Source organism: Pseudoalteromonas atlantica (assembly GCF_043641955.1).
Taxonomy (GTDB): Bacteria; Pseudomonadota; Gammaproteobacteria; order Enterobacterales; family Alteromonadaceae; genus Pseudoalteromonas; species Pseudoalteromonas atlantica_A.
In genome coordinates this window covers 692,057-749,727 of sequence record NZ_JBHZRV010000001.1, presented here as the reverse complement: position 1 = coordinate 749,727, position 57,671 = coordinate 692,057, and the positions used below count along the sequence as shown (strand labels likewise).

At 40.2% G+C, this 57,671-nt stretch carries 40 protein-coding genes and 1 pseudogene (2 of these 41 running past the window's edge); 27 read left to right on the top strand and 14 right to left on the bottom strand.

What is annotated here, in order from left to right:
* Positions 1-727, top strand: the final stretch of a protein-coding gene (locus tag ACHUE3_RS03070) for a response regulator (protein ID WP_394190056.1). It extends 2,045 nt beyond the left edge of the window; 727 of the gene's 2,772 nt are visible here — the last part of the coding sequence; its start codon lies beyond the left edge, outside the window; it ends in the stop codon at positions 725-727.
* Here the strand turns inward: ACHUE3_RS03070 and ACHUE3_RS03065 are convergent.
* Entirely contained in the window at positions 724-5,232 is a 4,509-nt protein-coding gene (locus tag ACHUE3_RS03065; protein WP_394190054.1) for an EAL domain-containing protein, read from the bottom strand. The two genes, ACHUE3_RS03070 and ACHUE3_RS03065, sit on opposite strands and share 4 nt — an antisense overlap.
* A gap of 161 nt (positions 5,233-5,393) precedes the next feature.
* Here ACHUE3_RS03065 and ACHUE3_RS03060 point away from each other — a divergent pair, with 161 nt between their 5' ends.
* From ACHUE3_RS03060 to ACHUE3_RS03040, 5 genes are all read left to right on the top strand, one after another.
* Entirely contained in the window at positions 5,394-5,948 is a 555-nt protein-coding gene (locus ACHUE3_RS03060) for an isochorismatase family protein (RefSeq protein ID WP_394190052.1), read from the top strand.
* Positions 5,949-6,060: 112 nt separating this feature from the next.
* Positions 6,061-7,527, top strand: a complete 1,467-nt coding sequence (locus tag ACHUE3_RS03055; protein ID WP_394190050.1) for a methyl-accepting chemotaxis protein — start codon at positions 6,061-6,063, stop codon at positions 7,525-7,527.
* Complete coding sequence (locus ACHUE3_RS03050; protein WP_394190048.1) at positions 7,511-8,032, top strand: DUF6436 domain-containing protein; 522 nt, start codon at positions 7,511-7,513, stop codon at positions 8,030-8,032. The genes ACHUE3_RS03055 and ACHUE3_RS03050 overlap by 17 nt, the downstream gene beginning before the upstream one ends.
* Before the next feature lie 273 nt (positions 8,033-8,305).
* Complete coding sequence (locus ACHUE3_RS03045; protein ID WP_394190046.1) at positions 8,306-9,067, top strand: substrate-binding periplasmic protein; 762 nt, start codon at positions 8,306-8,308, stop codon at positions 9,065-9,067.
* Between the two features lie 480 nt (positions 9,068-9,547).
* Entirely contained in the window at positions 9,548-9,871 is a 324-nt protein-coding gene (locus ACHUE3_RS03040; protein ID WP_394190044.1) for a hypothetical protein, read from the top strand.
* A 61-nt stretch (positions 9,872-9,932) separates the two neighbouring features.
* Here the strand turns inward: ACHUE3_RS03040 and ACHUE3_RS03035 are convergent, their stop codons facing one another.
* Both ACHUE3_RS03035 and ACHUE3_RS03030 read right to left on the bottom strand, forming a co-directional pair.
* Positions 9,933-10,787, bottom strand: coding sequence for a GGDEF domain-containing protein (locus ACHUE3_RS03035; RefSeq protein WP_394190042.1), 855 nt, complete (start codon positions 10,785-10,787; stop codon positions 9,933-9,935).
* Between the two features lie 43 nt (positions 10,788-10,830).
* Positions 10,831-11,667 (bottom strand): alpha/beta fold hydrolase, encoded by an 837-nt coding sequence (locus tag ACHUE3_RS03030; RefSeq protein WP_394190040.1) that lies wholly within the window; start codon positions 11,665-11,667, stop codon positions 10,831-10,833.
* Positions 11,668-12,326: 659 nt separating this feature from the next.
* On the opposite strand from ACHUE3_RS03030, the gene tkt reads away from it, so the two are divergent.
* Complete coding sequence (tkt, locus tag ACHUE3_RS03025; RefSeq protein WP_394190038.1) at positions 12,327-14,330, top strand: transketolase; 2,004 nt, start codon at positions 12,327-12,329, stop codon at positions 14,328-14,330.
* Positions 14,331-14,448: 118 nt separating this feature from the next.
* Here the strand turns inward: tkt and tal are convergent, their stop codons facing one another.
* Positions 14,449-15,402, bottom strand: a complete 954-nt coding sequence (tal, locus tag ACHUE3_RS03020) for a transaldolase (protein ID WP_394190036.1) — start codon at positions 15,400-15,402, stop codon at positions 14,449-14,451.
* A gap of 235 nt (positions 15,403-15,637) precedes the next feature.
* Here tal and ACHUE3_RS03015 point away from each other — a divergent pair, with 235 nt between their 5' ends.
* The 6 genes from ACHUE3_RS03015 (at position 15,638) to ACHUE3_RS02990 (ending at position 23,583) form a co-directional block, all read left to right on the top strand.
* The gene (locus ACHUE3_RS03015; RefSeq protein WP_394190034.1) at positions 15,638-17,290 is read left to right on the top strand and encodes a ribulokinase; all 1,653 of its coding nucleotides are present in this window, start codon (positions 15,638-15,640) and stop codon (positions 17,288-17,290) included.
* The gene (locus tag ACHUE3_RS03010; protein ID WP_394190032.1) at positions 17,287-17,979 is read left to right on the top strand and encodes an L-ribulose-5-phosphate 4-epimerase; all 693 of its coding nucleotides are present in this window, start codon (positions 17,287-17,289) and stop codon (positions 17,977-17,979) included. Before ACHUE3_RS03015 ends, ACHUE3_RS03010 begins: the two co-directional genes overlap by 4 nt.
* 32 nt (positions 17,980-18,011) lie before the next feature.
* Positions 18,012-19,511, top strand: a complete 1,500-nt coding sequence (gene araA / locus ACHUE3_RS03005) for an L-arabinose isomerase (RefSeq protein WP_394190030.1) — start codon at positions 18,012-18,014, stop codon at positions 19,509-19,511.
* An 89-nt stretch (positions 19,512-19,600) separates the two neighbouring features.
* On the top strand, positions 19,601-20,191 hold the full coding sequence (locus ACHUE3_RS03000; protein ID WP_394190028.1) for an HAD family hydrolase: 591 nt from the start codon (positions 19,601-19,603) through the stop codon (positions 20,189-20,191).
* A 72-nt stretch (positions 20,192-20,263) separates the two neighbouring features.
* The gene (locus tag ACHUE3_RS02995) at positions 20,264-21,475 is read left to right on the top strand and encodes an aldose epimerase family protein (RefSeq protein ID WP_394190026.1); all 1,212 of its coding nucleotides are present in this window, start codon (positions 20,264-20,266) and stop codon (positions 21,473-21,475) included.
* Positions 21,476-21,612: 137 nt separating this feature from the next.
* On the top strand, positions 21,613-23,583 hold the full coding sequence (locus ACHUE3_RS02990; protein ID WP_394190024.1) for a family 43 glycosylhydrolase: 1,971 nt from the start codon (positions 21,613-21,615) through the stop codon (positions 23,581-23,583).
* Between the two features lie 66 nt (positions 23,584-23,649).
* On the opposite strand, the gene ACHUE3_RS02985 is transcribed toward ACHUE3_RS02990, so the two are convergent.
* From ACHUE3_RS02985 to ACHUE3_RS02970, 4 genes are all read right to left on the bottom strand, one after another.
* The gene (locus ACHUE3_RS02985; RefSeq protein ID WP_394190022.1) at positions 23,650-25,233 is read right to left on the bottom strand and encodes a carboxylesterase/lipase family protein; all 1,584 of its coding nucleotides are present in this window, start codon (positions 25,231-25,233) and stop codon (positions 23,650-23,652) included.
* An 11-nt stretch (positions 25,234-25,244) separates the two neighbouring features.
* On the bottom strand, positions 25,245-26,093 hold the full coding sequence (locus ACHUE3_RS02980; RefSeq protein WP_394190020.1) for an alpha/beta hydrolase family protein: 849 nt from the start codon (positions 26,091-26,093) through the stop codon (positions 25,245-25,247).
* A 114-nt stretch (positions 26,094-26,207) separates the two neighbouring features.
* Positions 26,208-29,633, bottom strand: a complete 3,426-nt coding sequence (locus ACHUE3_RS02975; protein ID WP_394190018.1) for a LamG-like jellyroll fold domain-containing protein — start codon at positions 29,631-29,633, stop codon at positions 26,208-26,210.
* Positions 29,634-30,072: 439 nt separating this feature from the next.
* Positions 30,073-31,035 carry a glycoside hydrolase family 43 protein gene (locus ACHUE3_RS02970; RefSeq protein ID WP_394190016.1) on the bottom strand — a complete coding sequence of 321 codons (963 nt, stop codon included), beginning with the start codon at positions 31,033-31,035 and terminating at the stop codon, positions 30,073-30,075.
* 538 nt (positions 31,036-31,573) lie between these two features.
* On the opposite strand from ACHUE3_RS02970, the gene ACHUE3_RS02965 reads away from it, so the two are divergent.
* The 6 genes from ACHUE3_RS02965 to ACHUE3_RS02940 all read left to right on the top strand — a co-directional run bounded on the left by ACHUE3_RS02965 (position 31,574) and on the right by ACHUE3_RS02940 (position 43,168).
* Positions 31,574-34,405, top strand: coding sequence for a TonB-dependent receptor (locus ACHUE3_RS02965; RefSeq protein ID WP_394190014.1), 2,832 nt, complete (start codon positions 31,574-31,576; stop codon positions 34,403-34,405).
* 525 nt (positions 34,406-34,930) lie between these two features.
* Positions 34,931-37,729 (top strand): TonB-dependent receptor, encoded by a 2,799-nt coding sequence (locus ACHUE3_RS02960; protein WP_394190012.1) that lies wholly within the window; start codon positions 34,931-34,933, stop codon positions 37,727-37,729.
* 236 nt (positions 37,730-37,965) lie between these two features.
* On the top strand, positions 37,966-39,303 hold the full coding sequence (locus ACHUE3_RS02955; protein ID WP_394190010.1) for an MFS transporter: 1,338 nt from the start codon (positions 37,966-37,968) through the stop codon (positions 39,301-39,303).
* A 14-nt stretch (positions 39,304-39,317) separates the two neighbouring features.
* Positions 39,318-40,262: a glycoside hydrolase family 43 protein gene (locus ACHUE3_RS02950; RefSeq protein ID WP_394190008.1), complete on the top strand. Its 945-nt coding sequence runs from the start codon at positions 39,318-39,320 to the stop codon at positions 40,260-40,262.
* 10 nt (positions 40,263-40,272) lie between these two features.
* Positions 40,273-42,726 (top strand): beta-L-arabinofuranosidase domain-containing protein, encoded by a 2,454-nt coding sequence (locus tag ACHUE3_RS02945; protein WP_394190006.1) that lies wholly within the window; start codon positions 40,273-40,275, stop codon positions 42,724-42,726.
* Positions 42,727-42,736: 10 nt separating this feature from the next.
* A complete protein-coding gene (locus ACHUE3_RS02940; RefSeq protein ID WP_394190004.1) occupies positions 42,737-43,168 on the top strand; it encodes an FKBP-type peptidyl-prolyl cis-trans isomerase in 432 nt (143 codons plus the stop codon).
* A 60-nt stretch (positions 43,169-43,228) separates the two neighbouring features.
* Here the strand turns inward: ACHUE3_RS02940 and ACHUE3_RS02935 are convergent, their stop codons facing one another.
* A complete protein-coding gene (locus ACHUE3_RS02935; RefSeq protein ID WP_394190002.1) occupies positions 43,229-44,239 on the bottom strand; it encodes an arabinan endo-1,5-alpha-L-arabinosidase in 1,011 nt (336 codons plus the stop codon).
* 104 nt (positions 44,240-44,343) lie between these two features.
* On the opposite strand from ACHUE3_RS02935, the gene ACHUE3_RS02930 reads away from it, so the two are divergent.
* Positions 44,344-45,372, top strand: a complete 1,029-nt coding sequence (locus ACHUE3_RS02930) for a glycoside hydrolase family 43 protein (RefSeq protein ID WP_394190000.1) — start codon at positions 44,344-44,346, stop codon at positions 45,370-45,372.
* Between the two features lie 62 nt (positions 45,373-45,434).
* Here ACHUE3_RS02930 and ACHUE3_RS02925 read toward each other — a convergent pair whose 3' ends face one another.
* Both ACHUE3_RS02925 and ACHUE3_RS02920 read right to left on the bottom strand, forming a co-directional pair.
* Positions 45,435-48,665, bottom strand: coding sequence for a glycoside hydrolase family 88 protein (locus tag ACHUE3_RS02925; protein ID WP_394189998.1), 3,231 nt, complete (start codon positions 48,663-48,665; stop codon positions 45,435-45,437).
* A gap of 120 nt (positions 48,666-48,785) precedes the next feature.
* Positions 48,786-50,414 carry a sodium:solute symporter gene (locus ACHUE3_RS02920; RefSeq protein ID WP_394189996.1) on the bottom strand — a complete coding sequence of 543 codons (1,629 nt, stop codon included), beginning with the start codon at positions 50,412-50,414 and terminating at the stop codon, positions 48,786-48,788.
* 230 nt (positions 50,415-50,644) lie between these two features.
* Here ACHUE3_RS02920 and ACHUE3_RS02915 point away from each other — a divergent pair, with 230 nt between their 5' ends.
* The 6 genes and pseudogenes from ACHUE3_RS02915 to ACHUE3_RS19875 all read left to right on the top strand — a co-directional run bounded on the left by ACHUE3_RS02915 (position 50,645) and on the right by ACHUE3_RS19875 (position 55,636).
* On the top strand, positions 50,645-51,376 hold the full coding sequence (locus tag ACHUE3_RS02915) for a FadR/GntR family transcriptional regulator (RefSeq protein WP_394189994.1): 732 nt from the start codon (positions 50,645-50,647) through the stop codon (positions 51,374-51,376).
* Between the two features lie 40 nt (positions 51,377-51,416).
* Positions 51,417-52,193 carry an SDR family NAD(P)-dependent oxidoreductase gene (locus tag ACHUE3_RS02910; protein WP_394189992.1) on the top strand — a complete coding sequence of 259 codons (777 nt, stop codon included), beginning with the start codon at positions 51,417-51,419 and terminating at the stop codon, positions 52,191-52,193.
* Between the two features lie 96 nt (positions 52,194-52,289).
* Positions 52,290-52,997 carry a sulfite exporter TauE/SafE family protein gene (locus tag ACHUE3_RS02905; RefSeq protein ID WP_394189990.1) on the top strand — a complete coding sequence of 236 codons (708 nt, stop codon included), beginning with the start codon at positions 52,290-52,292 and terminating at the stop codon, positions 52,995-52,997.
* 37 nt (positions 52,998-53,034) lie between these two features.
* Positions 53,035-53,910, top strand: coding sequence for an SMP-30/gluconolactonase/LRE family protein (locus tag ACHUE3_RS02900; protein WP_394189988.1), 876 nt, complete (start codon positions 53,035-53,037; stop codon positions 53,908-53,910).
* Positions 53,911-54,331: 421 nt separating this feature from the next.
* Positions 54,332-55,111 (top strand): annotated as a pseudogene (locus ACHUE3_RS19880) (PAS domain-containing protein); the annotation flags it as partial.
* Between the two features lie 111 nt (positions 55,112-55,222).
* Positions 55,223-55,636: a methyl-accepting chemotaxis protein gene (locus ACHUE3_RS19875; RefSeq protein WP_463530593.1), complete on the top strand. Its 414-nt coding sequence runs from the start codon at positions 55,223-55,225 to the stop codon at positions 55,634-55,636.
* A 50-nt stretch (positions 55,637-55,686) separates the two neighbouring features.
* On the opposite strand, the gene ACHUE3_RS02890 is transcribed toward ACHUE3_RS19875, so the two are convergent.
* Positions 55,687-55,833: a hypothetical protein gene (locus tag ACHUE3_RS02890; protein WP_394190280.1), complete on the bottom strand. Its 147-nt coding sequence runs from the start codon at positions 55,831-55,833 to the stop codon at positions 55,687-55,689.
* A gap of 411 nt (positions 55,834-56,244) precedes the next feature.
* Between ACHUE3_RS02890 and ACHUE3_RS02885 the strand changes: the two genes are divergently transcribed.
* Positions 56,245-56,439: a (2Fe-2S)-binding protein gene (locus ACHUE3_RS02885; protein ID WP_058559189.1), complete on the top strand. Its 195-nt coding sequence runs from the start codon at positions 56,245-56,247 to the stop codon at positions 56,437-56,439.
* Positions 56,440-56,736: 297 nt separating this feature from the next.
* Here ACHUE3_RS02885 and bfr (ACHUE3_RS02880) read toward each other — a convergent pair whose 3' ends face one another.
* Positions 56,737-57,201 carry a bacterioferritin gene (bfr, locus tag ACHUE3_RS02880; RefSeq protein ID WP_394189984.1) on the bottom strand — a complete coding sequence of 155 codons (465 nt, stop codon included), beginning with the start codon at positions 57,199-57,201 and terminating at the stop codon, positions 56,737-56,739.
* A gap of 10 nt (positions 57,202-57,211) precedes the next feature.
* Positions 57,212-57,671 carry the 3' portion of a bacterioferritin gene (gene bfr / locus ACHUE3_RS02875; protein ID WP_149980077.1) on the bottom strand. The gene runs 14 nt beyond the window's last position, so only the last 460 of its 474 coding nucleotides appear in the window; its start codon lies off the right edge, out of view — the gene reads right to left on this strand; the stop codon is at positions 57,212-57,214.

The following is a 57,671-nucleotide window of genomic DNA, read 5'->3' as shown; positions in this document are numbered from 1 at the left end:
CAACAATCTATTGAGCAATGCGGGTAAGTTTACAGCAAAAGGTAAAATTAAATTACAAGTTGAACATAAAGACGGCAATTTACTCATCGCTGTTCAAGATACAGGCATAGGTATTTCACAATCGCAACAAGCTTCCTTGTTTAAGGAGTTTACTCAGGCTGATATATCAACTACTCGGCACTATGGTGGCACAGGGCTCGGCTTAGCTATATGTCAGCGCATTATAACCTTGATGGGGGGGAAGCTTGAGGTAAGTAGCGTGGTAGGTGAGGGCAGCTGTTTTTCTTTATCAATACCAATTACACTTGCACAGTCAGCTGAAATTGTAGAAAAGCAGATTGAAATACCTGACTTATTAAATTTCCGTATTTTGTTAGTAGAAGATAACCCTATAAATCAGATTGTAATATCGAAAATGCTGGCTGACACTGGGTGCTCTTTGCAAACTGCTGGAGACGGTGAATTAGCGCTCTCGTGTATGCGCAAGAGCGAATTTGACTTGATATTGATGGATTGTCAGATGCCGAATATGGACGGTTATCAATGTACCAGAGAAATACGCAAAAATGCGCAGCAGTTCGGCTCAGTAACAATTATTGCAATTACTGCTAACGCTTTTGAAGAAGATAAGAAAAAATGCTTACAGGTAGGTATGAACGACTTCATATCAAAACCCGTTGATAGAGCTCAATTATATAACTGCTTAAAAAAGTGGGCGAACAATTAAATACCATCTAATTGTTTTAGTACTTGATTTAACACAGACTCTTTTAATAGTTCACTTGCTGGCATCGGTTTGGCAAAGTAATAGCCCTGAAAATCATGACAGCCAAGCTTGTTTAGAAACTCTATTTGTTCAAGAGTTTCAACGCCTTCAGCAATGCAATAAAGCCCTAAATTTTCAGCAAGCAAGTAAATTGTTTTAATAATAGATTCATTTGATGCGTCAGAGCCAATATTTCTGACAAAGCTTTGGTCTATCTTAATAACATCAATTGGAAATTGACTTAAGTAAGTCAATGAAGAGTAGCCAGTACCAAAATCATCAAGTAATAACTTAAATCCTGCGTTTCTTAGAGCATGTAACTGTTTTGAAGCCTTTTCTTTGTCTTCTAGTAAGGTGTTTTCAGTGATCTCTAACCGCAACTGAGATGGTTTAATATGATGACGGGCTAAGATTAGTAGAAGTCGCTCACTTAGATTTGATTTTAAAATATGGACGGGTGATAAATTTAACGAAAGATAAAACCGAGGATTTGATCGAAGCAACGAGCAGAGCTCGCTTAATGCTCTGTCTAATGCTTGTTCAGTCAACACATCAATTAAGCCCGCTTCTTCTGCTATAGGAATAAACTCAGCAGGAGATACAAAACTACCCTCGTGTTTCCAGCGCATCAATAGCTCAACCGCATTGATTTTTTTAGTTTTGTTATTAACTATGGGTTGATAATAATTGAATAATAAATCATCTTTAAATGCATCCTTTAAAGCATTTTCTAACAGTAGTTTTTGGGTGATTTTGTCATTCATTTGCTCTGTGAAAAACTTAAAGCCATTTCTACCTGCTTGTTTAGCATGCATCATGGCAATATCAGAGTGGCGAATTAACATGTCTGCAGAATCTGCATCAAATGGGTAGAGAGCCACACCTATACTTGCTGAAATATTAATAGCAAAGTCATTAATTTCGACCCTTTTTCCTAACTCTTCGGAAACGGATTTAACCAAAGTGCTTAATGACTGAGGTGATTTTATGTTTTGTATTAATAATAAAAACTCATCACCACTTTGGCGGCCTAAAACAGAGTCCTTACTTAACATGTTATTAACACGCTGAGTAATATTGCAAAGAAGCTGGTCTCCTACGGCGTGGCCAAAGGAGTCATTAACGGGCTTAAACTTATCTAAATCAATAAACAGTAAGGCTGCTAGAGTTCCATTCTTATCTGCATGTTGAATGACCTTATTGATTTTTTGGTACATTAAAGTACGGTTAGGCAACTTTGTTAGGGGATCGTAATTCGCTAAATAGCGTAACTCGTTCTCTGCTCGCTTTTGCTCAGTTAAGTCTGAAATAACAATCACATAATAACTGATCTCTTTGGTTTCTTTGGCAATAGCAGTAATACTGATATGAATTGGGTGAGCAGGGTTTGTTTTACTTTTAATATATGCATCGCCACGCCAGTTTTCTTTTGCCTTTAGCGTTTTTAGTACATTGATATATTCAACATATTGATGTTTACCTAAAGCGGATAAAAATCGTTTTATATTGAGTTTATCTGCATCAGAATTAATAGAGAATGCGTCTGAAAAGCTGTTATTCACAGAAATAGGCTGATAATTACTATCTAAAATGAGCAGCCAATCATTTATTTGACTAAATGCTTCACCCAAAACGGTTGCGAGTTGAGCATTGGCTCTATGTTGGGTTATGTTGGTGTAAATACCAGAGACTTTAGTCACTTCGCCTTGTTCATTTCTTTGTGATACTCGACCTGTATCTTGATACCAAAGCCAGTGCCCTTTTGCATGTTTAAGTCTGTAAGTGGCTTGCCATTGATTATTACTATTATCAGAGACAAATTCGTCCCATGCTTTTATTAAATGCGCTTTATCATCTGGATGTATAAGTTGACCATATTCTTTAAAACCTACTTCATGACCTGTCATCTGATAGCCAAGCTCTTGAACTAAACGATTCTGTGTGCCTGAACTTGTGCTTAAATTAACCTCCCATACCCCACTATTACTACTGTTTAGTGCCAAGTCTGTTTGCTGCTGAGATTGTAAAACTCGCTTGTGGGAGTTTTCTATTGTGTTGCGTTTGGTTCTGTATTGCCAAACAATAATAAAAACAATAGATAAAGAAATTAGTCCATAAACAAATAATGCCAATGGCGAACGCCATGGCGCATAGGCAACATTAAAATTAAGCTTGGTGGGTTTGCTCATACCATTACTATTGTTAAAGTAAGCGGCAATAGAGAGTTGATAGTTTCCTGGTGGAAGCTTTGTAAAAAAGATTTTATTCTTTTTGTACTTATCATAAGTAAACGAAGTTGGGCCTTTTAAGGTTACCTTATAGCTTGTTTTATCTATATTCAAAAAATCAAAGTTAGAGAAGCTAACTTCCAAGCCCATATCATCAGCACTTAATTGTAAAACGTCATTTTCGTACTGTTCGGGGTGATAATTAAGATCCCGAGAAAATAACTCAATTGCAGTAATCTGCGTGTTTAAATTTCCCTCTGAAAATGGAACACTTAAAAAATCCTGCGGCGCTAATGTTAACAATCCTAGGGTAGTGCCAAATGCAATGCGGCCATCATTGAGTAAAGTATGTGAATCAAGGTTAAACTCGTTAACAGTTAACCCATCTTTTACGGAATAAGAATTTACTTGCAGTGAGTTTAGATTAACGCGATATAAACCATTTTGACTACTCGCCCACAGAAAGCCAAACTGATCAATTTGCAATGCAAAAATAGATTTTGTATTAATGCCCTGAGCAAAATTAATGCGTGTTTTTTCTTCATATGTTGTTGCATCTAATGCAATGAGGCCTTCATGTGAAGAGGCTAGCCATAATGTATTGTTATAGTCGATGACAGTGTCATAAGTGACAACATATGTTAGGGGGTTGTAGTTCTCAACTTCATAGATCAAGGTTAGTTTTTGTGTTGTTTCATTATAGCGATAAAGCGCACCAGAAACACTTATAAGCAACTCATCAGGGACATTTGAAAGGGGTTTTAAAAATGCGTGAGCAGTGTCAGGGTCGAGTAGGTCCCTAAGACCCTTAATAATGCGAGTTTTTCCTGTTTTTCCATCATAAAGGTAATAATTGTCACTATTGAAGAATGCGAAAGTATCAGTCGTTATTTGATGAAAACCATATACACCTGGCTGATTGATAACATCTTTTGTTAACCCTTGTGAGGGAAGAGGCGCCAGCTGTTTAGTTTGTTTATCAAAAAGGGCTAGACCTTCATACAACATAAGCCATAAATAGCGGGTGGGTTCTCCTAGGTCTGCATTTGTAACGCCATACACACTAAATTCACCATAAAACGCTTTTTCGTCATTTGTATCTAAAAAGGTAGTACTTTTATAATCATTATCAAGATGAGTTATGCCATTTTCAGTCCCTAACCAGATTGAGTTCTGTTCGTCTTGAAACACGCTATAAATAACATTGTTGTGTAATTTGCCATTATTGGTTATTTGAATATTACTAAAACGCCGAGCGAGTGTTGGCCACGTAAAAACCCCTTGTGAACGTGATGCTAACCACATATACCCAGATTTATCGACCAAAACTTTGAGTATGGTGTTATCTGTAAAATGAAACTTACTTTGATCAAATTTAAGGATTTGCTCTTTTTGGCCACTTTGGCGGTGGTACTGGTAAAGGCCACTTTCAGTTGCTATGAAGTCACCGTATTGTGTTGTTGTATAGTCCCAAATGTTATTGTCGTTCACCAGTGTTTTAATGTTTGCTAGGTCAAGCTTTGTACCCTCAATTAAGTCAATGGAGTAAAGACCTTCAACAGTTCCAATTATCAAACCAAACAGTTTATCGATGGATAAATATTTAACATTTGTATTGTCAGCATTTTGTTTTGAATCAGGCAAGAATGGAATTTTTGTTATGTAATCATCAATGATTGATTTAGAGTAAAGGCCGTTACTTGTGCCGATGTAAAGATAATTGTTATTAACAGTGAGCGCTCTCACAATATGGTTCTCTTTGTTAATTGAGAACTCGCGAGACATTGATTTTGTAGTCGTGTTATAAAAATAAACGTGGTGATTAATTGCAAAATAAAATGCGTTTTCATCTTGAGCCACTGCGAGAATAGGAGAAAAAACTCTATCTTCTTTATTTAATTTACCTGAATAAATTTGTTCTATGGCTAAGGTGATCGGATCTATGATAAAGGCACCTGAAAATTCTGTAGAGACAAAAATTTTGTTGTCGCGTGTTTTCTTAAGTAAAACGATGGAGTATTGACCGAAAGCAGGAAGAATGTTGACTTTATAACCATCAAACCGATTAAGGCCTTGAAGCGTTCCAATCCAAACATAGCCTAAGTCATCTTGTAGGATATCAGTGACATAACCTTGTGAAAGACCTTCATCAGGCGACAGGCGCTGCAGTTGTTGGGCATAGTTGTTAGCATATGCCGTTTGGGAGCAAATAGCATACATCAAGGCTAAGATTAGCATAAAAAAAGTACTAAAACGCACGTATAAGTTGACCCTGCTTAATTTGTCACTACAGACTAATATAGCATAGCAACAGTGTATTAATGAGTGAATTATTACTGTATTTTTAACAAGTGTAAATAAACCGCACTTATAAATTACACTTATAATGAGGAGTTAACATGGAAAAAATATTCTCTGCAAGTCGTTTACAAAGTCTTCTGTTAGTAATTGATATACAAAGTAAGTTAAGCCCTGTCATGGCTCAGTTTGCACAAATTAAACGTGTTACTGAACAGCTTGCAAGCGCCGCTAAGCTTTATAATATTCCACTACTTGTAACAGAGCAATACAAACAAGGATTAGGTAGTACAGATGAGACATTAAAAGCTGTGTTGAATGGGGCTACTTATTTTGATAAAACGCATTTTAGTGCCTTTAAAGAAAATGGATTTAAACAGCTTATTGCAGGTTACCGTAAACCCCAGATTATTGTTGTTGGAATGGAAGCACATGTGTGTGTTCTGCAGACATGTTTAGATTTACTTGCCAATGACTACAGTGTTTTTGTGATTGCTGATGGCATTTGCTCGCGCAATGAAATTCATCGTGATATTGCGCTTAATCAATTACATAAAGCAGGTGCGGTTATTACAAGTGCAGAAAGTATTATTTTTCAATGGGCAGAAGTAGCAAATACTGCAACCTTTAAAAAAATACTCAATATTGTAAAGTAACCTATAATATAAGAATAACTTCGCATAACTGATCATAGCTTTTAGAATTTTTTATTATCAAATGATCTAACAGGATGTAATAAACGTTTAAACTACTATTTTAGGGGTGCACATGACTGATAGAAGCCGTCTTTTTACAGTTTTATTTGTTTTGCTTTTTGTTGAGTCAGTTGCTTTAGGCATTTATTTTTCGACACTTATGCCTGCTTTTTTAATAGGGCTGCCCCTTTGTCTATTGCCCATTTGGTTGTTGCGGACAAATCCTGAAAGCAAGCTTACGGCTCATGTAGCAAGCGCTGCGCTTATTATGTTCTCATTTTTGCACATTCAACAATCATTTGGATTAATTGAAGTACACTTTGAAATATTTATTTTAATGGCTGTCTTAATTATGTTCATGCAATGGCAGGTATTTATAACTGCTATTGTGTTAGTCGCAATCCACCACTTTTCTTTTTACTACCTGCAGACCCAAAACTCAGGCTTTTACGTTTTTGATCCGGATCGTTTAGCGTTCAGTACGGTTATTATTCATGCCGTTTACGCTATAGTCGAGGCTTTGGTTGCTGGCTATATTGCTATTACTTTGCAAAGAGAGCGCCGTGCAGGACTATCACTTACGGCAGCCACTGAGCAGATAATGAGCGATCCTGAACATGTTCTACTTTCAACACGCGCAGATGAAACAAAAAACACGACTGTTCAAGGCTTTAATTCGCTTCTAGAGTCTTTGAATACAGTGATTGAACAAGTGAAGATGCAGTCTTTATCACTGAAAAGTAATTCCAAAGAGTTGGTTGAGGTTCATGATGAACTTGCTGATGCTGCCAATAAGCGTGCCCAGAAAACGGATGATATAGCGCATTCAGCTAGTTCAGTTGCTCATGGCTTTTCGTCTGTAGAGCACGAAAGTAATGTATTAAAACAACAAGTTGATGCAATTACCTCGGCTGCAGGAGACACCTTAAATGATGTTGAAAAAACGGATGACAAAAGCCAGGAATTACGTGATCACTTAAATCACACAGAAGAGCAGATAAAATTACTTGTTGCAGCTGGGGATGTAATATCTAATCTGCTTAATGATATATCAGGCATTGCTGAACAAACCAATTTACTTGCTTTAAATGCAGCGATTGAGGCGGCTAGAGCTGGGGAGCAGGGTAGGGGGTTCGCAGTTGTTGCTGATGAAGTGCGTTCTCTTGCAAACAGTAGTAAAGCGATTACCGATAAAATATCAAATACCCTCAAGGATCTAGTAAGTAATAGCCGCACATCAACTCAGTCTATGAGCCAATGTATGAGTGTGGTAGAAGAGCTAACCGATATAAGCTTCACTATGAAAGAGAATATTTTAGGTATGTCGCAACAAATTGAAACGGTTGCTAGCAGCACGACCTCTGTGGCGAAAGTTGTCGCTGAGCAAGTAGGTAATACAGAACAAATATCAGCCAGTGCAGACGCTTTACGTATGAGTCAGGAGCAAGACTCAGTTATTGTTGCAAAACTAACAGCTAAAGTACAAATGATAGACGTAAGTATAGATGTACTAGAGCAAAGCATTGCAAAATTCAAGTAAGCAGAATTTGAAGCTGTACGCCATTATTTTGATATGGTTCATCAGCGTTGTAACAGGACTTGTTTATTTTCAATTGTCATCTATTAGTACCTTTGATCCGCAACAGAAACTGTTGGAAAATGGTTGGCTTGATGATTTTAAAACACAGACTCACTGGCAAAACCCAGGCGATGCAACTTTAACCATTGTGATTGATTCTGAATGTGGCTGCTCCAAACGTTCAACTGAGCATGTAAAACAGTTAGCTTCTTTAGCGGATAGTTATGATGTAAAAGTGACTGTATTAGACGCCGCTAAAATGAGCAAAGAGCTGCTGCCAAATGTGCCGGGAGCTGTACTTGTAGATTCTACAGGAGAACTTGCTTATGCAGGGCCACTTTCAGAAGGTATTGCTTGCTCATCTTCTAGTGGTTTTGTTGAACTTGTAATGAATAATTTGCAAGCAGGCTTCAATTCAAACTTAACGGTTACGCAAGCACAAGGGTGTTATTGTCGAGGTAGTTAAGGATAGTTCCCTTACCCTAGAATAGCCGCTTAGTGTTAGTTAAACTTACCCAAAATACATTATGTTGAAGCTCAACTCGAATTAACTTTATTCAACCCCCATCAACAATTTGACTAACTTAAATGGTCAAAGTCCAACAAGTGTTTAGTCACTCTTTATTTTGATTGACGTCAATTAAATAACGAAATGCTGACTTAACTGCTTTGCTTTGTGACTGTTCAAAAAAGCGAAATAGAACTACTATATTTAAATACAAATTTAAATGGTGAAATAATGCGATTTATTATTTTAACTTTGTTGGGTCAGATATTAAGCTTTAACACGTTTGCAAACCCTCAAGACGTCAACCAAGATAAAAGCGTTATTAACTTAGCAACAACAGAATGGTGTCCTTATGTATGTAAAAATGAACAACGTGGCGAAGGCTTAATACTGGATTACCTCAGGGAAGTATTAGAGGCAGAGAATATTAGCTTAAATGTTAAGTTTTTTCCTTGGTCTAGAGCGATACAAGAAGTTCGTTCTGGACGGTTAAATGGTTTAGTGACCGCAATAAAATCCGAAGCACCAACCTTAGATTTTACAAATGTACCTAGTATGTATTATCAAATGTGTTTTTATACCAGAAGGGAATCAACTTGGATTTATCAATCCGAACAAGATTTAGCTAACATAAAATTGGGGTTGATTAGTGATTACGGTTACGGTGAACCAGTAGACAGTTACGCAGCACAAATTCATAACGACACGAATATGTTCAAAATTGGTGGAACAGATAGCTTACTTCGACTCGAGAGGCTGTTAGCAAAAAAACGAATTGATGCATTTATTGAAGATAAGCATGTCGTACAATGGATGTTTCAACAGAGTGCTTTGCGAGAGGCAGGTTGTTTAAATAAAATCCCATTTTATATGGCTTTTAACCCGGTGTATGCAGAAGAGACTGAAGTTATTCCATTACTAGACTCGTTACTGTCATTGGCAAAAAACCAAAAGCTATTTCAACAAAAGTACTTCCCACGTTATTTCGATTAATATTTTCTTTATCAATTCGACAAAATTAAGTACTTCCTGTGCAAAGTAAAGATATTTACTATCAGGTGCAGTAACGTACAGGCGACTTCAATTGGCTTAAATTTAGCTATATTTGACAAATGTATTGCTTCGGCAACTGAAGAGGTATATTTACAACTCCTGAAGTGTGAGACGCTACATTGGTGCAAATAAAACAAAAGTTATCAAAACCAATAATTTTTAAGTGTTTTTATTTTGCTGTAGAAAAGCAATTATCTGAAATTGAAATGATTTTCTTGATTCAGCAATGGCAAAAAAGCCACATAATATAATCTCTTTATTACTGCATTTGATTATTCTCAGTTTACTTTACTACCCATTTATTTAGCTTTTTAGCTGGTGGTATGGGTACTTTAAAAGTAAAAGAGCTTAGACTATTTTAGAAAATACATTTAGGTTTAAAGTATAAATATAATAAAGGCGCGAGCTTTCGGAGAAAACATGAATAAAGCAAGTATAGCAGTAATTGCATTTTTACTTGGTGCAACTTTGAGTGGATTGATCGGGTTTAAGCTGCAAATGGAACTAGGGTATCAAACAGTTATTAGTAAGTTGGCTGATAATACAATTTTTTATCAGCAAATAGAACAGGGCCAACCGGCACTAACGCAATCTGCAATAGCATCTTCATTAGAGCGATTTATATACTTAGCTGATGATGCTGAGGCCTCCATTTGGCTCTCGCCTTCACAGCACGATAAGCAAATAGTTGTCAGAGCAAAAAAATTACAGGCGCAATTGGAAAGTAAACAATCACCAATGTAACTTTCCTTGTTTTAATAATACCTGAGCTTGTGTCTATTAAGGTATTTGTAAAGCATTACATTTAATCTGGGTTTATCTCTTTATAGAATCCTGTTTTATTACGACCACTATTTTTAGCTTCATATAAGGCTTCATCTGCTTCGTTGATTTGCTTGTCGATAACATCAGAATAAGCCAAATCCCTAGGCTGTAAAACGGAAACCCCAATGCTGATGGACAATGAAGTGTCTGCGCTAGGTTTCACTTTGCGTACCTCTTTATGTAGTCTTTTACAAAAAGTTTGCGTATTCTCTAGGTTTGCGTTGTACAACACAACTAAAAACTCTTCCCCTCCCCAGCGTGCAACAATATCGCTGGTGCGTGTAACCCGTTTTAAGATGCTGGATAGCTCTGTTAATACTTCATCACCGCGATTATGGCCTAGATTGTCATTGATTCTTTTAAACCAATCAATATCAATGGCTAAAAACGACATCGGCATAAAGTGACGTTTTAGTTGGTGAATAACTTTAGTTAAATCATCTATTGCTGCTCGTCGATTGTGCAGGTTGGTAAGAGGATCTACTCGGGTGAGAAAGGTGAGCTTTTCAGTTTTACTTTCTAAATGTTCTCTTGCGGCGAGTAGTTCCTGATACAACTTATCTCGTGCAATAGCTACATAGATAGACCAATATAGTTTTGAGTCCATCAGTTTAATATGTGCAACGGCTGGCGCTTTATTTTTATCGTTTAAGATTAACGATATTTGAATTTCTTCGCATGAACCATTGCTAAATATTGCAGGTCGAATATAGCTTTCGAATAATATAGAGCTCGCCTTTGAAATTATATCAAATAGGCTGTAAGTGGAATTTGCATTTAGGCCCAACAGCTCATTTGCAAATTGATTACTATATTCGAGTTTATTGGTTTCCATGTCAGTGACTATTAATACGCAAGGAAACGAGTCAAGTGTCGGTTTACTCATCTAGAAATTTATTAATCAAATGGGATACAGTCTCTGGATCAGTCATATGCAAGCAGTGGCCATGGGAATCAATTACTTCTAATGTGGAGTTGGGCATTTTTTCATGCATGTACTTACCTATTTCAACAGATGCCAAGTTGTCTTGCTTGCTTTGCAATACTAATGTAGGCAAAGTGAGTTTTTGCAGCGTCTCTCTGTCATCAGAAAAAAAGGTGGCTTTAGCAAAAGGTTTGGCATAGTTAGGATCGGTAGAGCAAAAGCTTTCTGATAGTTCATCAATTAATTCTGCTTTATTAGTTTGTCCCATCACCAAAGGCGCTAAATAATTAGCCCATCCAATATAGTTTTTGTCCATTAAGTCTATGAGCTCTTCTAAGTCACTTTTGTCAAAGCCGCCAAAATAGTGTGGTGGAAAATTAAGAAAACAGGGGGATGGACAAATCATCACAATTTTTTTGAACAGAGTCGGTGATTCAATAGCTGCAAGCATTCCTATAATGCTACTGACAGAGTGCCCAATAAATACAATGTTTTTTAGTTGTAACTCATTACATATTTCAATTACATCTTGAGCATACCCATTTAGTGACTGGTACCTTTGCTTACTAAAAGCTGCAGGGTCTGACTGACCACATCCAACATAATCAAACAGTACTAATTTATAGCTGGGAGTTAGCAGAGGTTGAATAAATCGCCACATATTTTGGTCACAACCAAACCCATGTGCAAGCATCAGTGTAGTATCGCCATCGCCAATTATTTTAACGTTATTACGATCTTGTATGCTCATAGCCATAAGTAAAAACTCCTGCTCAGATTGTCTAATCATAATGTTCACTTTAGATTGCTAATGCAAGCACCAAAAACAATATAATAGGAAAAACTTAACATAACGTGTTAATCCGTAAAGGTATCAGGAACGAAAGTGATAGAGTAAAATTAGAGCCAGCCAAAAAGCTCTGGATAAGGCCATTATTATTAGTTTTGATATTTATTTTAACGCCAGTACTCTTAGCTGTGGTGAGTCTGTCTTTTGCATCCGCAATGAAGCCGTACTTTCTACCCTAAGAACTTTGGGTTTCGAATTCATCGTCCTTTTTAAATAGCCGCACTTTGTAGCTGGCTTATAAATTGCGGCCATTGCTTATGATTAAATAAGTGTTCATAACAACAGCTTTTACTTTAGGGTTCGTTGACCTTTGCGGATTGAAAATCAATCAAACTAGGGGGTTGTTTAATCGCGGCGCGAGGTTTGTAACCTAGTGGGCTCAATAACTGCTCCTGCGTTATCACCTATTTATGGGGAATAACCACACAACATAGGCGCTGCCTTGCCTCAATACCAAACAGCCTGCTGCAAAAATTCAACTTTGAAAGGTAAACAGACCCTAATAAATGCAATGGCTATACGCTTACGTAATTATTATTGCTATTTAGTGTGTATTTTGAGATATTAATTATAATATAATATTAACAGGATATGAAAAGATGACTCTGCCCAGTTCTCAATCTGCTAATGCAATTCGCATGCTTGCTGTCGATGCCGTTCAAAAAGCCAATTCAGGCCACCCAGGTGCCCCAATGGGAATGGCTGATATTGCTGCTGTACTTTGGCAAAAATTTCACCGCCACAACCCATCTAACCCTAATTGGGTTAATCGTGATCGTTTTGTATTGTCTAATGGCCATGGTTCAATGTTGCAATATGCACTGTTGCATCTAAGTGGTTATGACGTCAGTATTGAAGACATTAAACAGTTTCGCCAATTACATTCGAAAACGCCTGGTCACCCAGAGTACGGTTACACGCCGGGTGTAGAAACGACCACAGGCCCACTTGGGGCCGGTATTGCTAATGCGGTAGGTATGGCGATTGCTGAAAAAACGTTAGCGGCACAATTTAATAAACCGCATTTTGATATTGTTGATCATTTTACTTATTGCTTTTTAGGCGATGGCTGTTTGATGGAAGGTATTTCACATGAAGCATGTTCATTAGCGGGTACGTTAAAGCTAGGTAAACTCATTGCATTTTGGGATGACAACGGCATTTCAATTGATGGTGAAGTTGAAGGTTGGTTTACGGATGACACAGCAAAGCGCTTTGAATCGTATGGCTGGCATGTGATCCGTGATGTAGATGGTCACGATATGACCGCTATTGCTAACGCCATTGAAACAGCCCAAGCTACGGCAGATAAACCAACGCTTATTTGCTGTAAAACGGTGATTGGCTTTGGTTCGCCTAATAAATCTGGAAGCCATGATTGTCACGGCGCGCCACTGGGTAATGATGAAGTTGCAGCGGTTCGTGAGCAACTAAATTGGCCACACCCAGCCTTTGAAGTTCCACAAGATGTATATAATGAGTGGAACACGCAAGCTAAAGGTCAAGACTTAGAAACTGCCTGGCAACAAACCTTTGCGGCATATAGCAAAGCGCACCCAGAACTAAGTAAAGAGTTTAACCGACGCGTGATGGCTAAATCATTACCGAATAATTTTGCTGAACTTGCAGATCAATACATTGCTAAGTGCCAAGATGATATGCAAAACATTGCAACGCGTAAATCATCACAAAATGCGATAACCTTTTTTGCCGAGCAATTACCTGAATTAATGGGCGGCTCTGCTGACTTAGCTGGCTCAAACTTAACTTTATGGCCTGATGCGAAGGGCTTACAAGATGATGACGCGGGTAACTATGTATTTTATGGGGTGCGTGAGTTTGGCATGAGCGCGATTATGAATGGTATTGCATTACACGGCGGCTTTATCCCATTTGGTGCTACCTTCTTAATGTTTATGGAATATGCACGCAATGCAGTGCGTATGTCGGCATTAATGAAAGCGCAAAGCATTTTTGTCTACACTCATGACTCGATTGGTCAAGGTGAAGACGGCCCAACACACCAACCAATTGAGCAAATTGCAAACCTTCGTATGACGCCTAATATGACGACGTGGCGCCCATGTGATGAAGTTGAAACTGCGGTTGCTTGGCGCCAAGCGCTAATTAATGAAACAGGGCCTAGTGCATTGATTTTTAGTCGCCAAGGCACTAAAGCTATGCCGCGTGATAAAGCGCAGTTAGACACTGTAGCAAAAGGGGGTTACACCTTAGTTGATTGTGAGAAAACACCAGAGCTAATTTTAATAGCGACTGGTTCTGAAGTAGAATTGGCGGTTAATGCGGCAGCTGAATTAACAGCTCAAGGCAAGCAAGTTCGCGTTGTATCTATGCCATCAACCAATCAGTTTGACTTGCAAGATAAAGCTTACCGCCAAAGTGTATTGCCTGTAGGCGTTGCTAAAATTGCTGTAGAAGCTGCACACAGTGATTTTTGGTATAAATACGTTGGTCAAGATGGCGACGTACTAGGTATGACTACGTTTGGCGAGTCTGCCCCAGGTGCTGTATTACTAGAGCATTTTGGTTTTACAGTAGAGAACTTAGTTGCTAAAGCAAATGCGCTATTAAACGACATCTAGGTTTAATTTTTACCTGATAAAAAGCCCGCTGATTTAATTAAATCAGCGGGCTTTTTTATATTTTAAATTTGAGCTTTTGATAATGATTGATTATCAAAAGCTCGGTTTAGTTATTGATTTAGATAAGCTCAGCTAAAATAGCTTCAAGTTTTTCTTGGTCAATCGCAAATTGGCGAATACCTTGGCTTAGTTTTTCAGTCGCCATAGCATCTTGATTCATTTCCCAGCGAAAAGCGTGCTCGCTCATAGGCTCAGGCGCCGTAGCGGTTTGTGTAGCAGCTGTGAGTTGACGCGTTAATGGCGCATCTGTTGCTGCCAGCTCTGAAAGTAGCCCTGGGCTAATAGTTAATCTATCACAGCCTGCCAGTAATTGGATTTCGCTGATGTTTCTAAAGCTTGCGCCCATAACGATGGTTTTATAATCATGCTTTTTGAAAAAGTCATAGATATGCGTGACAGACTGTACGCCTGGGTCTTTAGCACCACTGTAATCAGCGTCAGTATTATTGGCTTTATACCAATCTAGAATACGGCCAACAAATGGCGAAATTAAATACGCACCTACTTCTGCACAGGCACGGGCTTGAGCAAATGCGAATACCAGCGTTAAGTTACAACGAATACCTTGTTGCTCTAGTACTTTTGCCGCTTGAATACCTTCCCATGTTGACGCTACTTTGATTAACACGCGAGAGGTATCAATATCTTGCTCTTTATAAAGTGCAACGAGCTCAAGCGCTTTATTAATGGTTGCTTGTGTATCAAATGATAAGCGTGCATCAACTTCGGTAGATACTAAACCAGGCACTTGTGCCATTAAGTTTGCGCCAATCAATACCGATAACTTATCAGCGGCTTTGCTGATCACTTGGGCGCTATCGTTAGTTTGTTGCTTAGCCCAATTAACGGCTTCTACAGCCAGTGGACGGTACTTTTCAATTTTGATCGCATTTAATAATAACGATGGATTGGTTGTGGCATCTTGTGGCTTATATTGATTAATCGCTTCAAAATCACCCGTATCAGCAACTACAGTGGTCATGGTTTTTAATTGTTCTAATTGGCTAGACATAGACATCCTATTTTTTCATCCAAAATAAATTAACGGCTTTTAGCATTACTTTGACATGGTTATAGCCCTTTGATACTGCAAAACATCAGTTTAATGGGCAAGGCTGTCAGAATATTTCAGAATAAATCTGTTAATAATATTTTTATAATACCTTTACAACCTGTCATTATTGATATTATCATACAAATAACAGTAATGACTAACATTGTTAGTATCCAATTAGTGAAAGGTATTTATGTCTCGTTATACATTGGGATTAGATTATGGCTCTGATTCAGTAAGAGCACTGCTTGTTGACGTTACCACAGGTAAAGAGCTGGCTAGCCATTTAGTTAATTATCCGCGTTGGGCACAAGGATTGTATTGTGACCCAAGTAAAGATCAATTTCGCCAGCACCCACAAGATTATATCGATAGCTTAGTTGAAGTTGTTAATGGTCTATGGCAGCAAGTGCCAGCGGGTACCGCAGACAAAGTAGTAGGAATGAGCTTTGATACAACAGGCTCAACGCCAGTAGCGATTGATAGCCAAGGCACACCGTTAGCGCTGACTGAAGAATTTGCTGAAAATCCAAATGCTATGTTTATTCTTTGGAAAGACCATACGTCGATTAAAGAAGCGAATGAAATTACCAATGCAGCAAACAATAACGACATTAATTATCTTTCACACATGGGCGGTATCTATTCATCTGAATGGTACTGGGCTAAAGCACTGCATATCTTCAGAGGTGATGCGGCGGTAAAAGCAGCAACTTACTCTTGGGTAGAGCATTGCGATTGGATGACTGCATTAATGTGCGGCACCACACACCCTGAAGTATTAACGCTGGGCCGTTGTGCTACAGGCCACAAACAAATGTGGAACGAACAATGGGGTGGTTTCCCACCAAATAGTTTTTTCAGCTCTATTGATCCATTGTTAGATGGCATGGTTGATACACTTAATGCCACCACCCAACCAAGCGACCAAGTCGCGGGCAAATTAACTGCACAGTGGGCTGAGAAACTTGGTTTACCGCAGAGCGTTATTGTTGGTTACGGTGCTTTTGACTGTCACATGGGGGCCGTTGCTGCCAATGTCCGCCCTGGCGTACTGACAAAAGTAATGGGCACTTCAACTTGCGATATTACGGTTACTTCAAAACAACAACTTGGTGATACCTGTGTAAAAGGTATTTGTGGCCAAGTAGATGGTTCAGTTATTCCGGGCATGATTGGTCTAGAAGCAGGTCAATCGGCATTTGGTGATTTATACGCTTGGTTTAAAAACCTGATGCTATGGCCAACTCGCCAATTAACAAATTTAAACGACGTAGAACAAGGCTTGATCAATAAAATTGAAGACTCAATTTTAGTTGATTTATCAAAAGCAGCCAGTGCGTTACCTATTAAAAATACCGATGTAACGGCACTTGACTGGGTCAACGGTCGTCGCACTCCCGATGCAGATCAAAGCGTAGCAATGGCCATGACGGGCATGAAAATGGGCACTGATGCGCCGCAGTTCTTTAAAGCATTGGTTGAGGCGACGGCCTTTGGCGCTCGCGCTATTACTGAGCGTTTTGAAAATGAAGGGGTCCCCATTGACTCTGTGGTCGTTATTGGTGGTATCTCGAAAAAATCCGATTACGTTATGCAAACTTGTGCCGATGTTTGGAATTGCCCTATTGATGTGCTTGAAAGCGAACAAAGCTGTGCGCTAGGTGCCGCGATTATGGCCGCAGTGGCAGCAGGCGAGTACGCAAGCGTAGCTGATGCACAAAAAGTAATGGCATCTGCGGTATGTCATCAATATTTACCAAACCCAGAACGGGTTGATGTCTTTAACGAACTCTATGCTAATTATCAAGCATTAGCACAGTATGTTGATGGAGCAAAAGCATGAGTTATAAAGAATTAAAGCGTGAAGTATTTGAAGCTAACATGGAATTACAACGCCGTGGATTAGTGATTTACACCTTTGGTAATGTATCGCAAATCGACCGCGACAAAGGGGTTATTGCGATAAAACCAAGCGGTGTATCGTATGACCAAATGCAAGCAGAAGACATGGTGATTGTGGATTTAGAAAACAACATCGTTGAGGGCAGTATGCGGCCATCTTCTGATACTAAAACCCATGTTCATTTGTATCGCCATTTTAATGATATTGGTGGTGTAACACATACGCACTCAACGTATGCCACTACATGGGCTCAGGCAAAACAAAGTATTCCTTGCTTTGGTACTACTCATGCCGATTATGTCCATGGTGACATCACTTGCACGCGTGAATTAACCGATGAGCAAGTAAATGGTGATTATGAGCTAGAAACCGGTATTCAAATTACCGATGCCTATAAAGAGCGGGATCCAAAAGCGGCCCCTATGGTCATTGTTGCAGGTCATGCACCGTTTACTTGGGGTAAAGACGCTGCACAATCTGTTTACCATGCTGCATTACTTGAAGAGATTGCTCGCATGGCTTACCTAACGCGCACGCTTGATCAAAGTGCCGCTGCGCTTAAAAGGTCTGTGATGGATAAACATTATTTAAGAAAACACGGTAAAGATGCCTACTACGGCCAAAAATAACCGTGGCTAACAAGTACAAGAGGAATTTATATATGCCGTCGTCAATGAAAGAAGTTTGGTTTGTAACTGGGTCACAACATTTATATGGTCCAAAAGTGTTAAACACCGTTGCAGATGATAGTGCTGCAATAGTAGCTGGTTTAAATAGCGAAGCTAATTTACCTGTCAATCTAGTGTGTAAACCGACAGTGAAAACGCCCGAAGAAATTCATGCTGTTTGCCAAGCTGCAAACACTGATCCTAATTGTGTAGGTCTAGTATTATGGATGCATACTTTCTCACCAGCAAAAATGTGGATTGCTGGTTTGAGCGAATTACGTAAACCATGGTTACACTTACATACCCAATTCAATGCTGCACTTCCTTGGGCCGACATTGATATGAACTACATGAACACGCACCAAAGTGCCCACGGTGACCGTGAATTTGGTTTCATCGGCACAGTAATGCGTAAAGAGCGTAAAGTGGTTGCAGGTCATTGGCAACGTGCTGACGTGCAAAAGCAAATTGATGATTGGTGTCGCGCAGCAAAAGGCTGGGCAGAAAGCCAAACACTTAAAGTGGCACGTTTTGGCGATAACATGCGCCAAGTAGCGGTTACAGAAGGTAATAAAGTCTCTGCACAAATTACGTTTGGCTATGAAGTACACGCATTTGGTGTCGCTGAGTTGGTTAAAGTAGTTGATACGGTAACTGATGCCGAAGTAGATGCACAGCTTGAAGTATACAAAACTGACTATGTGATTAGCGATGAAACGCTGCAAGATGATTACAAAGTATCGATGCTGCGTAATGAAGCACGTTTAGAGCTGGGTATGGAGCGCTTTTTAGAAAAAGGTGGCTTTAAAGCATTCACAAACTGTTTTGAAGACTTGTCAGGTTTATCGGGTTTACCGGGCCTTGCAACTCAGCGCTTAATGTCTAAAGGCTATGGCTATGGTGGCGAGGGCGACTGGAAAACAGCTGCTATGGTTCGCATCATGAAAGTGATGGGTGAAGGTCTTGAGGGCGGTTGTTCATTTATGGAAGATTACACCTATAACATGGGTGAAACTGACCAAGTATTGGGTGCGCATATGCTAGAAGTGTGCCCATCAATTGCCGCGCAAAAACCACATTTAGAAGTGCATGAGCACACTATTGGTGTTAAGTGTGATGTGGGTCGTTTATTGTTTACTGCTAAAGCAGGCGCAGCAATTAACGTTTCACCGATTGATATGGGTAACCGTTTCCGAATGCTTATTAACGAAGTAGACACAGTCGCCCCACCTGCTGATTTACCCCATTTACCTGTTGCTTCAGCACTGTGGGAACCAAAACCAAATCTTTCAGTAGCGTCTGCTGCGTGGATCCATGCTGGTGGTGCACACCACACTGCATATAGCCAAGCGGTCACTACAGATATGATTGTTGATTTTGCAGAAATGGCTGGCGTTGAAACGATGATTATTGATGGCGACACCAGTATTCGTGGCTTCAAAACAGAACTTCGCCATAACGCAGCATACTACATGTTAAAACGCGGTTTATAGTCGTTTTCTCACGCAGTAAGCTAAGTTAACTAAATAAGCCAGCTTTGTAGTAAAGTTGGCTTTTGTTTATATGAGGCTATGAAATCACAATGCTAGATCTAACCAAATACCAAGGTATTATTTTTGATATGGATGGTACGCTTATCGACTCTATGGGCGGCCATTTGCAAGCATGGGAGAAAACCTGTCATGCCTTTGGCTACCCATTTGATTATGATTATATGCATGGCTTAGGGGGAGTGCCTACGCTTGCGACTATTGAGCTACTCAATGAAAAATTCTCCCAAACCCATGATGCAGTTGAAGTGGCTCAACAAAAGCATCAATTTTGGCTAGGTTTAAACCATAAACCTGAAATTATTGCTCAAACGGTTGCAGTATTAGACCATTACCACGGCAAGATGCCGATAGGTGTTGGTACCGGCGCCGACCGTAGCCATGCTATTGATCATTTAACGCATACTGGTCTTATCAATAAAATTGATGCGTTAGTCACAGCCAGTGATGTTCAAAGCGGTAAACCGCACCCTGAAACCTTTTTAATGGTTGCTAAGCAAATTGGCGTACAGCCAAATCACTGTGTGGTGTTTGAAGACACCAAAATTGGCTATCAAGCAGCAAAGGCGGCAGGTATGGACTGTATTTTAGTTAAAGATGGAAAAATACAACTAAACAATTAGGCGAATAAATTTGCAATTCAATGCCATATTGTATTATAAAAGTATAAATATAATTACAAGAAGGTTATTGGTATGTCATTGCAATGTATAACTCAGCGCTTAACAGCGGTTCATCAGTCGTCAGTATCTAATAAAAAATATTCTCGCGGTTTATTTGCATTGGCAATTTCCTTTGGCGTTGCCTTAACCCCCGCATGTGCTCACCAAGGAGACAATATGACTCAATCACCTTCAGCTTTATTACAGGCTTATGGCAAGCTTTCAGATCAAACTCCCATTAACCAAGTAACATTAACGAACAGTAATGGGGTGAGTGTGGATGTGATCAATTATGGCGGCATCATTACTCGTATCGAAACGCCAGACAGCAATGGCAACATGGGCAACATTGTTTTAGGCATGGATAATCTAGAAGATTATACTAATTCATCAACTTACTTTGGTGCAATTATTGGCCGTTTTGGTAACCGTATTGCCAATGGTCAATTTAGCCTAAATGGTACTGACTATCAGCTAGCCACAAACGATGGTGACAACCACTTACATGGTGGTGTACAGGGCTTTGATAAGAAAGTATGGACTATGGCACCCTTTAGCACTGAAAACAGTGCCGGTGTAACACTCAGTTTAGTGAGCCCGGATGGCGACCAAGGTTATCCTGGAGAACTAACAACACAAGTTACCTACACGTTGACCAATAAAAATACCCTAGATATGCAATTTGTGGCAACAACAAATAAGCCCACCATCATTAATATGACCCAACATAGCTATTTCAATTTAGCTGGGAAGGGCGATATTCTTGATCACCAAATGCAAATCAACTCAAGTGCAATTACCCCAGTTGATGGTGGCTTGATCCCAACGGGTGAGTTAATGCAAGTGGCGGGTACACCATTTGATTTTAGAAATGCAAAAGCAATTGGCAAAGAAATTAATATTGATGATGAGCAGCTCAAGCTTGGTAAAGGTTATGATCATAACTTTGTTCTTAAAAATAAGCCCAACCATGATTTGATTGAAGCCGCTAACGTCTATGAGCCAAACTCAGGGCGTACCTTGACTGTGTATACCGAAGAGCCAGCCGTACAGTTTTATTCAGGCAACTTTTTAGATGGTAGCACCAAGCAAGCTTCTGGCTTGGTTCATAAGTTTCGTAGTGGCTTTTGCTTAGAGCCACAACATTTCCCTGATGCGCCGAATCAGCCGACATTTCCAAGCACAACACTGATGCCGGGCGATGTTTATTCAACCCGTATCGTGTATGAATTTGGCACTAAGTAATAGCCTTGATAAATAGCGCTAGCAGGCTTGCATCCAAGTTACATGCAGCGATAGAAAGCGGAAAATAAACCAAAACTTTTAATTCAAATCAGCGCTCAATAGGCGGCTGGATAATAAAAATAAGGGTGATAACAACAATGAATGCACAACATCAATTGCGCACTAAGTTAAAGCGCACCGTCAAAGCAACAGGCCTATTGGGGCTGCTGGCTTTGTCATTAAGCACACTAACTGGTTGTGAATCAACAACCAGCGCAGACACACAAAAAACAGCAGACAAGTCGCCTGTCGCGGCTGCTAAAGCACCGATTCAAGATGACGGGGTGTTTACCAATCCTTTATTTCCTAATGGTGCCGATCCTTGGTTAGAGTATTGGGATGGTAACTATTACTTAACGACCACTACGTGGACATCTGAGTTGGTGATGCGTAAATCACCTACATTAGCAGGCCTTGCTGATGCAACGCCCATTAATGTTTGGTCGTCGACTGAAGCAGAGCGTTGTTGTAACTTTTGGGCATTTGAGTTTCATCGTGTCAAAGGGCCAGATGGTTATCGTTGGTATATGATGTATACCTCAGGTACAGATGGTACGCTGGAAAACCAGCATCTTAATGTATTAGAAAGTGCAGGTGATGATCCAATGGGGCCGTATGAGTACAAAGGCGCGCTCATGCCTGATGTATGGAACATTGATGGCAACTACTTAACCTACAAAGATAAGCTCTATGTGATCTACTCACAGTGGCAGGGCGATCAGCAACTTAATATTATTGCCGAAATGGAAAACCCATGGACGCTGAAAAAAGACTCTCCGCACACTGTTATTACTCGCCCAGAACTTGATTGGGAGATCAGTGGCCGTAAGGTAACGGAAGGCGCTGAGATTTTACAGCACAATGGTCGAACTTTTATGACTTACTCAGCCAGTTTTTGTAATACCCCTGATTACAAACTAGGGATGCTTGAACTTGTGGGCGATGACCCACTTAAATCAAGTAGCTGGAAGAAATATGATCAACCGGTGTTTGAACGTACAGAAGACGTTTTTGGTCCCGGTCACAATGGTTTCTTCACATCTCCTGATGGTAGCGAAGATTGGTTGGTTTATCACGGCAATGACTCAGTAGAACATGGCTGTAGTGCCACACGTTCATTACGTGCCCAGAAGTTTACCTGGAACGACGATGGCACGCCAAACTTTGGTAAACCACTGACTCCTGGTGTTGAAGTGGCTCCGCCAGCGGGTGAATATGGCCCATTGGTAACGCGCGTACAAGGCCAACGCTACAATTTAGTAAATGCGACCAGCGGCTTATGCTTAGATATTGCAGCCGATCCGCAAGATGCGCGTGCTGTTCAGCGTCAATGTGCTAGCACCAACGGACAATGGGTGATTGATTCTACAACGGATGGTTTTGTGCGTTTAGCGAATCGTGAAGATAGCAAATTTTTAGAATTAGCCAACTGCAGTGGTTCAGATAATGCCAAAGTACAATCTGCTGCGTGGCGTAATAACTTTTGCCAGCAATGGAAAGTAGCGCCGACAACAGATGGTAATGTGTCAATTACGAACCGTTATACAGAAAAACCTATTGCAGTAGCTGGTTGTTCTGCAGCGCAAAATCAAGCTGTGTTACAACAAGGTAAAGAGTCTGCCTGTAGCGATTGGCAATTACAGCCTGTTGGCAGTGTTGCGGTGATGAGTCAACAAAGTGGTAAAGCATTAAGTGTGGCAGGAGCCGTTAAAGCGGGCACCAATGTTGAGCAACAAGCATTTACTCACAGTGATGCTCAGCAATGGTTCTTTGCGCCAACTGATACCGGTTACGTTGCTTTAAAACAAGACTTATCAAGTGATTACTGTGCAGCTGTAGCTGAAAATGCCATGGTCCCTGGTGCCAATGTAGAAATGGCTGCGTGTGATAGTAAGACTGCACAATGGCGTATTGCACCAGTTGATGGCGGTGGCGTAATGCTGATCAACCGTTATACAAAGCAAGTGCTTGGTTTAAGCGATTGTGGCCTTGCAGAAAATACTAATTTTGCACAACAACCTGATTTAGGGAGTAAGTGCCAAATATTCCATTTACGTGAGCCAAACTAGTCACGGACCATGTTCGACTCTCACCAAGCCACTACTTAGTTAGTGGCTTTTTTATGAATTGTTTAACTAGGGTGTTTGATTAGCCCATTTTTTGCCTGCGTCTGTGCGGCGCCATTTGAAGTATTGATCAAGGGTTTCTAGTGCTTGCTGGTCGGGGACGGGGCCTACTTTCGCTTGTTGCTGAAAATACATAGTGCTAGGTTTGCTCTCATTGAAAGCCGGCCAGTGGGGTAATGTATTGTCATTTGGGTGGCCATTTTTGGCAAAATTAGTCCAATAGGTGGCCATTGTTTCTGCCATTTTTAAATCGTTTGCGGTTACATTCGGATCTGACTTATTAAGGTTGTTAAACATATAGGCAATCTCATGACCGTGAGCAGAACCATGATCTTCATCTTTGGCGCCAGTTTTACGCTCAGGATGATGATCAAAGTAATAAAGGTAAGCAGGAGCATTACCGTACTGGCTTTGTAATTTAGCCCAGCTCCATGTATGCCAGCCAAAGGCTGCATCACGTACTAGATTACGGGCGCTACGAGGAATGCTTTTTTTTGCTACTGGGTAAGCCTCAAGTAAGCTTGGCGCAAATTGCCCGAAGCGAGTCTTTACTCCATCAACAAAGTTATTTACATCAGGGTCCCACACAAAGCTGACACCTTCATCGGAATTATAGCCAACTAAGGTTGGGACATCATTAAACTTGCCTTGTTGATAGAGCTTATATTGGTCGCCTTTGAGCACATAGTCGTCAACAATAGGCCATCCACCAGGCAGTGACCAACCTTTTGGAATAAAGGTGTCTGCGCTCATTTTTCGCAGCTGTGCAATTGAGGTTGTGCCAAATTGTTTTACATAGTCGAAACCTTCTGCTTGAGCCTGCTCTAAGGTCGACATGTTTTCACCGGGGTAGTTTTTAATGCGAGTAGGGCCAAATGAACCGCCACTTTGCGAGATAACTTTGTTAAATAGACCACTTGCTAACGGTGACGCTGCAAGCATACTCACTGATATACCGCCCGCGGATTCACCCGCAATAGTGACATTGTTAGCATCACCACCAAAATGGCTGATATTGTTTTTAAGCCACTTTAAGGCGGCTATTTGATCGAGCAAACCATAATTCCCCGACACCCCAGCTGGGCTTTCTTTATTAAGTTCCGGATGGGCTAAAAAACCTAATTGACCAACACGATAGGCGATAGACACTACAATCACGCCTTTATTCGCAAGCGCCACACCATCAAAAATAGGATCGGATGAACTGCCAAAACTAAAGCCTCCCCCGTAAATCCAAACTAATACGGGGAGCTTGTCTTTATCAGATTGTGCTGGCGTCCAAATATTTAAATATAAGCTATCTTCACTGACTCCAGATACCGGATTGCCTGCTTGCATTGGGGCATGAGCATACTCTTGTGCTTTAAGCACCCCTTGCCATTTTTCTGCCGGTTGCGGGGCTTTCCAACGAAGTTCGCCAACGGGGGGCTTGGCAAACGGCACACCTTTAAAAATAGCGAGGTTTTGCTGAGCTGTGCCTTGCAGTTTACCTTGTGTCACATTTACTTGGGTGAGCGGCTCTGCGTGAACAGTGACCGTTGCTGCAGAAAAAAATGCAGCCCATAAAAACCGCTTAAATGTTGCTGTGTTCATAACCATTCCTTTTAAAATTGCTTTGCTTTTATATCCCAACTGACAAAATCAGCGGTTTGGCCCTGTAAAAATAGCCCTGAATTGCTTTGTTTATCTTTTAATTGCCAATCCAACCATTTAATCGCTAACTTTGAGAATGACCCGCCATACGGCTGTTCAAACGTTCCAGAATGGCCAGCTGTTTTATGATTAGCAAATACTACGGGTACATGATTTATGCGTTGATAATCAAGCTTGGCATTATTAGTGGCAATATCAGTAGGACCGCCAACAAGGTAGATAACAGGAGCATGCAAGTTTTGCAGTGACATAACATCTGCGTTTGCCATGGTCATATCACCAATGCCTGAATTAAACATTAAATAGCTGCTGACTCTTTTATCTGCGGCAGTGGCAAGTAGTTGCGCGCCGCCACACGATTGGCCTGCTATAGCAATTCTCTCAAGGTTTGCGCTTTGGTAAAATTCACTTAACGGATTTGCCGATTGCGCTGTGATCCAATCAATCGCGTGAGGGATCATGCTATTACTGGCCTTATTTAAGGGCCTGTCATCCAGACTGTTTTGCATTTTGCCTAATGCAATCACTAAGTAACCATGCGAGGCAATGTCCAAGAGCATATGCTCAAATGGATATGAGGTATCCATACAGCCGCCATTAGCAAATACCATAATGGGTAATTTTGTTGACTGGTTTAACTCTTTTGGGCGGTAAATAACATAGTCACCTAATGAACTTTCAGTGGCTGCAATAGCGCTAAATGCGCCACTGCCACCACCATCTATGACTTTAAACTCGATGGTTTTTGCAATACACAAGCTTGGAGCAAGCCATAAGAGCATGATTAAAAAGTGGTGCATCGTATTCCCTTGAAGTTATTATGAAAACCTGAATTGTTTAGTAAAAAAAGCCAGACTCTCGTCTGGCTTTTTATGACAACAAACTATCGGGTAAGGCAGCTCACCCTAAATAGCTTACTCTTGTGCAGTAGCTGCATCGTAGAGTGCTTTGATTGCGTCAGCATCGATTGCTCCGTTAAATATTTTTAACTCATCAACCGCGCCGTTGAAAGGTGTATCCCAGTAGTTTACACCTAACGCAAATTCATTGGTTTCGCCTTCAACAGTAAACACGCGAGGGAAGCCACCTGCTTCAATTTTAAGCTCACCGTTTACATACATCTTCAAGGTGTCACCGTTCGTTCCGTAAACAGTGAAGGCAACATGTGACCACTCTTTGGCTGGCAGTCGCATGCCTAAATCGCCATTATCAAAGAACGCACCGCCGCCATTTGCCCAAAGGCGAGTCGCATTCGAATCAACCATTGAGGGAACTAAGCTTATCCATGCAGACGAACTTGCGCCTGCAAAAAATGCAGTGGTGTAATCTGAGAACGTTTCCGGCTTTAACCACATAGACACAGAATAGTCGTTGGTTGTGATCAAGTTATTTGGTAAACGCACCCCTGAGCCTTGCAAGAATACTGCTTGGCCTTTAATACCTTCAACAAAAGTGACGTTACCGCCAGTGTTATCAATTCGGTCGCCAGTAGGCTTTGCATTTGCGTAAGCTGCTTTTAGTTCAGCCAAATCGCCCTCAAAGCTGTATTCTGCAGGGGCAAGTGATTTAACGGTAACCTCAAAGGTTTTGGTATCGGTAAAGTCTTTATAGTTAATAGTGGCTGTTAAAGTAACAACTTGGTCACCCGCATTGGCGCTTGGCTGATTAACAACGGCAGTGCCATTAATAGGTTTTAAGAACTCTTCATTATTTGATGTCCAGCTAATCCCCGACACAAATGGCCCAACACGCGGCAAGGTAAAGCTTTCACGGATTGCGCTTGTATCACCTAAGTCCAGCGCATCGGTAATAAAGGTTTCAAACTTAGTTGGGTCAGTTAAATTGTTAATCGCTGCGCCATTAATATCTAAGCTGTTTAATGCGTAGTCATAGACAATAAACTCATCGATTTGACCTTGGAACGGAATATCCCAACCAAAGTTTACACCCAGTGCAAATTTAGCCGTATCACCACTAAACATGTCAGGACGTGGCATAGAGCCAACAAGTGTGCCGTTAGAGTAGTATTTCATTGTGCCATTGGCATAACTAATAGTGACATGGTTCCACTCACCTGGCGTGGCACCTTGAGTCATCTCAATTTGATTCCACTGCTCTACCTCTGGTTCAACTAGATAGCGACTCCATAAAATCGTATTTGTGGTGAAATGAGGCGCGCCACCAGGGATATAACTTACCCAGCGATCAGCGTTTTCAGCGGCAAAAAAGGCAGGGCTATAACCAGTTACAACATCAGGTTTAGACCAAAATGAAACTGTGTAGTTATCTGAGTTGATTATGTCATCGGGTAACCTAACACCGGTGGCGCCATCAAAGTTAAATGCTTGACCTGTTTGACCCGCAGCATAGGCTGGCGTACCAACACCTGTGTTGTCCAAATTGTTATCTGTGGTCATGGCATCAGCAAGGTTGCTTAAATTATCTGTTAAGCCGTTTTCAAAGCTATAGTGCGCAATGGCGTTTTTAAAGACTGGGCGTGCTTTTACATTCACATTAAAAGATTTGGTGGTTGTTTCACCATTGAGTGAGATATTCGCCGTCAAGGTTACAGCTTGGTCACCCCGATCAGGGGTGGGTATAAACACATTGCCTTGTGTATCAATGTAATATTCATTACTTGATTCCCAGCTGATTGCCGTACCCGCTTTGCCTTTTGTAGGTAAAGCATATCCCTCATCGTCGATTGTCAGCTCAGTTTTTATATCCAGTGCATCGCTTACGCTCGCTAATACTGTTGAAGTTTCATCAATTTCAGCGACCTTACTACCCCAGACTGTGGCATTTTCTAACGATACGGCAGAAAAAGTGACGACCAGATCTTTTTTACCATCATCCCATTGCCATTTAGCCACACCGTAAAATGTACCAGACTCAAGCTCTAGTTTTACGTTTGAATCATCTACCATGTACCAAATACCTGTTTCATCACCTGTTACTGAGTGATCGGCATTTAAAGCAATGTGAGTAGAGCGCACCGCGCTGGTATTCACATCAGTACCATGATGTATAAATTTATAGTAACCGTATAGCTGCTCAGCGATCACTTGGTTATCACCCTCTAGTGGCACATAACGTTGTGGTGATGTAACAGGCCAACCTAATGAATTGATAAACATTTCGTGTACGCGAACTTGGTGTGCTTCACTTGTAGAGGGAAACGGCGTCGAGGTTTGTGGGAAGCGTGTGTGAGTAATTAATAAGTGACGGCCAGTCGCTTCGTCGTAATGGGCAGAGTTATGACCCGGTGATTGATAACCCCAAGCTGGTGAGGTTTCACCCAGCTCTTGCGTGTATTCAAAACCACCTAATAACTTTTCACCAATCTCTAAACCACCTACAGCGGCAATATCGTTACCCGCGGTATCTAAGTATGGGCCATCTGGCGTTTTTGAACGTGCTATACGAATGTTATAACCGCCGTTTACATCAAAGCCTGCCACTGAATAAAATAAGTAGTAGTAGTCACTTTCAGGGCTATACATAGCAAAGGCGCCTTCAATAGCTCTGAAATCACCACCTACAAGATGTTTGCCATAGCCTTGCTCAGCATCTGGCATGCCGGTTTCTTCATCCATAGCTAGTACAAATATACCGCCAGAATATGAACCGTAAACCATCCATAATTGGCCATCTTTATCATAAAAGGCAGCAGGGTCAATGGCATTTGGATCAACGGCGCCATTCCACGTTGTTTGGCCGTTATCAAGCGGGTACTGTGCAAACTCATCATCGTTGCGATAGCCACTGCGTAAAAACACGCCTTTATCTGTATATGGGCCTTCTATGTTGTCGGCTTCTGCAAGCCCTAAATAAGAGCGGTTCCAGCATACTTCGTCGAATACATCCGGTGTATCAGGATTGTCCTGTGCACAGTGATTATAATAAAACCAAAATTTACCGTTTGGTGCTTTAACAACGTCAGCAGCCCAGTTACCAGTGAAGCCATCAGTCCATTCAATACCTTGGGCAATCTCGCCTGTATAGTCAAAATCAAACAGTGGACTTTCGTTAACCGCAGCATTGGCTGACAGGCTTGAAATCATTTCCCAATTTAGTAAGTCAGTGGATTTAGCGGCGGCTAAGTGTGAACCAAATATGTAGTAAGTACCCTCAGTTTCAATGACTGAAGGGTCATGTACCCCGACATAGCTTACAGCTACATTGCCATCATCATTGAAGGTGACGCTATCACTTATGTTAGGTTTTGCGCTTTGTGGATCAGCTACAGCTGGCGATGACTCTAGCTTGGTACCTTCTTCTTTACATGCTGTTAAAGCTAAAGCGCAGGTAATAACCATTGCTAGTTTAGTTAGTTTCATTTTGTGTGTCCTCTTATTACTGGGATTTTTGTTATTTCATGTTGTCAATAAAATTGCTGTGCACCTAACGTAAAAACAGTAACTGCGTATTATTGTAATTTTATAGTACTATTTAAAATGTGCAAATACTTTTGCAAAAGTAATTAAAATGTAAATGAAAAGTGCTTTGTTTATAATGCTTACAGCGATGTTTTAAATTTTTTCAAGTAACTATTTGCGGCAAATAATCGAAGCGTTGCGCGAAATTAGCGGGTATTTCATATATGGTCAGAACTAAAAAAAGGTACATAAAAGACTTATTTGTTTAGCTAATTCAACCCTAAGCCAACCCAATTAGAATTGAAAAAAGTTATTGCAGTAAAAACGATTTACTTACCAATAGTAGGCTTTAAATAATAGTCATGAGGGCCCTTTAGTGAGAGCCCAATTGTTAACTAAGTTATTTACTTTTACTCAACCCTTCAGTGGTCATGATGATGCGCTGTAAAGAGCCATCTTCATTATAAAGTAGTGGCTCAATTGCAACAGAACGACGAAAGCGTCCGCCACTTGGTTTGCCGTCTTTTGGAGGGACTGCACCAGTATGGTAAATAAAGTAACTTTTGCCTTTAAACTCAATAATTGATTGGTGGTTAGTTTCACTGTTACCGGCTATTTCATTCAAAATACCTTTGTACTGCCATGGTCCATGAATACTTTTACTCATTGCATAGCAGATTTTCTCAGGGAATTCGCATGCATAAGAAACATAATAGTATTCATCTTTTTTATGAACCCACAGTGCTTCAGTAAAGTTCGGTAAATCAATGGTCTGAATTTCGCCATCTAAGCTGAGCAAATCGTCACTAAGCTTTACATATTTAGGCATTAGGTTACCAAAAAACATGTATGTGTCGCCGTTTTCTTCTTCATATATGGCAGGATCAATATCGTCCCAATCATTTGGTGTATGTTTGGTCATATCATCGGTGACTAGGGCGCGTCCGATGGCATCTTTAAATGGCCCAGTAGGAGATTGTGAGGTGGCTACACCAATTGCAAAACCAGGTTTCGTTTCATCATGACGTACAGTGGTAAAGAAATAAAAAGTGCCGTCGCGTTCAATCATATGCGCTGCCCACGCATCGCCTTTAGCCCACTTAAAATCGGTAGCTTTCATTATAGGGCCGTGTTTTTCCCAATTCACCATGTCGGTTGAAGAAAAGGCAAGCCAATCATGCATCTCAAAGAAAACATCATTATTAGGGGCTTCATCATGACCGGTATAGAGATAAACCGTATCCTCGTGTACCAAGGCAGCAGGGTCCGCGGTAAATACATCAGTAAATAATGGATTTTGTGCAACTGCCATCGTGCTAGATAATAGTAATGGTAGTGCTAGGGCTTTTAATTTAGTGTTCATGAAGTGTCCTATGTGATTAATAATTATAATGAACATGCGCTCTTCACGGTTACCGACTCAAATTGTATTATAGAGCAAACATAGGGCTCAACTGGTACAAATAAGTAAACATACAGTGAAAAAATAGTTTTTATTGTAATATTGTATTTTTAATATATTAGCATCAAAATTGTTAAGGTAAATATCTTGTTACTCATTTTTTACCATCAGTCACCTCTAAAATGTACTCATAAATAATTTAAAGTACTGATTTAAAAGTTTATTTCTGTTTTATCAATGTGTGTAAGCATGCGAGTAAGTTTAAATTACGAGAGAAACCTAATATTTATTACAGGTGTTTTTAATTTAGAGCTTAGAGTTGACCGATGATTAGTCATACAATATGATTAAAGTTCGGGCTTTATTCTATTAACACAATAATATGTAGATCCCCGTGTACTGTTTTGACAACATCTCTGGACAATACAGTGGTCATTCTCGGTGGCTAAATGGAGCAGTTCAGCGTGCCGATAAAACTATAATTAGGAGAACACCGCTTATGTTTAAAAGAACACACATAGCCAGTGCGATGATTCTGGCATTCACCTGCCAACTTACCTACGCACAACAAGAAGCAATCAACACAACAGAAGAAAGCGCTGATGATATCGAGGTTATTCAAGTTACAGGTATTCGTGGCAGTCTAAATAAAGCGTTAGATGAGAAACGTGCTAGCGTGCAAATTGTTGACGCTATTATTGCTGAAGATATTGGTAAATTCCCTGATAACAATGTAGTAGAAGCATTGCAACGGGTAACAGGGGTACAAACAACAGGCCGTGGTGCTGGTGAAGTAAGCCAAGTATCAATTCGTGGTTTGACTGATGTACATACTACAGTAAATGGTCGTGATATCTTTACCGGCGCTGGGCGAGATGTATCATTGCAAGACATTCCTGCAAGTTTATTATCTGGCGTAACTGTTTATAAAACGCGCTCGGCAGATCAAGTAGAACGTGGTATTGCCGGTTCAATTGATATTAAAACCAACCGTCCATTTAACTTTGACGGTGAAAAAGTCGTACTCGCTGCGCGAGGTATTTATTCAGACCAGCCAGATAAAGTGGACCCAAACATTAGTGCTTTATTAAGTAATCGTTGGGAAGTAGATGGTGGTGGTGAATTTGGTGCATTAGTGAATATCTCATATGCGCAAACTCATTACCGTGATGACACCATGACCGCTGGTGCTGCATTTCCATTCTTTAATGATAAACCGGCTACAGGCTATTCTCCTTATTCACGTGTTCCGAACCGAGATCCGCAAGGAAATCTGATTTGGCAAGCAGGCCTTGAAGGCGGCCTTCCTTCTGCTGGGGGGTCTACATTGAATATCGGTGGGGTACCAACAGAATATTTACTTGCCCGCGATGCTATTTTTGGTACATCTTTCACCGGTCTTCGTAAACGTCCAGCTGCGTCAGTGTCTTTACAATGGGCACCGGTCGATACCTTAGAAATTACAGCGGAAGGTTTTTACACCGGTTATGAAAACGAATCGCAAAATGCGCTTTGGTTCTCTAATACTTTTGAAAACGGTAACGGCTTCATCGAAACACCAATTACGTTTGACGGCACTAATGTTGTAAAAGAAAAACAAGCAATAGGTGCAGGTGGCTTTCAAAGTGGTGACTCAAATTCTGAAAAAACCGACAGCTACTTATATGCCCTAGGCGCTAACTGGCAGGCTAGTGATTATTTAACGATAAATACCGAAGTTGTGTACCAAGAAAGTGAATTTGAAAGTGACTTTATTGGCATGCGGTTTGATCGTGTAGCTACGGGTCTTGATGTTGATTTTAATGATAATGATGGTATGCCAGGTATTGCATTTTGGGATGATCCAAACACTGCTGTAAATGAAGCTGACATGGCAGCCATCGAAAATTGGAATGCAGGCACGCTTTACGACAATGGTGGTGGTAATAGTGGTGATTCACTTACGTTTACCTTTGATGCTGAGTATTTAGTTGGTGGCACTTACATCGATAAAGTAAAATTTGGTGGGCGCTATGAAAACCGTACTGCACAAGAATTTACCCGTACGCAAGATAGCGGTATTGGCAATACATCTGTCGCGCAATTAATTGAGCTGCTGGCATCTAATGGCGCATCAGGTGACGGCTCAGGTATGGTTTATCAAGTTGATGATTACCTTGATGGTCGTGCAGATGTGTTTGACAGCTTCATCACTGCAGATGGTGGTTACTTACTTGATAACGCTAATGTAATACGCGATATATATGACCTAGAAGCCGAAGATAAATATAAAACATTTGATATCGACGAAACCTCATATGCATTATATGCCACGACGAATTTTTTCTTAACAGAAAATATTAGTGGTGAAATTGGTGTCCGTTACGTGAGCTACGAGCAAGACATGCAATTCACTGCAGAAACAGGCACTAATACCAATGTATTTGATTCAAGTTCAGCCAATGCAGATGTTAGTAAAGTACTGCCAAGCTTAATGCTGAACTGGAATATAACCGATGATTTAGTTGGCCGTGTTGCTTATACGCAAACCTTGCGTATGCCAAACTTTGCTGACTTAAACGCGCTGCGTTACTGGACTGATCCTTTAACCGAGGGGGCTATCTATGGTACCGGTACTGGTGGTAACCCAGAACTTAAGCCCACTGAATCTAAAAACTATGATTTATCTTTAGAGTGGTATTTTGCTGACTCAAGTTCAATTTATGGTGCTTACTTTAAACGCGAAGTGGAGGGCTTAGTTGTACCTGGTCGTAAAACAATAGTGCGTGAAGATAACAATGGCGAAATGCGTCCATTTGTATTGAGCACACCAGATAATGCATCTAATGGTGAGTTATCAGGGTTTGAATTGGGTGCTGTTTACTTCCCTGACAATGTGCCAGATATCTTACAAGGTATAGGAGTACAAGCTAGTTTAACCTTACTGGATTCATCACAAGACACCCCTGATTTTGATGAAGAAGGTAACTTATCTGGTTACATTGATTCTAATATGGCGGGTGTATCGGATGAGTCATATAGCATCGTCGGTATTTATGAGCGAGATTCTTATGATATGCGCTTATCTTATGTCTGGCGTTCTGAGTTTTATACCGGCAACGAAGCGGCTATTTTTGCTAACCCGTTACAATTTTGGAACCGTCCTGAGCAAAGCTTAGATTTTCAGTTTAGTTATGACATGACGGATGATTTTGTGGTGACATTTGATGCAACAAACATCTTAGATGATGTGTATCAAAGCTATTACGGTGAAGGCAACGATAATCTATTTAACTTTAGTAATGGTGTTTATTCTCGCACATTCGCGATTGGCGCACGTTACACTTTCTAAGTGTTAATTTAAGCCTAAAACTGTTAGTTAAAAAGCCCCAGAATGTCTGGGGCTTTTTGTATTTCACTTCGCCTTTAATCTAGGGTAGAAAATAGCAATGTTTGTAGTAAAGAAGTCATCATGAACATTAGTATGCACGTGTTTTAGACAAATAAATTAGCCCCTAAATTGTAATATAGTAGTTTTATTGGTCGAATTAAATAAAAATAACTTTATTTAATTGTTGTTAAAATATAATTAAGTTCTTCATTTTCTCCATAGTAAAATAGCTAAGCCTTTGTTGTTAAGGGTTTTATAACATAGCCTTCATAAATCTGTAGCCTTTAATGAGATTTTTAAAATTAACATTTATTTATCTTTACAAGTTGACTGTTAATTAATCATACAATATTATCAATTTAAGGCAGCAAATAATTAACATAATAAAAGGCAACCTTAGTTGAGGCTCCGACAACAAGCTTCATTAATAAGGGCAAGCAGAGGGCAATTAGTCTTCTGGGGAAAATATAAATGGAGAACACCAACATGTTCAAAAAAACACACATAGCAAGTGCAATTATACTAGCAGTCTCATGTCAATTAGCATATGCACAGCAAGAAGATAATACATCAGCGAATGCTGAAAAAGATGATTTGGAAATTATTGTTGTCTCAGGCATTCGTGGCAGTTTAAATAAAGGCTTAAACATTAAGCGACAATCTTTTCAAGTTGTTGATGCGATTGTTGCCGAAGATATTGGTAAATTTCCAGATAATAACGTTGTAGAAGCGCTACAGCGAGTAACCGGTATACAAGTTACTGACCGTGGTGCAGGTGAAGTAAATACGGTATCTATCCGTGGTTTAACTGATGTAACAACAACGGTGAACGGTCGTCAAATATTTACTGCTGCTGGTCGTAATGTAGCGCTTGCCGACATTCCAGCTGCATTATTAGAAAGTGTTGATGTTTATAAAACCCGTTCTTCATCACAAGTAGGTAGTGGTATTGCTGGCCAAATTGATATTAAAACTCAGCGTCCATTTAACTTTGATGGCTCAAAAGTAGTCGCTTCAGCTCGTGGTATTTATCAAGAGCAGGCTGATGAGCTAGATCCAAATATATCTTTATTGGCAACGAATCGCTGGGACTCAGGTGTTGGTGAGTTTGGTGCGTTAGTTAACGTTTCGTATGGTGAAACTCATTATCGTGACCAAAATATTGCCGCTGGTGCCATGGTACCTTTTATGACCTTAAACCCTGCAGCAGGTTATGGCCCACTCGAACGTATTTTCCCAAGCAATGGCAATGTAAGTGAAAGCCCTATATGGGAGCCAGGACTTGAGAGTGGCCTACCGTTTCAACAGGGTTCCACATTAAATATTAATGGGGTGCCAACTGAGTATTATTTATCTCGTGATGCTGTTTTTGCTAGTGATTATACAGGTAAACGTGAACGTCCTGCGGCAAATGTTGCTTTTCAATGGCGCCCTAATGACGACTCACAATACCACTTTGAGGCATTTTACAATGGTTATCGTAATGAATCATTTAACTCTCTAAGTTTTACTTTTGTTGATTGGTGGGGCAACGTTGATACGCAAAACCCGCCAGTAACATTTGATGGTACTAACATCATTAAAGAACGTTATGTTGATGCACCGTATGGGTTTAATAGTGGTGACTTAACGGTTAGCAAGACAGACAGTTTTGTTTATGCACTCGGTGGTGAATGGGCTATTACAGATACCTTTAACCTCTCTTCAGAAATTTACTATCAAGACAGCCAGTATGAAACAGAGTTTCTTGCTATGCGAAGCGATCGTGTTGCCCCTGGCTTGAATGTAGATTTTAATGATAAAGATGGTATACCTTCATTAGAATATGTAGATAACCCTGATACTGATGTAAACGAAGCAGATTTAACCGATACTTCGCAATGGAATGTAGCTGAACTATACGACAATGGCGGTTCATCTAAAGGCGATGCTCTAACGTTTACACTAGACGGTGAGTTATTTGTAGATAACTTCGGCTTTGACGGAATGCAGTTTGGTGTTCGCTATGACAAGCGCGGTGCAACAGATTCAGTGCGAGAAGCTGGTGGCAATGCATTAGGTCAATCATTTGACTCATTGGATGCGGGCCTTGCAGCTGTGAATAATGGTTTCTTTGATGGTAATGCAAACTTCCCGTCAAGCTGGGTAGCACCAAGTGGAAATTATATTTATAACAACCGTCCACAGTTCCGTGAGCTTTATGGTATTCAAGCGGAAGATCTCGTGTTAGAAAATACCTTTGATATTGATGAAACGTCCTATGCGGTTTATGTCCAAGGTGATTTTTCAACTACGTTGTTTGGCCGTGATTTTGATGGTCAGGTAGGCCTTCGCTATGAAAGCGCTAAGGCTGAAATGACTTTCTTTGATATTAATCAAAACCCGACAGCTGTCAGTACCGCTGAAAATAGTTCATCAAGTATATTACCAAGCATTGTAGTGCGTTATCATTTAGCGGAAGATGTTATTGCTCGTGCAGCTTACACAGAGACGATTCGTCGCCCTGATTTTGCGCAGTTAAATTCGTTTATTTATTATGCAGAAGACGTGACCAACATTGGCTACGGCACAGCAAGCAGTGGTAACTCAGATCTTAAGCCTGTTGAATCAAAGAACTATGACCTAACACTTGAATGGTACTTTGCTGATGACAGCTCATTATACGGAACTTTGTTTAAGCGTGATATTGAAGGCTTTGTATTTGACTCAAGAAGTATTGTAGATTACCAAGGGCCAGATGACGATGCGCCATATCCTTATATTTTAAGTCAGCCTGATAACTCCTCAAATGGCACATTAGATGGCTTAGAGCTTGGTTTAGTTTATTTCCCTGATAATTTACCAAGTTGGTTAATGGGTGCCGGTATTCAAGCAAGTGCTACGCTTCTTGATTCAAGCCAAGACTTGCCAATATACGAAGAAGGTGAACTGACAGGGTATACTTCACGTGACATGTTTGGTGTCTCTAAGTCATCTTATTCAACTGTACTTATTTATGAACGCGAAGACTTTGATATGCGTTTAGGCTATGTATGGCGTGATAACTTCTTAAATAACTACGAAGCAGCCCAGTTTGCTAACCCACTAGGTGTCTATCGTCGCCCAGAGCAAAGCTTGGATTTCCAGTTAAGTTACGATGTAACAGAGAACTTTATGATTACCTTTGATGGTACTAACTTAACTGAAGAGTTAGCACAAAGTTATTATGAGTACCCAACCACTCATAATTCAAATAGTGCACTATATAGTCGTACATTCGCATTGGGTGCACGTTACTCATTCTGATATGTGTGTTTAAGTCGAAAGCCTCGGATTATCCGGGGCTTTTTTATTTTCTAGAATCTGGCTTTAAATGGTTGCGTTATAAATAGTATGATAATACTATTAATGGTGTTAGCATTAAATTTACAATAATAAGCAATACAATGGTCACCAGTGTGATAAAACAAAGAATAGGTGACCTTTATTCTTTTAAATATGAAGTATTAAGGTACTACGTATTTTAAAAATCAGGTAGTTGTATGGAAAATCAAAAGTTATCAGTGGTAGAAAAAGTCGGTTTTGGTGCCGGCGATATGGCAGTGAACGTGATGGTTGCTGCGTTATTTTATTTTATGTCGTTTTTCTACACCGACATTTATGGCCTTGACCCTGTAGATATGGGGATATTATTTTTAGTCGCGCGTTTTGTCGATGCGTTTACTGATCCATTGATGGGGGTGGTTACTGATAAGGTAAAAACCCGCTGGGGGCAATTCCGCCACTGGTTCTTATTTTTATCTGTACCTTATGGTATTGCAATCGTTCTGCTTTTCACTACACCTGATTTTGATTACAACATGAAGTTGCTATGGGCATATCTCACCTACCTATTTGCTACTTTGATGTTTACCGGTGTCGCTATCCCTTACATTTCATACATTGGTGTATTAACAGCTGACCCAAAAGAACGTTTATCGGCGAATGGTTATCGCATGTTTTTTGCAAAAATTGCGAATGTAATCATCGTATTTTCAGTGCCTTTATTAGCATCAATGTGGGGCGGTGGAGATATTGCTCATGGTTATAAGCTAGCAATGATTTTAGTATCTACTTGCGGCGTAGCCTTGTTTTTATTCTGCTTTTTTACTACTCGCGAGCGTATTACCCATGAACCGCAAACTGAAAGTATCGCCACACAATTTAAAGCGCTGCTAAAAAATGACCAGTGGTTATTACTGTGCGCAGCGTGTGTGCTTGGCACGTTAGGTTATGCAATTCGCGGCAGCGTTGCTATGTATTATGCGACTTATTATCTAGGTGAACCTACTTTAGCTGGTGCGTTTACCAGTGCCGGCATTGCAGCCTCAATAGTGTCTATGATTGCCAGTACGTGGATAACTCAGCGCTATTGCAAAATGAAGTTATTCCGTCAATCACAAATTGCCGTATTAGTAATATCTATTGTGATGTATTTCGCCGTACAACCAGGAGATGTTTATCTTGCGTTTGTTCTATATATAATTCTTTCTTTTGTGGTTGATTTACATGCCCCTGTTTTTTGGTCTGCAATTGCAGAAGCTGTTGATTACGGTGAAATTAAAGATGGTGTACGTGCCTCTGGTCTATCGTTTGGTGGTATCTCATTTTGCCAAAAAGCAGGCGGTGGATTAGCGGGTCTTGCGGGTGGTTTATTGCTAGCATTTTTCGAATACAAACCTAATGTTGAACAATCTGAATTTACCTTAATGGGCTTAGCTTTAATGCTCACTGTTATCCCCGGGGTATTTCACGCATTGCTAGGCTTTATTTTAAAGAAATATAAAATTACCGACCAATATTATACCGATATGGTGATACGCCAACGGTTACCGAAATAAATTTAGGAGCATTTATGTCTACTTTACCTAAGCCATTGATCCCACAACGTGCCGACCCTTATATTCATAAACATACTGACGGCTATTATTATTTTACTGCCTCAGTACCTGCTTATGATGGTATTGAACTGCGCCGTGCGAAGACGCTGGAAGGGCTTGCAACAGCGACGCCAAAAATGGTCTGGACCAAACCAGCAACAGGCCCATACTCTGAGCTTATCTGGGCACCTGAAATACATTTTAATGAAGGGGCTTGGTATGTATATTTTGCCGCAGCGCCAAATCGTGAAATTAAGCATGACTTATTTCAACATCGTATGTATTCAATTAGCTGTAAAGATGCCAATCCGCTGGATGGAGATTGGGATTTTTGTGGGCAAATTGAAACCCCATGGGACACGTTCTGCCTAGATGCCACCACGTTTTATCATAATGATGAACTTTATTATTGTTGGGCGCAGAAAGAGCCTGGTGTTAAAGGAAACTCAAATCTGTACTTGGCAAAAATGTCATCACCAACAGAAATTACAGGCGATATAACACGTTTAACAATTCCAGAATTGGACTGGGAAATCATTGGTTTTTGGGTAAATGAAGGGCCTAATGTACTTAAACGAAATGGCAAAATATTTTTAACTTATTCAGCCAGTGCTACTGACGAAAACTATGCAATGGGTTTGTTATATGCGGATTTAGACAGTGACTTACTTGATATAAACAGCTGGACGAAATTACAAGAGCCTGTATTTAGAAGTAATGAACCTAAATCTATGTTTGGCCCTGGGCACAATAGTTTTACTCAAGATGAACAGGGGAACGATGTGCTGGTTTATCACTGTCGTCAATATACAGAAATAGAGGGTGATCCACTATGGAACCCCGATAGACATACTTTTACTAAACCACTTAACTGGGATAATAATGATATGCCGGTCTTTGGCAAACCTGGCGAACAATAAATAACAAGGAATGATGTGTATGTTAGCGGTAAAAAGGCTAAACGGTTTTCTTAGACTTTCAACAGTGATGCTTTGTTTATCAGCTTGCGGTGACAATACAGTGAGCGTTGAACAGCCTGTCACTGAGCAACATACACTGAGTCAAGTCCAACAGCTGTTTGCACTTAATCAGGTAGGGTTAAGTGCAAGCCCATTTTTACATGCTCAGCAAACTAACGTACGTTATTTGTTGGCATTACACCCTGATCAATTATTGGCGCCTTATTTACGTGAAGCAGGTTTAAAAACCAAGGCTTCTTCTTATGGTAACTGGGAAGACACAGGCCTTGACGGTCACATCGGTGGTCATTACTTATCTGCCTTAAGCCTTGCTTGGGCTGCAACAGGGGATAAAGAATTAAAGCGTCGTTTAGATTACATGTTAAATGAGCTACAAAAGGCGCAACAAGCTAATAACGGCTATTTGGGCGGCATACCTAATGGCCAGATAATGTGGCAAGAGATCCAAGACGGTAACATTAAAGCTGATCTATTTAGTTTAAATGATCGTTGGGTGCCACTTTATAATATAGATAAAGTTTTTCACGGTTTGCGTGATGCTTATTTAATTGCTGGCAGTGAGCAAGCTAAAGCTATGTTGTTTTCATTAGGAGAGTGGTTTTTAAACTTAACCGCTAAACTCAGTGATGCTCAAATCCAACAAATGTTGTATTCAGAGTATGGTGGCTTAAATGCGGTTTTTGCTGATATGGCAGCCATTAGTAATGATAAACGTTATTTAAAGCTAGCCCGTCAATTTACGCATGACAGCATTATAGATCCGCTGCTAGAAAAGCAAGACAAGCTGACCGGTTTACACGCAAACACGCAAATTCCAAAAATCATCGGTATGTTAAAAGTTGCCAATGCCAATGATGATAAAGCGTGGCAGCAAGGCGCTGATTACTTTTGGCAAACAGTGACTAAACAGCGCTCAGTAGCCATTGGTGGTAACAGCGTACGTGAGCATTTTCACGATAAAAACGACTTTACTCCTATGGTTGATGATGTTGAAGGCCCTGAAACCTGTAACACTTACAACATGATGAAACTTAGTAAGTTGTTGTTTTTAAATAGCGGTGATACGCGTTATTTAGACTATTATGAACGTGCTACTTATAATCATATTTTATCATCTCAGCACCCTGAACATGGTGGTTTAGTTTACTTTACCTCAATGCGACCTGGGCATTATCGTATGTATTCATCGGTACAAGATTCTATGTGGTGCTGTGTCGGTTCAGGCATTGAAAACCATAGTAAATATGGCGAGCTGATATATACTAAAAATGACGCTAATTTATGGGTTAATTTATTTATTCCAAGCACGCTAAATTGGCAGCAACAAGGTTTAAAAGTAACTCAACAAAGCCACTTTCCTGATGATAATAATATAACCTTAGTTATTAATACATTAGATAAAAAGTATAACTCATCAGCGCAGCTGTACATTCGTAAGCCTAGTTGGCTTAACGCTGACGTAAAATTTAAGCTAAATGGCAAAGCAATAAATGCCACTGCAGAGCAAGGATATTATGCAATAAAACATGACTGGCAGGATGGCGACAAATTAACTTTTACTTTAGCGCCAAAGCTGTACACAGAGCAACTGCCGGATGGCCAAGATTATTATGCAGTACTGTATGGCCCAGTGGTTATGGCAACAAAAGTACACGCATTTAAAAACGAGCAGTTGAATTTTGTGGCAGGCAACAGCCGCATGGGCCATATTGCTGCAGGGCCGACGTGTCCGCCTGAAGCACTGCCTATTATGCTCAGTGAACCTGAGCAATTTGTTGCAGGTTTAAAACGTGCGCCTAACGCTAAACTATCATTTACCACAGATAAAAATGTCGCTATTGCTCAGCAGGGTATTGGCAGCACACAAACAACTCAACTAATTCCATTCTTTAGGCTGCATGATAGTCGCTACCAAGTTTATTGGCCGCAGCAAAGTGAGGCCGAATTTACTCAATTTGTTAAAGACTCAAAAGCTGCAGAGCACGCAAAAGAGCAGTTACGCCTTTTAACTGTTGACCAAATCACACCAGGCGAGCAACAGCCTGAGGTAGAACATGATTTTAGTGGTGAAAACACTCGAGCTGGTGTTAATAATGGTCACCACTGGCGTGATGCAACAGGTTGGTTTGAATACCAATTAAGTAATCCCCAGCAACAAGCAGTTGCATTGAGGGTTCGGTATTTTAGTGGTGATATTGGACGTAAGTTTACTATTACTATAAACGGTGACACGTTAGCAAAAGTAAGCTTACCTGCTAAACAAACACCCAATGAGTTTTATACTATTTATTACCCATTAACTGACTCTATGAAACAAGCCCGTTCTTTAACCTTGCGTTTTAGTGCCGCACAAGATTCAGTGGCCGGTGGTATATACGGCATTCGCTTAATAAATAATAAGTAGTAGAGTGAGCATGAGTTTACATCATACCCAGAGCACAAACCCAACTGTCAGTTCACGACATTACCCGCTGGTGGAGCAATACATAAAACAGCCGGGTGTACATGTAACTGGAACGGGCTTAATGTATCGGATTATTACCCCTGGTTTTGGCGAATCTCCATCGTGGGATGCGACGGTTAAAGTACAGCAAAGAGTGATGACAGCAACAGGGCATGTACTTTACGATACTCGCCACATAGCAGAACTGGCAGAGTATGAAATAGCAGAAGCGATTGAAGGCTTACAAGAAGCATTACAGCTAATGTCTAAAGGAAGCCATTTCGAGCTATTAATATTGCCTCACCTTGCTTACGATATTTATAGTGTGACGCTCAATGAGTCACTGGCGGCCATAAGTGAGCAGCTTATTTTTATGGATATTACTCTAATCGATTTTAATTAAGATCTTAAATTAAAGTATAAAAAAACCTGCAATTTGCAGGTTTTTTTGCGTTATTTAATATTACTTTTCAATCAGCTTAGTGGTGCGCTTGTTTAGATCTTTGCTATCAACTAAAGGCCAATTATCGTCCCAAGTCATAGGTAAAATACGCAGCTTTTGTAAGCCGTTATCAGCACTTTCGTAGGCATGAAGTACTAAATAGTCTTTGCCATCGAAGGTATAGGCGGCGTTGTGGCCAAGTGCTGCCCAGTCTTTATTACCTTCGATCACCAGTGAACCACCGCCATTATTTAAGTCACGACCTTCTTTATCTAGGTAAGGTCCTTCAACATTTTTACTACGACCAACGCGTACATTGTAAGTACTGTCTAAGCCACGGCAGCATTTATCAAACGATACAAATAAATAGTAATAGCCATTCTTTTTAAATATGTAAGGGGCTTCAACGGGGCCGTGTTCAGTATTAGGGCGCGCTGAAATGCTATGCCATTCTTGCGGCTGCGCTAGGCGAACCATATCATCATCAAGTTTTACTAATTTAAGGCCACCCCAAAACGAACCAAAGCTCATCCAAGGAGTACCGTTATCATCTTCAACAATGGCTGGGTCAATCGCGTTCCAGTTATCGCGTTCAGGCACTGACTGTAAAACAATACCATGATCAATCCATTTATAATCAGGTGATTTAGGGTCTAGAGTGTCATTTACGGTTACGCCAATTGCCGAAGTGTTTTTACCAAACGCTGATACAGAGTAGTAAAGATAAAATTTACTATCCTTTTCATAAATATCAGGGGCCCAGATGTGGCCGTTAAAATCATTTGAAATTCGTTTAGCCCAGCTAGGTTCGTCTTTAAATACGCGGCCAGTAAGCTGCCAATTTTTCATGTCTTTTGATTCGTAATAAGTGATACCCATACCTGTGCTGAAGACATAGTACGTATCGCCTTCTTTGGTCATCACCGGGTCATGTACTTCAACTTGTTTAGCCATGGCGTTGCTCGCTAAACAAAGCAGTGTACTTACACCGAGTAACTTACCAGCTAGGACGAGTTTTTTTGCATGTTTCATAGTTGCCTACCTTTTTTATTTTAATCATTACACTTATTCAGCTACTATAATATATGTAATACAATATTAACAATGAAAAAAAGACAAATAACAGGATAAAAAATATGCTAAAAAAACGCTCTCTAATTCCCATTGTGAGTATGTTACTTGCCATGCCAACATTTAGTTATGCAGATGCTAATAGCAGCACAAGTGTAGCACCAATTGATAATCCAATTGTATTGCAACGTGCCGACCCTTGGTTAGTCCGCGATGATAAAACAGGTTGTTATACCTTTATTGGCACCTCTCCTAAGTTTGATGAAATTGAGCTACGCCAAGCGTGTCGACTCAATGATTTAAAGCAAGCTCAGCCTAAAGTGATTTGGCATAAAAACAAAAAGGGGCCTATGAGTACAAATATCTGGGCGCCAGAGCTGCATAAGGTTGACGGAAGTTGGTACATACACTTTGCAGCGGGCGATGTTGAAAAGCCGTTTAGTATTCGCATGTTTGTGCTTAAAAATGACAGTGAAAACCCTATGACTGGGCAATGGCAAGAAATGGGGCAGTTAAAAACACACCTTGATAGCTTTTCATTGGACGCCACAATATTTAGCCATAATGGCAAACGTTATTTAGTGTGGGCGCAGCAAAATCAACCAGCAACGTATAACTCCGCATTGTGGATCGCCGAAATGGATTCGCCCACGTCTATCAAAGAGCCAATTGTAGCCATAACAGAGCCTACTCTAGACTGGGAAGTGCAAGGCTATAAGGTAAATGAAGGAGCCGCAGTGATTATCCGAGAGGGGAAAGTGCTACTTACGTATTCTGCTAGTGCGACTGATCATCGTTACGCGATGGGCTTGTTATGGGCCGATGCTGATGCCGATTTACTTGACCCTGCAAGCTGGCATAAAAAGCAGCAACCAATATTTGCTAGTAACGAAAAAGTAGGGCGTTTCGGTCCAGGTCACAGTAGTTTTGTTAAAGCACAAGACGGTGTAACAGACTTATTAATTTACCATAGCCGTGATTACAAAGAGCTCAAAGGCACGCCATTAACAGATCCAAACCGTCATGCCCGAGCGCGTATTATTGAATGGGATGAAAATGGCTTTCCGATTTTATCGCCTGACAAACCAGACTAATACATATGTAAATGGGAGCCTTGGCTCCCATTTTTAATCACACGTTGAGATGTGAGATGCTATTACTCAACAATAATTCCCACAGCATCTAAATAATAGTCTGTCCAACTATTATATTGACCTTGTAACCACATAATGACTTTATGTTTGTCGGAATTGACAATCATAGGGCGTAAGTTTTCATTATTTTTATCATGCGTTAACTGTTGCCACTGGATAGTTTTAGTATCATCATCCAGCGCTACGTGTGCGCTAAATATTTGATGCGGCATCGCTAGCGATTTACCGGTAGTCGGATTAACATTACTTGAAATAACCAGATGCGTTGGGTCGCTCGGATCAACCGCTATAAGGCCTGTATAACTTGCTTCTCGCTCGTATAAACGGCTCCCAGCGAAAGCCACTTCTCGGTCATGCCATTTATTGCCATCCCATGACGCTAAGCGGTAACGCTGATCTTGGTTACTTAGGTAATACGTGTAAGCGATATGTGGATAGCCTTTATCATCAAATGCGACAGAGCTGGTCCATGCGCTTTTTTCGACGCTTAAGTCATGGCCACGAAAATCACCGCCACCACCTTGAAACAGCTTTTGCGCTTGAGAGGGCTTAAGTGGTCCGTCTTTTTTCAAGTTTTTAATAAAGCTGCCATCAACGTTGTAGAAATTGCCATCACGAAACTCAGCATAATAAATACTGTTACCAAAATCACGCGGGTGAGCGTCGGTAAACGATAAGCCAATGGTGTCTTTGCCATTTCCGGCATAGCGAGCATACGGTCGTTGCACACCCGGTACTTCATTTTGAATTAAATGGACGTGTTCATCGTCCCACGTTGCACCATCATCTTTAGATGTTACATAAGTCGGGTTCCAATCAATACCACGATAAAGATTATACAGGGTTCCTTCATCTGACAGGTTATACAAGTTCATGTAAGTAACATTGGCGGGACTTTGTATGGTTTGTTCTTCGCCCCAATTTAAAAAGTCAGCGGACTGTGAAACACGATAGTAATGCACTTTTTCACTGTTATGGCGCGCATACACAGTTAATAGGCTGCCATCTGGGCGGGTATAAAAAACGGGTGAGTTATGGTCATCGTTATCAAAATCAGGTTTTAATGTGGTGCGCCCTAATAGTTGCTTATTGTCGAGGTCATATACACCAACTGCTGCATCACCAATGCCATTACCGGCAACACTGCCTATAACCAGTTTTCCGTCTTGGATAATAGCGCGGGGGTCTTGGAACCAACACCAGCCCGCGTTATACATTAAGGTTTTTACGGGGTTATTTGCGAGTTTTTTTTTAGCTTGTTCGCTGTCTAATAATTTATAGATTTCAGTACCTGCGGCTAAAAATGCGCCTACACCGTAAACTTCAGTGTAATCAGGGAATGAATCACCTGGAGCGGCGCCTACAGGTTGTACAAAGCCAAGCATGCCTTCATCGGTAACTGATTTTTCCAAGGCGCGCCATGCTTTCATTAACGCTGGACGGTAAGTGGCTTTATCTAAGTAACCTTGGTTGATACCCCATGCAATACCATACGCATAAAACGACGTACCGCTGGTTTCTTTTATAGGGTAACCTTCTGTTCCGCCTAATAATCCCATTGACCAGGTGCCATCATCGCGTTGAATTTCGATTAACCGTGCAGCCATTTGCTGATATAAATTAATGTAGAAATCACGTTGCTCCCAAGTGACCGGTAAATCTGGGATCATTAATGCAAGACCACCAAATACCCAACCATTGCCACGTGCCCAAAACACATCTTGGCCGTTTTGCTCGTTTTGCGTAAAGTAGCTTGAATCACGCCAAAATAGGTGATCTTTTTCACTCCATAATAAGTCGTATGTTGCTTTATACTCTTGGTGCATAAAGTCTAAATACTTTTCTTCACCAGTTATTTTTGCTAATCGTGCCCATACAGGCGGAGCCATAAATAACGCGTCACACCAGCCCCAGCGGTCATGAGCATGGGTGTTTTCTGCTAGCCAATCAAGGGTGCCGGTTTTTGGGTTAGCCAAAATCCAATCAAATTGCTTACGTGTCGGTTCGAGCATTTCAGGCTGATGAAAGTCTTCATAGAATGAAAGATAGAATTGGCCAACAGTATGATCATCCGCGTGATAGGGACGCTGATGCAAACCCCAGTCATTACGCTCTCCAATGGCTTGTAACCATTGCGTGTATTTCAGATCATCGGCTATTTTGCGCCATTCGTTCATGCCGGTATAAAGTGCGCCATGGTGCCACTCTAAGTCATGATAACGTTCACGGTTCATCCACTGTGGTGGTTTACGTGGGATGGCGCGATAGCTACCTTGCTGTTCGTGATTAGCAATTTGCCAGTCGGCGACTTTCTTTGTTAACGCTTTTACCGAGTCGGCTGTTACTGGACTGGTATCGGCTTTAGCTAAATAATTATCAGCGTAGCTTTGCCAAGCTGAAAAGTTGGTTATATCACCTGCTTTTGTCCAAGCAGAGCCCACGTAATAGGTGATTTCACCTTGCTTATTGGTTTGTGCAACAAGCAATGCATGGCTTCTATCTTTTTGCTGGCTTTGTTGCAAAATATACTGGGTATGGGTGAATTTCTCTAAGGCGACAGCAGTACCAATTTGGCTATCATCAATAGTTTCCCAAGTTGTGATCGTATCGCCTTCAGAGTTGACCTTAGCAACAGCTTTGCCATCATGAGTGGTCACACCGACCGCAACGTCTAACTGAATCGGTTGGCCATTTTGGCTAAATTGGCTTTGAGCTTTATAAAACTGATTGCCTTTTTCAAGGGTGATGCGCTTGGTTTCTTTGATATTACGGGTGCTGTAATTATATGTAAGTTCAAAGATAACCTTATCGGCGGTTTTTTCTATTATTGAATAATCAGTGAAGACATTTGGCTGGATGAGTTTATCAGTGGTTTTTGCCTCAGTATCCCATAGCGCTATTGAGCCACAACCAAGGGAAGTACCAACGTGGTAGGGGTCATAGCCTTCACCATGGTCTTCATGATAAGAAATTCCTTGTTGATGATCTTTATACCATTTATCAATTATTGGATACTCGACCCGTTTGAGCCAGCAGTCTGTGCCATTATTTTCAGCTGAGTCTTTTAAAGCGGGCCCATAAACACGAAACGCAACTTTATCGTTTTCAAATGCAAAGTCGTCCATTCGCTCTGGCACATGGCGAGCTTGTACTGATGTTTCCTTGGTTTGTGTCGAGCAACTACTGATCAATACCAGTGAACTTATTGATGCAACCTTAAGCAGTGTGTTCATCATTACCTCTTATTATCATTAATATTGCCTAAGCTGGAAATAACTTGGTTTATTAATGAGCATCTCTTTCTGTGTGTTAAAAGGGGGGAAACCCCCCGTGTTGAAACAACTGACTATGTCCTACCAGAAGCGGTAGTAAATAAATGCAGTGATACCAATGATCCCCGCGGTATGAATGTAATCCCATTTATCTAAACCATCAGCGACTTCTTTTAATGTTGCCTTGTCTAGACTTGAGAAGGTGAGGCCTTTTAATTGCTCTTCACTTGCTTGCTTAGTGAATATACTGACCACAATCATAATACCGACCACCAATACAAATAATAAAATACAGTAATAAAGCCAGTTCATTGAGGTTACCCACTCTACAGGGGTGCCGACTAGACTGTCTTTAAATGGCAATAGTACTAAGCGGAACATACCCATGACAAAACCAGAAACTAACCCAACAAAGCCCGCGGTTGGTGTAATACGTTTACTACATAAACCTAATAAGAATACCGCAGCAATACCTGGTGCTATCAGTGACTGCACACTTTGTAGGTATTCATAAAGTACATCGGCTATTAAGCTCATGATAGGTATCCATAACAAGCCTAAAATTACGATGGCAACTGTGGCTAAACGACCGACTTTTAACAGGTGTTTTTCGCTTGATTCAGGTTTGAACTTCTTATAAAAATCGATAGTAAATAAGGTGGCGGATGAGTTAAATAGTGATGCTAACGAGCTCATTAACGCCGCTACTAGTCCACCAATTACAATGCCTTTAACACCAGAAGGTAGCAACTCAGCAACCAGAGTTGGGAATGCCTGATCGGCGCTATCATAGCTAATAATGCCTTTCGCTTTTAATGCGTAAGCTATCATCCCTGGTACTAAAAAGATGAAAATAGGCAGCAGCTTTAGGTAACCGGCAAACATAGTACCGCGACGCGCTTCTTTAATGCCTTTGGCCGAAAGCACCCGTTGTACGATGTATTGGTCAGTACACCAGTACCAAAAACCAATGATGAATGAGCCAAAAATGATGCCCGGCCATGGAAACTCTGTATCGGAAGCGCTGCGAATTAAATGCATATTCACATCATTTAAGCGCTCTACCTCTGACCAACCACCGACTTTGTCTAGGCCAACCACTAAAATAACCACAGAGCCAATAATTAAAACCGGTGTTTGTAATACGGAAGTCCACATAATGGCTTTCATGCCACCAAGTACTGTGTAAATACCAGTGATCACGACTAAACTAATGGCTGAAATCCAGAAGAAGTCGATTCCCCAAATGCTTTCGATACCGAGGATTGTTTTAAACGCAATACCCCCAGCATAAACGGTCACTGCAACTTTAGTAAGTACGTAACTGATTAACGAGATAACTGATAAGAATGTGCGCGATTTAGAGTTAAAGCGACGCTCTAAAAACTCCGGCATGGTATAAACTTTACTACTCCAATAAAAAGGTACAAAGACCCAACCAAGTAATAATATTATCCACGATTGCATTTCCCAATGGGCTAACGCCATGCCCGATTGTGCACCTGCGCCAGATAAGCCAACTAGATGCTCAGAGCCGATATTGGAAGCGAATATTGAGGCACCAATGACTAACCAACTGGCATTTCTCCCGGCTAAAAAATAATCTGTCGTATCTTCTTCTTTTTGTCTCATTGAGACGATGACTACAGCTAAGAGCAAGACAAAAAATCCCGCCAGCACGAGCCAGTCTAATGTACTTAATTCGATCATCTTTGATTCCATTTAAGCCCGAAAATAAATCCGGTAAATTTGTGTGTAATAAAAATATTATAATACAAATAGGTTAAATGAAAGATATTTGTTAAAATTAGTGCAGTTATGAGTTAAAAAATTAACTTTAATGAAATACGGTTTTTTAACTCAGCAAGCAATTTGAAAGATGACGCGGGAAAATTATAGTAGTATCATATAATAAGTATTTATAAAGGAAGTGTTTCTTTATGGCACGTATTGAAAATTTAAATTTGTCACAACAAGTAACCAATGAGCTAGGTAAAGCGATTATCAATGGTCATTATACCGCTGAAAGTGGGTTACCAACTGAAGCAAAATTATGTGAAGAGTATGGGATTAGTCGTACTGCTGTTCGTGAAGCTGTTAAAATGCTTGCAGCAAAAGGACTTATATCATCACGACCGCGCCAAGGGATTCGTGTAGAGCCGGCAAACACCTGGAATCTATACGATACTAGCGTTTTAAAATGGCTACTTGAAAGCAGCCCATCACTGTATATTTTGAAAGAATTTTTACAAGTGCGTTTAGCCATTGAGCCACAAGCGGCGGCACTTGCTGCAAGGCGTGCAGATAAAGACGCGATTGCAGAAATAGCCCTTGCACTTGAAAATATGCAAGCAGCTGCAGATGAGCCTGACGGTGAAATTCACGAAGCTGATTTGTCTTTTCATACCGCTATTTTATTTGCCAGCGGCAACCGGTTCTTTTTCCAATTACGTGACTTTATTCGCACCGCATTGAATGTCAGTATTCAGCATACAACACCGGCCAAAGGCAGTAAAAAAGCGATTGCTGATGAACACACTAAAGTGTACCAAGCTATTTTAAATGGCGAACCGGAACGCGCTAAAAATATGATGACTTATATGATAGATGAAGCAATGTCATTTATTGAAAAAGAAATTGCTGAACAAGAGGCAAGCAAGGTATCAAAATAGCCGTGCTTATTAATGAACCATCTTTATATTTAAGGAAATCATGCCAGCTTTAACAGATATAACAAGTTATCCAAGCCTCGCTGGTAAAAGTGTTTTTATTACCGGTGGTGCTACAGGTATTGGTGAAGTAATGGTAAAACGCTTTTGCGAGCAGCATGCGAAAGTAACTTTTATAGATATCGCCAAACAACAAGGTGAAAAGCTCGTCGCAGAGTTGGCAGGGCAATATCGCTTCGATCCTCAGTATATTTACTGTGATCTACGTGATATTGAGCAATTAAAAGCAACCATTGAAACAACGGGTAAAACACAAGGCGAAATCAGCGTATTGATTAACAATGCTGCAGATGACACACGCCATGTTGCCGATAAAATGAGTGTTGAGTATTGGGATGATAAACTTGCTGTGAACCTTCGTCCTTGTTTTTTCACAGCGCAAGCTGTGGCGCCACAAATGCAGCGTATTGGTGGTGGTAGTATTATCAATATGGGCTCAGTTAGTTGGCGGATTAAACAAACAGGTATGCCAGCGTACACTACAGCAAAAGCCGGTATAGAAGGCCTGACTCGTTCATTAGCAGCAACTTACGGTAAAGACAATATTCGTATCAATACCTTAGTACCAGGTTGGGTGATGACCGAACGGCAAATCACTCATTGGTTAACACCACAAATGATAGAAGATGTTAGACATAGTCAATGCATTAATGAAACCTTGCAAGCTGATGATATTGTTAATGCTGCGCTGTTTTTAGCGGCGGATGACAGTAAAATGATGACAGCACAATCGCTCGTTGTTGATGCCGGTTGGACGTAAAACGAATAAAAAAATTTACCTATCGGTAATCATAATATAATATTAGAATATTATTGGCTGTATATTAGTCAAAACCAGCTTAAAAGGTAGAATGCGTTGCCCGATATTGTACTCGTTTATTTTATATTGATAATTGGAGCATGTTTACAGTGCGTCATTGGCTTTGGATTAGGTTTACTCTGCGTGCCAGTTCTGTATTGGCTAATGCCAGAATTAGTACCAGCACCTATGATACTCAATGCTCTGTTGATCACCGCGTTGCTGGCAGTAAAGCACCGTGGTGCAATTGACATTAAACAAACAGGTTACTCTATTTTTGGCGGGGCTATTGGTGTACTCAGTGCCGCTGCTGTCATGATATATGTAGATTCAGAACAATATCGGCTGTTACTAGGCAGCTGTTTATTACTTGCAGTAGGCCTGTCATTAACAGGTTGGTCGCCTAAATTAACTATGGTATCAAACCTTGTTGCCTCTATAGCATCAGGCTTTATTGGCACTACCACTTCCGCAGGTGGTGCGCCAATGGGGCTGCTTTATCAAGCACAAAATAAAGATAAAATTAAAGCAAACCTCAGTATATTTTTTGTGTTTATCAATTTGTTCGGCATCATTGCATTACTCGTAACAGGTTCTGCGGGTATGCAAGATATTGTGTTATTTTTAAAGTGCTTACCGGCAATATTAATTGGCTGGGGAGCGTCGTATTTTGTGAATAACAGCATAAACGAAAAAGCCACACGGATACTCATTATTTTGGTCGCCAGTTTTTCAGGTCTAGCGCTTATTTTTATTCACCGTTAATATGTTGGCCTTCGGAGCAGATTAAAATTAAGTTTTTATGGCATTTAACACAATAAAAATGATCATTCCTTGCCAATGTTTACTTGGCGAAGGGCCTTACTTCAGTCGTACTTACAACTGCTTATTTTGGGTAGATATTTTAAGTAACGTATTGTATCGATTTGATTGGACTCAACAGACAGTGCAGACTTTCCAGATGCCAGAGCCTATCTGTTGGTTGATGGAAACCCAAGATCAGCAATTTATCGCTGGATTTGAAAGTGCGATTTACTACCTCGATAACCAAACCTTGCAAAGAACATCCTTGCATTGCCAACTAAATGAGCCTGAGGGAAACCGCTTCAATGATGCTAAAGCTGATCGCAACGGAAATTTGTTCTTTGGCACTATGGATAAGCTTGAGCAGCAAAGTTCTGGCTCACTGTATCGACTTGGTAATGGCAATAGTTTACAAAAAGTTGATACAAATTATGTGATCAGTAATGGCCCTGCGATTAGTAAAAATGGTCGCACTTTGTATTCTACAGAGTCTTCATCAAAGACTATTTATCAGTTTGATTTAGATGAAAGAGGGCGCATCACAAATAAACGTGTTTTTGTAAAGTTTGAAAATGGTATGGGGTATCCAGATGGTATGACCGTTGATAGCGAAGACCATTTATGGGTAGCTGCATGGGATGGTTTTGGAGTATATAGGTTCACACCATTGGGAGAACAAATACAGTTTATTGAGTTGCCAGTGCCTAGAATAACTAGTGTTACTTTTGTTGGAGAAAGCCTTGAGTATTTAGCCGTAACCTCTGCAAAAGTAGGGCTTGATGAGGACACATTAAAGAAATATGAATATAGTGGGTCTGTGTTTATTTTAAAGCCTAATGTACATGGCGTCTCTGAAACACCTGTTGTTATTTAGGCCACCTAATACCAATCCGCAATAATACTTAATCATTTTTCGGGGCTAAACGTGTCGATACCTGCGTTAAAAAATTCTTACTTAGAACAACTAAATAGCGAATTTTTCCCTTGCTATCAATACGTTTTTCTACCCTCAAAATAGATCACTTAATTAACCGAATTGGTATAACATACAAGCCATCAAATGTGTAATGTGATCTAACCCAATTAAAATCACATAATACGGATTTACAATTATACTGGATTGTTTGAAATAATTACTTAGAGCCTTAAAGTTTAAGGGGCAACTTCGAGCGATCAAGTGGACTTTCCATAATTCCATATTTAAATAGAAGAATGGTTGAGAATTATGCAAAAATAAAAGTCGTAAAAGTAAAATTCTGCTATTGTTAAAAAGTCCATTTGGTAATTGCTTTCTGATGAGGAATCGAATGTTTTGGGACAAAAAAGAAAAAACTAAAGAAACGAACATTACTCCAAGTTACCAACATGAGTTCAATGTGATTACTTCACTTCAAAGAGTATTTGCCTTTATTGAGTTTACTCCGACAGGTGAGGTCATTAATGCTAATGAACTATTTCTGTCGACTCTCGGTTATGAGCTAAGCGAAGTGGTTGATCAACACCACCGTATGTTTTGCTTACCTCAAGAGGTCAGCTCAAAAGAGTACCGTGAGTTCTGGGATAAATTAGCACGAGGCGAATCGAATTCAGATAGATTCGAGCGTATAAAGAAAGATGGTAGTTCAGTATGGATTGAAGCCTCTTACACACCCGTTATCGATGAGCAGGGACAAGTTACTAGTATAGTTAAGTTAGCTACTGATATTACAGAGTTACAAAAGGCTGAAATAAAAAAAGCAGGGTTATTAGAAGCGATAGAAAGATCGATGGCAGGAATATCTTTTGATGTGAATGGCCATATTTTGGAAGTAACAGAGGCCTTTCTAAATGTAGTTGGATACCAAGAGCAAGACATAGTTGGTAAGCACCATCAAATATTTTGTCCCAAATCAATTAGTTCAACGCCTGAATACAAGCAGTTTTGGAAGGATTTGAAAGAAGGTAAAATCCAACGTGGCTTATACGAACGTATCGACTCTAGAGGAAACACTCTTTGGTTAGAGGGGGCTTATAACCCAATTTTTAACAGTGATGGCAGTGTGGATAGGGTTGTTAAATTTGTCTCAGATGTAACCCAGCAAACTCAAAAGATTAGAGACACAATTGAATCGGTGCAATCAACAGCGACAGAAACCGAACAAGTGAGCGGCGAAGCTACAAAGACATTACAGCAAAGCGTTGTTACAATGGACGATATTACTAACGATATCGATGTAGTCTTTACTGATATCAAAGAACTCAATAATGAGTCTGAGAAAATTAATGCAATAGTGAGCACTATTTCGTCTATTGCAGAACAAACAAATTTACTAGCACTTAACGCAGCTATTGAAGCTGCTCGTGCAGGAGAGCAAGGTAGAGGTTTCGCAGTAGTAGCTGATGAAGTCCGTACTCTGGCAGCCAGAACGTCTAATTCCACCTCAGAAATTGCCAATGTTGTAAAAAGTAATACTGAATTAACTATTCGCTTAGGTGAAAACATAGAGGCGGCACAAGAAAAATCCCAAAAAGGTGTTCAACTAATTAGCCATGTAGATGGCATATTTAAAGAAATAAATCAGGGGATGTCTGGGATAGTTGAAGTGGTCAAACGCTTGTAGTTTAACCTAACTCGTAATTTAAAACTGTCTAGTAAAAGCAGGGAAGTCTACTACTTTAAAAAATCATTTCGCATAGTCACAGCCTGATACTCTTTTTCTGAGTGTAATAGTGCCCAAATTAGACGGGCGTTTTTAGCGGTCAACGTAATAGTGGCTCGTTTAAACCCTCGTCGTTCAACAAGGTCTGGACTTCCCATAGAAACACTTCTATAAATCCCATATTTATACATAAAGGCTTTAAAAGCCTTTGTATGATCAATTTATAAACTCACCTACTTATTTACCTATAGCTAATCTTACTTAAATTTAAGAGCTCCATGAGATCAATAAATCTCGACTTGAATGGGCACAATTTAAAGGCTTAGTAAGATAATTAAATCTCGATTTGTATGGCACAACTTAAGGCCTTACTAAGATCAATAAATCTCATTTTGAGTGGCAAAATTTGCATGAAAATCAGTCAATTTTCAAGCTGCCGCGAATTCTCAATTTAAGTGGCGCTGGCCACAAATAAAAATAATTCTCAATTTATTTTAAAAACTAATTGCGAACAGTTAACGTTTAGATTAATATACAGACTCAAATGTAATTGAGAGTGGTTTGTATTCATGTATATCTGTTTATGTCACGGTGTGACAGATAAAAAAATTGAACAAACAATCGACGAAGGTGCGATGACGATGCGTGAGCTTAGTAAAGAGCTTAAGGTCGGTAGTCAGTGTGGCAAGTGCTGCTGCTGTACTAAAAAAATCCTTAATCGTAAACTTATTGAAATAGCGGATATCACAGATCAAGTTGCGTAGGTATTTGCTCAAAGCATTTCATTGATACTTTTCTCATTTCAGTTCAATTAGTCAAACTCTCACTTTGTGTCGTGATTTTCTTCGCGACAAAACGAAAAAAAGCAGCCTAGGCTGCTTTTTTGTGTTTATTATACCAATTCGCTTAATTAAGTGAGCTATTTTTGGGGTAGGAAAACGTGTTGATAGCAAGGCAAAAAAATCGCTATTTAGTTGTTCTAAATAAGAATTTTTTAACGCAGGTAGCGACACGTTTAGCCCCGCAAAATGATTAAGTATTATTGCGGATTGGTATTATGCTTACATTTGCGATTGCAGGTAGTTTTCAAGTCCTGTGCTCTTAATGAGCAGTTGCTGTGTTTCAAGCCAATCGATTTGTTCTTCTTGCTCATTTAAAATGTTATCTAGCGCTTCGCGACTGATATAATCTTTTTTACTTTCAGCAAGTTTTATGGCGTCTTTAAGATCAACGAGTGAATCAAGTTCAAAACTCATGTTGCAATTAATCATTTCTTCGCTGTTTTCACCAATACGTAAGCGGCCAAGATCTTGAAGATTAGGTAAACCTTCTAAAAACAAAATACGTTCAATCAAACGATCAGCGTTTTTCATTTTTTGAATAGATACTTTGTAATCAGCTTTATCTAAAACACTAAAACCAAAATCTTTAAACATACGTGCGTGTAAAAAGTATTGGTTGATACCAACTAATTCATTAGCTAGGACCTTGTTTAGTGCAACAATTACGTCTTTATCGCCTTTCATATCTTAGCTCCTATTCGCCCATTTGTGATTGATGGTAGTTTTGGCTACCAATTTTATCAATTAAACCAAGCTGTTGCTCTAACCAATAAACGTGATCTTCTTCGGTATCGAATAACAGTTTCTCTAAGATTTCGCGCGATTGATAATCTTTTTCTTGCTCACATACTGCAATAACTTCTTTAACACATTCAACAACCTCAAGCTCAAGGGTTAAATCGTTTTGCATCATGCTTTTTACATCGTGGCCAATTATTAGGTCACGACGTTTAGTCATATTTGGTACACCTTCGAGGAACAAAATACGCTTGATCAACCAATCAGCGTGATCTTTTTCTTCTTCCATTTCGTGATTGAGGCGAACATAAAGCTTATCTAAGCCCCAATCGTCATACATGCGAGAGTGAATAAAATACTGATCGATTGCAGCGAGCTCGTTAGCTAACAATGTGTTGAAACTATCGATAACTTTT

Excerpts from the sequence above, each read along its gene's own strand:
- ACHUE3_RS03065 (WP_394190054.1), bottom strand. The coding sequence starts at position 5,232 with ATGCTAATCTTAGCCTTGATGTATGCTATTTGCTCCCAAACGGCATAT.
- ACHUE3_RS03060 (WP_394190052.1), top strand. The coding sequence starts at position 5,394 with ATGGAAAAAATATTCTCTGCAAGTCGTTTACAAAGTCTTCTGTTAGTA.
- ACHUE3_RS03055 (WP_394190050.1), top strand. The coding sequence starts at position 6,061 with ATGACTGATAGAAGCCGTCTTTTTACAGTTTTATTTGTTTTGCTTTTT.
- ACHUE3_RS03045 (WP_394190046.1), top strand. The coding sequence starts at position 8,306 with ATGCGATTTATTATTTTAACTTTGTTGGGTCAGATATTAAGCTTTAAC.
- ACHUE3_RS03040 (WP_394190044.1), top strand. The coding sequence starts at position 9,548 with ATGAATAAAGCAAGTATAGCAGTAATTGCATTTTTACTTGGTGCAACT.
- ACHUE3_RS03035 (WP_394190042.1), bottom strand. The coding sequence starts at position 10,787 with ATGGAAACCAATAAACTCGAATATAGTAATCAATTTGCAAATGAGCTG.
- ACHUE3_RS03030 (WP_394190040.1), bottom strand. The coding sequence starts at position 11,667 with ATGATTAGACAATCTGAGCAGGAGTTTTTACTTATGGCTATGAGCATA.
- tkt (WP_394190038.1), top strand. The coding sequence starts at position 12,327 with ATGACTCTGCCCAGTTCTCAATCTGCTAATGCAATTCGCATGCTTGCT.
- tal (WP_394190036.1), bottom strand. The coding sequence starts at position 15,402 with ATGTCTAGCCAATTAGAACAATTAAAAACCATGACCACTGTAGTTGCT.
- ACHUE3_RS03015 (WP_394190034.1), top strand. The coding sequence starts at position 15,638 with ATGTCTCGTTATACATTGGGATTAGATTATGGCTCTGATTCAGTAAGA.
- ACHUE3_RS03010 (WP_394190032.1), top strand. The coding sequence starts at position 17,287 with ATGAGTTATAAAGAATTAAAGCGTGAAGTATTTGAAGCTAACATGGAA.
- araA (WP_394190030.1), top strand. The coding sequence starts at position 18,012 with ATGCCGTCGTCAATGAAAGAAGTTTGGTTTGTAACTGGGTCACAACAT.
- ACHUE3_RS03000 (WP_394190028.1), top strand. The coding sequence starts at position 19,601 with ATGCTAGATCTAACCAAATACCAAGGTATTATTTTTGATATGGATGGT.
- ACHUE3_RS02995 (WP_394190026.1), top strand. The coding sequence starts at position 20,264 with ATGTCATTGCAATGTATAACTCAGCGCTTAACAGCGGTTCATCAGTCG.
- ACHUE3_RS02990 (WP_394190024.1), top strand. The coding sequence starts at position 21,613 with ATGAATGCACAACATCAATTGCGCACTAAGTTAAAGCGCACCGTCAAA.
- ACHUE3_RS02985 (WP_394190022.1), bottom strand. The coding sequence starts at position 25,233 with ATGAACACAGCAACATTTAAGCGGTTTTTATGGGCTGCATTTTTTTCT.
- ACHUE3_RS02980 (WP_394190020.1), bottom strand. The coding sequence starts at position 26,093 with ATGCACCACTTTTTAATCATGCTCTTATGGCTTGCTCCAAGCTTGTGT.
- ACHUE3_RS02975 (WP_394190018.1), bottom strand. The coding sequence starts at position 29,633 with ATGAAACTAACTAAACTAGCAATGGTTATTACCTGCGCTTTAGCTTTA.
- ACHUE3_RS02970 (WP_394190016.1), bottom strand. The coding sequence starts at position 31,035 with ATGAACACTAAATTAAAAGCCCTAGCACTACCATTACTATTATCTAGC.
- ACHUE3_RS02965 (WP_394190014.1), top strand. The coding sequence starts at position 31,574 with ATGTTTAAAAGAACACACATAGCCAGTGCGATGATTCTGGCATTCACC.
- ACHUE3_RS02960 (WP_394190012.1), top strand. The coding sequence starts at position 34,931 with ATGTTCAAAAAAACACACATAGCAAGTGCAATTATACTAGCAGTCTCA.
- ACHUE3_RS02955 (WP_394190010.1), top strand. The coding sequence starts at position 37,966 with ATGGAAAATCAAAAGTTATCAGTGGTAGAAAAAGTCGGTTTTGGTGCC.
- ACHUE3_RS02950 (WP_394190008.1), top strand. The coding sequence starts at position 39,318 with ATGTCTACTTTACCTAAGCCATTGATCCCACAACGTGCCGACCCTTAT.
- ACHUE3_RS02945 (WP_394190006.1), top strand. The coding sequence starts at position 40,273 with ATGATGTGTATGTTAGCGGTAAAAAGGCTAAACGGTTTTCTTAGACTT.
- ACHUE3_RS02940 (WP_394190004.1), top strand. The coding sequence starts at position 42,737 with ATGAGTTTACATCATACCCAGAGCACAAACCCAACTGTCAGTTCACGA.
- ACHUE3_RS02935 (WP_394190002.1), bottom strand. The coding sequence starts at position 44,239 with ATGAAACATGCAAAAAAACTCGTCCTAGCTGGTAAGTTACTCGGTGTA.
- ACHUE3_RS02930 (WP_394190000.1), top strand. The coding sequence starts at position 44,344 with ATGCTAAAAAAACGCTCTCTAATTCCCATTGTGAGTATGTTACTTGCC.
- ACHUE3_RS02925 (WP_394189998.1), bottom strand. The coding sequence starts at position 48,665 with ATGAACACACTGCTTAAGGTTGCATCAATAAGTTCACTGGTATTGATC.
- ACHUE3_RS02920 (WP_394189996.1), bottom strand. The coding sequence starts at position 50,414 with ATGATCGAATTAAGTACATTAGACTGGCTCGTGCTGGCGGGATTTTTT.
- ACHUE3_RS02915 (WP_394189994.1), top strand. The coding sequence starts at position 50,645 with ATGGCACGTATTGAAAATTTAAATTTGTCACAACAAGTAACCAATGAG.
- ACHUE3_RS02910 (WP_394189992.1), top strand. The coding sequence starts at position 51,417 with ATGCCAGCTTTAACAGATATAACAAGTTATCCAAGCCTCGCTGGTAAA.
- ACHUE3_RS02900 (WP_394189988.1), top strand. The coding sequence starts at position 53,035 with ATGGCATTTAACACAATAAAAATGATCATTCCTTGCCAATGTTTACTT.
- ACHUE3_RS19875 (WP_463530593.1), top strand. The coding sequence starts at position 55,223 with ATGGACGATATTACTAACGATATCGATGTAGTCTTTACTGATATCAAA.
- ACHUE3_RS02890 (WP_394190280.1), bottom strand. The coding sequence starts at position 55,833 with ATGGGAAGTCCAGACCTTGTTGAACGACGAGGGTTTAAACGAGCCACT.
- ACHUE3_RS02885 (WP_058559189.1), top strand. The coding sequence starts at position 56,245 with ATGTATATCTGTTTATGTCACGGTGTGACAGATAAAAAAATTGAACAA.
- bfr (WP_394189984.1), bottom strand. The coding sequence starts at position 57,201 with ATGAAAGGCGATAAAGACGTAATTGTTGCACTAAACAAGGTCCTAGCT.